General features: G+C 64.9%; 47 protein-coding genes and 3 pseudogenes. 29 read left to right on the forward strand and 21 right to left on the reverse strand.

Annotated features, from left to right (window positions below):
* The first annotated feature begins 347 nt into the window (after nt 1–347).
* The 4 genes from ACE10Z_RS38300 to ACE10Z_RS38315 all read left to right on the forward strand — a co-directional run bounded on the left by ACE10Z_RS38300 (nt 348) and on the right by ACE10Z_RS38315 (nt 3,458).
* Nucleotides 348–1,232, forward strand: coding sequence for an amidohydrolase family protein (locus tag ACE10Z_RS38300; RefSeq protein WP_375785312.1), 885 nt, complete (start codon nt 348–350; stop codon nt 1,230–1,232).
* A gap of 137 nt (nt 1,233–1,369) precedes the next feature.
* Nucleotides 1,370–2,212 (forward strand): dienelactone hydrolase family protein, encoded by an 843-nt coding sequence (locus ACE10Z_RS38305; protein ID WP_375785313.1) that lies wholly within the window; start codon nt 1,370–1,372, stop codon nt 2,210–2,212.
* Nucleotides 2,209–2,952, forward strand: a complete 744-nt coding sequence (locus tag ACE10Z_RS38310; protein ID WP_375785314.1) for a haloacid dehalogenase type II — start codon at nt 2,209–2,211, stop codon at nt 2,950–2,952. The genes ACE10Z_RS38305 and ACE10Z_RS38310 overlap by 4 nt, the downstream gene beginning before the upstream one ends.
* 20 nt (nt 2,953–2,972) lie before the next feature.
* On the forward strand, nt 2,973–3,458 hold the full coding sequence (locus ACE10Z_RS38315) for a YbaK/EbsC family protein (RefSeq protein WP_375785315.1): 486 nt from the start codon (nt 2,973–2,975) through the stop codon (nt 3,456–3,458).
* Between the two features lie 51 nt (nt 3,459–3,509).
* On the opposite strand, the gene ACE10Z_RS38320 is transcribed toward ACE10Z_RS38315, so the two are convergent.
* From ACE10Z_RS38320 to ACE10Z_RS38330, 3 genes are all read right to left on the reverse strand, one after another.
* Nucleotides 3,510–3,872 carry a hypothetical protein gene (locus tag ACE10Z_RS38320; RefSeq protein ID WP_375790026.1) on the reverse strand — a complete coding sequence of 121 codons (363 nt, stop codon included), beginning with the start codon at nt 3,870–3,872 and terminating at the stop codon, nt 3,510–3,512.
* 496 nt (nt 3,873–4,368) lie between these two features.
* A complete protein-coding gene (locus ACE10Z_RS38325; RefSeq protein ID WP_375785316.1) occupies nt 4,369–6,804 on the reverse strand; it encodes a hypothetical protein in 2,436 nt (811 codons plus the stop codon).
* A gap of 189 nt (nt 6,805–6,993) precedes the next feature.
* Nucleotides 6,994–7,908, reverse strand: a complete 915-nt coding sequence (locus ACE10Z_RS38330) for a LysR family transcriptional regulator (protein ID WP_375785317.1) — start codon at nt 7,906–7,908, stop codon at nt 6,994–6,996.
* Between the two features lie 125 nt (nt 7,909–8,033).
* Between ACE10Z_RS38330 and ACE10Z_RS38335 the strand changes: the two genes are divergently transcribed.
* Both ACE10Z_RS38335 and wrbA read left to right on the forward strand, forming a co-directional pair.
* Nucleotides 8,034–8,732 carry a pirin family protein gene (locus ACE10Z_RS38335; RefSeq protein WP_375785318.1) on the forward strand — a complete coding sequence of 233 codons (699 nt, stop codon included), beginning with the start codon at nt 8,034–8,036 and terminating at the stop codon, nt 8,730–8,732.
* 175 nt (nt 8,733–8,907) lie between these two features.
* Nucleotides 8,908–9,507, forward strand: a complete 600-nt coding sequence (gene wrbA / locus ACE10Z_RS38340; RefSeq protein WP_375785319.1) for an NAD(P)H:quinone oxidoreductase — start codon at nt 8,908–8,910, stop codon at nt 9,505–9,507.
* A gap of 53 nt (nt 9,508–9,560) precedes the next feature.
* On the opposite strand, the gene ACE10Z_RS38345 is transcribed toward wrbA, so the two are convergent.
* Complete coding sequence (locus ACE10Z_RS38345) at nt 9,561–10,742, reverse strand: GNAT family N-acetyltransferase (protein ID WP_375785320.1); 1,182 nt, start codon at nt 10,740–10,742, stop codon at nt 9,561–9,563.
* Nucleotides 10,743–10,778: 36 nt separating this feature from the next.
* Entirely contained in the window at nt 10,779–11,750 is a 972-nt protein-coding gene (locus tag ACE10Z_RS38350; protein WP_375785321.1) for a cupin-like domain-containing protein, read from the reverse strand.
* 190 nt (nt 11,751–11,940) lie between these two features.
* Here ACE10Z_RS38350 and ACE10Z_RS38355 point away from each other — a divergent pair, with 190 nt between their 5' ends.
* Nucleotides 11,941–13,032, forward strand: coding sequence for a hypothetical protein (locus ACE10Z_RS38355; RefSeq protein ID WP_375785322.1), 1,092 nt, complete (start codon nt 11,941–11,943; stop codon nt 13,030–13,032).
* Here the strand turns inward: ACE10Z_RS38355 and ACE10Z_RS38360 are convergent.
* The gene (locus tag ACE10Z_RS38360; protein ID WP_375785323.1) at nt 12,924–14,348 is read right to left on the reverse strand and encodes an O-antigen ligase family protein; all 1,425 of its coding nucleotides are present in this window, start codon (nt 14,346–14,348) and stop codon (nt 12,924–12,926) included. The two genes, ACE10Z_RS38355 and ACE10Z_RS38360, sit on opposite strands and share 109 nt — an antisense overlap.
* A complete protein-coding gene (locus ACE10Z_RS38365; RefSeq protein WP_375785324.1) occupies nt 14,345–15,340 on the reverse strand; it encodes a glycosyltransferase family 2 protein in 996 nt (331 codons plus the stop codon). The genes ACE10Z_RS38360 and ACE10Z_RS38365 overlap by 4 nt, the downstream gene beginning before the upstream one ends.
* 401 nt (nt 15,341–15,741) lie before the next feature.
* Here ACE10Z_RS38365 and ACE10Z_RS38370 point away from each other — a divergent pair, with 401 nt between their 5' ends.
* Entirely contained in the window at nt 15,742–16,830 is a 1,089-nt protein-coding gene (locus ACE10Z_RS38370; protein ID WP_375785325.1) for a radical SAM/SPASM domain-containing protein, read from the forward strand.
* Between the two features lie 196 nt (nt 16,831–17,026).
* On the opposite strand, the gene ACE10Z_RS38375 is transcribed toward ACE10Z_RS38370, so the two are convergent.
* Nucleotides 17,027–17,995: a hypothetical protein gene (locus ACE10Z_RS38375; RefSeq protein ID WP_375785326.1), complete on the reverse strand. Its 969-nt coding sequence runs from the start codon at nt 17,993–17,995 to the stop codon at nt 17,027–17,029.
* A gap of 418 nt (nt 17,996–18,413) precedes the next feature.
* Here ACE10Z_RS38375 and ACE10Z_RS38380 point away from each other — a divergent pair, with 418 nt between their 5' ends.
* The 7 genes from ACE10Z_RS38380 (at nt 18,414) to ACE10Z_RS38410 (ending at nt 27,584) form a co-directional block, all read left to right on the forward strand.
* On the forward strand, nt 18,414–19,340 hold the full coding sequence (locus ACE10Z_RS38380) for a DUF6492 family protein (RefSeq protein WP_375785327.1): 927 nt from the start codon (nt 18,414–18,416) through the stop codon (nt 19,338–19,340).
* Nucleotides 19,334–20,776 carry a lipopolysaccharide biosynthesis protein gene (locus ACE10Z_RS38385; RefSeq protein WP_375785328.1) on the forward strand — a complete coding sequence of 481 codons (1,443 nt, stop codon included), beginning with the start codon at nt 19,334–19,336 and terminating at the stop codon, nt 20,774–20,776. Before ACE10Z_RS38380 ends, ACE10Z_RS38385 begins: the two co-directional genes overlap by 7 nt.
* Nucleotides 20,777–20,780: 4 nt before the next feature.
* Nucleotides 20,781–21,596: a class I SAM-dependent methyltransferase gene (locus ACE10Z_RS38390; RefSeq protein ID WP_375785329.1), complete on the forward strand. Its 816-nt coding sequence runs from the start codon at nt 20,781–20,783 to the stop codon at nt 21,594–21,596.
* On the forward strand, nt 21,593–22,345 hold the full coding sequence (locus tag ACE10Z_RS38395; RefSeq protein ID WP_375785330.1) for a polysaccharide deacetylase family protein: 753 nt from the start codon (nt 21,593–21,595) through the stop codon (nt 22,343–22,345). Before ACE10Z_RS38390 ends, ACE10Z_RS38395 begins: the two co-directional genes overlap by 4 nt.
* A 153-nt stretch (nt 22,346–22,498) precedes the next feature.
* Complete coding sequence (locus ACE10Z_RS38400) at nt 22,499–24,817, forward strand: exopolysaccharide transport family protein (protein ID WP_375785331.1); 2,319 nt, start codon at nt 22,499–22,501, stop codon at nt 24,815–24,817.
* A gap of 65 nt (nt 24,818–24,882) precedes the next feature.
* Complete coding sequence (locus tag ACE10Z_RS38405) at nt 24,883–25,989, forward strand: glycoside hydrolase family 5 protein (RefSeq protein ID WP_375785332.1); 1,107 nt, start codon at nt 24,883–24,885, stop codon at nt 25,987–25,989.
* Nucleotides 25,990–26,081: 92 nt separating this feature from the next.
* Complete coding sequence (locus ACE10Z_RS38410) at nt 26,082–27,584, forward strand: hypothetical protein (RefSeq protein WP_375785333.1); 1,503 nt, start codon at nt 26,082–26,084, stop codon at nt 27,582–27,584.
* A gap of 61 nt (nt 27,585–27,645) precedes the next feature.
* Here the strand turns inward: ACE10Z_RS38410 and ACE10Z_RS38415 are convergent, their stop codons facing one another.
* Nucleotides 27,646–28,245, reverse strand: a complete 600-nt coding sequence (locus ACE10Z_RS38415) for a DUF1080 domain-containing protein (protein ID WP_375785334.1) — start codon at nt 28,243–28,245, stop codon at nt 27,646–27,648.
* Nucleotides 28,246–28,507: 262 nt separating this feature from the next.
* On the opposite strand from ACE10Z_RS38415, the gene ACE10Z_RS38420 reads away from it, so the two are divergent.
* Together ACE10Z_RS38420 and ACE10Z_RS38425 are read left to right on the forward strand one after the other, a co-directional pair.
* Nucleotides 28,508–28,810, forward strand: coding sequence for a cupin domain-containing protein (locus ACE10Z_RS38420; protein WP_375785335.1), 303 nt, complete (start codon nt 28,508–28,510; stop codon nt 28,808–28,810).
* A 56-nt stretch (nt 28,811–28,866) separates the two neighbouring features.
* The gene (locus ACE10Z_RS38425) at nt 28,867–29,208 is read left to right on the forward strand and encodes a hypothetical protein (protein WP_375785336.1); all 342 of its coding nucleotides are present in this window, start codon (nt 28,867–28,869) and stop codon (nt 29,206–29,208) included.
* Here ACE10Z_RS38425 and ACE10Z_RS38430 read toward each other — a convergent pair.
* On the reverse strand, nt 29,182–33,297 hold the full coding sequence (locus tag ACE10Z_RS38430; RefSeq protein ID WP_375785337.1) for a GAF domain-containing protein: 4,116 nt from the start codon (nt 33,295–33,297) through the stop codon (nt 29,182–29,184). The two genes, ACE10Z_RS38425 and ACE10Z_RS38430, sit on opposite strands and share 27 nt — an antisense overlap.
* A gap of 401 nt (nt 33,298–33,698) precedes the next feature.
* Between ACE10Z_RS38430 and ACE10Z_RS38435 the strand changes: the two genes are divergently transcribed.
* From ACE10Z_RS38435 to ACE10Z_RS38460, 6 genes and pseudogenes are all read left to right on the forward strand, one after another.
* On the forward strand, nt 33,699–34,751 hold the full coding sequence (locus tag ACE10Z_RS38435; RefSeq protein WP_375785338.1) for an Ldh family oxidoreductase: 1,053 nt from the start codon (nt 33,699–33,701) through the stop codon (nt 34,749–34,751).
* 24 nt (nt 34,752–34,775) lie between these two features.
* A complete protein-coding gene (locus ACE10Z_RS38440; RefSeq protein ID WP_375785339.1) occupies nt 34,776–36,140 on the forward strand; it encodes an LLM class flavin-dependent oxidoreductase in 1,365 nt (454 codons plus the stop codon).
* 12 nt (nt 36,141–36,152) lie between these two features.
* Nucleotides 36,153–36,938, forward strand: a complete 786-nt coding sequence (locus tag ACE10Z_RS38445) for a fumarylacetoacetate hydrolase family protein (RefSeq protein WP_375785340.1) — start codon at nt 36,153–36,155, stop codon at nt 36,936–36,938.
* A 177-nt stretch (nt 36,939–37,115) separates the two neighbouring features.
* Nucleotides 37,116–37,220 (forward strand): annotated as a pseudogene (locus ACE10Z_RS38450) (2-keto-4-pentenoate hydratase); the annotation flags it as partial.
* 177 nt (nt 37,221–37,397) lie between these two features.
* A pseudogene (locus ACE10Z_RS38455) lies at nt 37,398–37,502 on the forward strand (2-keto-4-pentenoate hydratase); the annotation flags it as partial.
* Nucleotides 37,503–37,679: 177 nt separating this feature from the next.
* Nucleotides 37,680–37,784 (forward strand): annotated as a pseudogene (locus ACE10Z_RS38460) (2-keto-4-pentenoate hydratase); the annotation flags it as partial.
* Nucleotides 37,785–38,517: 733 nt separating this feature from the next.
* Here ACE10Z_RS38460 and ACE10Z_RS38465 read toward each other — a convergent pair.
* Nucleotides 38,518–39,471: a LysR family transcriptional regulator gene (locus ACE10Z_RS38465; RefSeq protein WP_375785341.1), complete on the reverse strand. Its 954-nt coding sequence runs from the start codon at nt 39,469–39,471 to the stop codon at nt 38,518–38,520.
* Nucleotides 39,472–39,603: 132 nt separating this feature from the next.
* Here ACE10Z_RS38465 and ACE10Z_RS38470 point away from each other — a divergent pair, with 132 nt between their 5' ends.
* Nucleotides 39,604–40,029 carry a muconolactone Delta-isomerase family protein gene (locus ACE10Z_RS38470; protein ID WP_375785342.1) on the forward strand — a complete coding sequence of 142 codons (426 nt, stop codon included), beginning with the start codon at nt 39,604–39,606 and terminating at the stop codon, nt 40,027–40,029.
* 94 nt (nt 40,030–40,123) lie between these two features.
* Nucleotides 40,124–40,627, forward strand: a complete 504-nt coding sequence (locus ACE10Z_RS38475; protein ID WP_375785343.1) for a hypothetical protein — start codon at nt 40,124–40,126, stop codon at nt 40,625–40,627.
* Nucleotides 40,628–40,982: 355 nt separating this feature from the next.
* On the opposite strand, the gene ACE10Z_RS38480 is transcribed toward ACE10Z_RS38475, so the two are convergent.
* Complete coding sequence (locus ACE10Z_RS38480) at nt 40,983–41,438, reverse strand: Lrp/AsnC family transcriptional regulator (protein ID WP_375785344.1); 456 nt, start codon at nt 41,436–41,438, stop codon at nt 40,983–40,985.
* 156 nt (nt 41,439–41,594) lie between these two features.
* Here ACE10Z_RS38480 and ACE10Z_RS38485 point away from each other — a divergent pair, with 156 nt between their 5' ends.
* Nucleotides 41,595–45,227 (forward strand): indolepyruvate ferredoxin oxidoreductase family protein, encoded by a 3,633-nt coding sequence (locus ACE10Z_RS38485; protein ID WP_375785345.1) that lies wholly within the window; start codon nt 41,595–41,597, stop codon nt 45,225–45,227.
* Here ACE10Z_RS38485 and mctP read toward each other — a convergent pair.
* The 4 genes from mctP to ACE10Z_RS38505 form a co-directional block, all read right to left on the reverse strand.
* Nucleotides 45,198–46,688: a monocarboxylate uptake permease MctP gene (gene mctP, locus ACE10Z_RS38490; protein ID WP_375785346.1), complete on the reverse strand. Its 1,491-nt coding sequence runs from the start codon at nt 46,686–46,688 to the stop codon at nt 45,198–45,200. The two genes, ACE10Z_RS38485 and mctP, sit on opposite strands and share 30 nt — an antisense overlap.
* 10 nt (nt 46,689–46,698) lie before the next feature.
* Nucleotides 46,699–46,884 carry a DUF3311 domain-containing protein gene (locus ACE10Z_RS38495; protein ID WP_050628491.1) on the reverse strand — a complete coding sequence of 62 codons (186 nt, stop codon included), beginning with the start codon at nt 46,882–46,884 and terminating at the stop codon, nt 46,699–46,701.
* Between the two features lie 149 nt (nt 46,885–47,033).
* On the reverse strand, nt 47,034–48,005 hold the full coding sequence (locus tag ACE10Z_RS38500; RefSeq protein ID WP_375785347.1) for a tripartite tricarboxylate transporter substrate binding protein: 972 nt from the start codon (nt 48,003–48,005) through the stop codon (nt 47,034–47,036).
* A 243-nt stretch (nt 48,006–48,248) separates the two neighbouring features.
* On the reverse strand, nt 48,249–49,160 hold the full coding sequence (locus tag ACE10Z_RS38505; RefSeq protein ID WP_375785348.1) for a LysR family transcriptional regulator: 912 nt from the start codon (nt 49,158–49,160) through the stop codon (nt 48,249–48,251).
* Nucleotides 49,161–49,303: 143 nt separating this feature from the next.
* On the opposite strand from ACE10Z_RS38505, the gene ACE10Z_RS38510 reads away from it, so the two are divergent.
* The 3 genes from ACE10Z_RS38510 to ACE10Z_RS38520 all read left to right on the forward strand — a co-directional run bounded on the left by ACE10Z_RS38510 (nt 49,304) and on the right by ACE10Z_RS38520 (nt 53,031).
* Nucleotides 49,304–50,452, forward strand: coding sequence for an HlyD family secretion protein (locus ACE10Z_RS38510; protein ID WP_375785349.1), 1,149 nt, complete (start codon nt 49,304–49,306; stop codon nt 50,450–50,452).
* A 473-nt stretch (nt 50,453–50,925) separates the two neighbouring features.
* Entirely contained in the window at nt 50,926–52,536 is a 1,611-nt protein-coding gene (locus ACE10Z_RS38515; RefSeq protein ID WP_375785350.1) for an MDR family MFS transporter, read from the forward strand.
* 36 nt (nt 52,537–52,572) lie between these two features.
* Complete coding sequence (locus ACE10Z_RS38520) at nt 52,573–53,031, forward strand: carboxymuconolactone decarboxylase family protein (RefSeq protein ID WP_194458547.1); 459 nt, start codon at nt 52,573–52,575, stop codon at nt 53,029–53,031.
* 178 nt (nt 53,032–53,209) lie between these two features.
* On the opposite strand, the gene ACE10Z_RS38525 is transcribed toward ACE10Z_RS38520, so the two are convergent.
* From ACE10Z_RS38525 to ACE10Z_RS38545, 5 genes are all read right to left on the reverse strand, one after another.
* Nucleotides 53,210–54,070 (reverse strand): D-amino-acid transaminase, encoded by an 861-nt coding sequence (locus ACE10Z_RS38525; protein WP_375785351.1) that lies wholly within the window; start codon nt 54,068–54,070, stop codon nt 53,210–53,212.
* 168 nt (nt 54,071–54,238) lie between these two features.
* On the reverse strand, nt 54,239–54,970 hold the full coding sequence (locus ACE10Z_RS38530; protein WP_298371510.1) for an amino acid ABC transporter ATP-binding protein: 732 nt from the start codon (nt 54,968–54,970) through the stop codon (nt 54,239–54,241).
* 191 nt (nt 54,971–55,161) lie between these two features.
* Entirely contained in the window at nt 55,162–55,854 is a 693-nt protein-coding gene (locus ACE10Z_RS38535) for an amino acid ABC transporter permease (RefSeq protein ID WP_298371512.1), read from the reverse strand.
* A gap of 2 nt (nt 55,855–55,856) precedes the next feature.
* A complete protein-coding gene (locus ACE10Z_RS38540; protein ID WP_375785352.1) occupies nt 55,857–56,588 on the reverse strand; it encodes an amino acid ABC transporter permease in 732 nt (243 codons plus the stop codon).
* Between the two features lie 167 nt (nt 56,589–56,755).
* The gene (locus ACE10Z_RS38545) at nt 56,756–57,667 is read right to left on the reverse strand and encodes an amino acid ABC transporter substrate-binding protein (RefSeq protein ID WP_375785353.1); all 912 of its coding nucleotides are present in this window, start codon (nt 57,665–57,667) and stop codon (nt 56,756–56,758) included.
* Between the last annotated feature and the right edge of the window lie 4 nt (nt 57,668–57,671).

Genomic DNA, 57,671 nt, shown 5'->3' on the forward strand with positions numbered 1-57,671 from the left:
GTTCTAAGCCATCGGACCGTTAAATGTCAACCGAGATGGGCCGATTTTCGACCATATCGCGGTCTGGAACCGGTGCCGGTTGCCCCGTCACGCCATTGAGATCACACCAGAAACGGCGACCGCCGGGATATCCGCGCCAAGACCCGTCCGGCCACCGCGCCCTGACGGTGGTTCCATGGCTGGCGAATCGTTGCTTGCGCGGGAGGCTCGCCCCCACCCGAGGACGACTTCACGGCCGACCTGAGCCCGCACCGCCACCGCCTTCCATGAATTCAGACCGCTTGCGAAAATTGTTATATAATATAATTATTTTCCATCACCAACAAACACGCCGCCGGGGAAGCCGAATGCCCAAGCTCAAACTGCCCGATATCGAAAAGGTCACAGCGATCGACATCCACACCCATGCCGAGGAGCCGTGCGGCATGCATGGCGACGACGGCTATGACGATTTCCAGGCGCAGATGGCCGACTATTTCAAGTCGCCGCACAAGCATCCGCCGACCGTGCCGGAGACCGCGGCCTACTACCGCGCCAAGAACATCGCCGCGGTGATCTTCCCGGTCGATGCCGAACGCGAGACCGGTTTCCGCCGCTACAAGAATGAGGAGATGTTGGAGATCGCCTCCGACCATCTCGACGTTCTGATCCCGTTCGTCTCGATCGACCCACACAAGGGCAAGCTCGGCGTCCGCGAGGCGCGCAAGCTGATCGAGGACTACGGCGTCCGCGGCTTCAAATTCCATCCGACCATGCAGGGCTTCTACGCCAACGACCGCATGGCCTATCCGCTCTACGAGGCGATCAATGACGGCGGCGCGATCGCGCTGTTCCACACCGGCCAGACCGGCGTCGGCTCGGGCATGCCGGGCGGCATGGGGATGCGGCTAAAATACTCCAACCCGATGTACATGGACGACGTCGCGGCCGATTTTCCCGACCTCAAGATCATCCTCGCACATCCCTCCTTCCCCTGGCAGGAAGAGGCGCTGTCGGTCGCAACACACAAGCCGAACGTCTATATCGATCTCTCCGGCTGGTCGCCGAAATATTTCCCGCCGATCCTGGTGCGCTACATCAACTCGATCCTGCAGGACAAGATGCTGTTCGGCTCCGACTGGCCCGTCATCACGCCGGATCGCTGGCTTGCCGATTTCGCCAAGCTCGACATCCGCGAGGAGATCCGGCCGAAGGTGCTGAAGGCCAACGCGCGCAAGATTTTGGGGATTTAGAGCATGATCCGGAAAAGTGCGAAGCGGTTTTCCGAAAAGATCATGCTCAAATAAGGAGATGAGATCATGATGCGATTCCGTGGAAGCGCATCATGATTTAAGGGAGTATCATCGGCCGCACGCTTGCGGGGCGGCCGATGACGAACCGGGCCGGACTTGCCATCTTCCTCACCGTGCTCCTGGTCGGGAGCGCGGGCGGCAAGCCTGCGGCGGCGGCCGAAGCGCCATCCGTGCTGGTCGAATTCGAAAGCCCGCTCAGCAACGCGCAGCCGCTGCAGGGCCTGTTGCGTCGGCCGGAGCGACCGGGTCTCCTGCCCGCCGTGGTGTTGCTGCATGGCTGCAGTGGGCAGTGGCGGGAACTCGACGAGCGCTGGGGCAAACGGCTCGCGGCCTGGGGCTATGTCACGCTCACCGTGGACCGGTTCGGCCCGCGTGGCATCAGCGACACCTGCACCGGCGATGCTCCTGCCGCAACGGTTCACGACGCCTATCGCGCGCTGAGCTTCCTGACCCGGCAATCCCTGGTCGATCCGACACGCATTGCCGTGGTCGGCTTTTCACAGGGCGGATGGCTCGCATTGCTCTCGGTCGAGCGCGGCGCGATCGAGGTCAACGCGACGGAAAAATTCCGCGCCGCCGTCGCCTTCTATCCGCGCTGCCTCGGCATCAAGGGCGACATGACCGTGCCGACCCTGATCATGGTCGGTGAACTCGACGACTGGGCGCCGGCGCAAGAGTGCCGGAACCTGGCGGAAGGCCGCGACGATGACGGCATCTCGCGGCAGCAGGGCCTCGGCTATCCGATCGAGCTGATTGTCTATCCCGGCGCGCATCACGATTTTGACGTGCAGCAATATCGCACGCCGGGGCAACTGCTCGGTCATCACCTCGAATTCAACGAGCAGGTCCGCAATCAGTCCATCGACGCTCTCAGGAAATTCCTGTATGCGACCATTGGCGGGCAAGAGAAAACTCAATGAGCATCAAAGCAATCGTCTTCGACGCCTACGGCACGCTCTACGATGTCCAATCGGTGGCCGAAATCACCGAGGACGCATTCCCCGGCTATGGCGACATCATCACCCAGGTCTGGCGCATCAAGCAGCTCGAATATTCCTGGCTGCGCACGCTGATGCGGCGCTACCAGGATTTCGCCGCAGTGACGCGCGATTCCCTCGCCTACACGCTGCGCTGCCTCGGCCTGCAATATGACGAAGCGACCTTTGGGCGCATCATCGACAAGTATCAGCATCTTGCGCTGTATCCGGATGCCGTCGCCGCGCTCGAGGCGATGAAGGACAAGAAGCTCGCGATCCTCTCCAACGGCAGCCCTGACATGCTGAACGCGCTGGTGCGCAATTCCGGCCTCGACCGCCTGCTCGATGCGACCATCAGCGTCGATGCGCACAAAGTGTTCAAGCCGGCGCCCGAAGCCTACACGTTGATCGAGGAGGTGCTGAACGTGCCGCCCACGGAGGTCTTGTTCATCTCCTCCAATCCGTGGGACGCCTGCGGCGCCAAGGCATTTGGACTGAATGTCGCCTGGATCGAGCGGGTGACGCCGGAAGCGATGGCGCTGGCCTGCGTCGAGAGCGAGACGGTCGCCCCATTGACGATGTTCAAGGCTCTGCGTACCCAGATGGACGAGCTCGGCGTGGTGCCCGATCACCGGATCCACGGCCTCTCCGAACTTCCTGCCCTGGTGTCTGCCAGATCCTGACTAGCAAGGTCCTGAACAGTATGAGCCTCGAGTCCGTCCGCGCCTTCTTCGCCGAGAAGGCGCCCGATATTTCCGTGATCGAATCCGCTGTGAGCTCCGCGACCGTCGCGCTGGCGGCGGAAGCGTATGGCGTCGAGCCGGCACGGATCGCCAAGACGCTGAGCCTGCGGGTCGGCGATCGCGTCGTGCTGATCGTCGCCGCCGGGACGTCGCGGATGGACAACAAGAAGGTGAAGGCGGCGTTCGGCGGCAAGCCGAAGATGCTCGGCCTCGACGAGGTTGCCGACATCACCGGCCACGAGGTCGGTGGCGTCTGCCCGTTCGGGCTGAAGACGCCGCTGCCGGTGTATTGCGATGTGTCGCTGAAGGCATTCGACGTCGTGGTGCCGGCCGCAGGCTCGACCCACAGCGCGGTGCGCATCACACCCCACAGGATGGCCGAGCTGACCGCGGCCGAATGGGTCGATGTCTGCGAAGTCAGGGCTCAGACAGAGGTCAGTGCTTAGCGATGCCTGTTTTCTTTACGCGAACCGGCATCCACTTCGCTTGAAAACGCTCTAATCTTCATCGTCGTCGGGCCGCGGCGGCGCAACCGGGGCTGGCTGCATCTGCTGCGGCGGCGCGTGCGGCCGTTGCATCGTCTGCGGCTGGGGTGCGCGTCCCTGGGTTTGTGCCTGTTGCTGCGCGTTCGACTCGAACACCGCGCGGCAGGAACTGCCAAGCAGCGCCGTGTTCTGCCGCAGGCAGGCGACGATCCGGTTGGTGTCGGGAATCTGATCGCTGCACAGCCGCATCACGTCGGGCGTGCACGCCATCTGCTGTTCCCATGTTCCGCGATATTCCTGCGACAACGCAGGCGCGGCGGCGCCAAGGCCGCCGATCGCGATCGCTAAGCTCAGGACAATCCGCTCCGTCTGCATGCCCAAGGCCCTTGTTCGTTGAGTTCGGTTCGTTGAGTTCGATTTCATCCGCGCGCATGGGTTCCGCGCGGCGACTTGCTGCAAAAATGGCAAATGAATGCGGCCAAGGATCGTTCGTGCAGACAACTAAATGTGAAGGCGAATGAAACCGAGTTCCCTATTCGACTTCGCAGATCTTCTTCACGGCGCCGATCAAGCGCGCGCTGTCGTCTGCAACAAATTTTGAAGACTCCGGCGCGTCCGCCTCCCCCGCAAGCGCAGGGCAATCGCATATGGCAGCGAAAAGCTTGGCGTTGCGACTTCCACGTTCGTCATGGCCGGGCCTGTCCCGGCCATCCACGTCTTTCTCACGCGGAAACCAAGACGTGGATGCCCGGCACAAGGCCGGGCATGACGAGTTTGCGGAGAGATCGAGCCAATATGCGATTGCCCTGTCCCGCAAGCGGGAGATGTGCAGCAGTTTGCCGCGAGGCCGGTTCAACCCGACTTCACAACGCTAGCGCTTGCGGCTTGCCTTGCGCGTCTTTCCAGCCGACCGCTTGCTGGCCGCGCCGCGCTTGGTCGCGGTCCTCTTGCTGGCGGCTGCGCGGCGAACCGGCGCGGCGGCTGCCGGACGCTTGCGCGCCATGGCCTTCTTGACCGCCTTCCTCGCCGAATTCTTGGCCGCCTTCTTCGCTGCCTTCTTCGCGGCTTGCGGGCGTGCGCGCCGTGCTGTCGACGCACTCCGGCGCCGCGCTCCGCCTCCCCCGATCGGAACGATGTGGTCGTCGGCATCGAGCGTGAGCTGCTGGAGCGGATATGCCGGCAGGAAGCTTGGATCGTTGTAGAGCTTGCTCAAACTGCCCTGGTCGAACTTGCCGCCCTGCCCGCGGTCCTCGCCGGCGCCGGCCCGCCAGGCCGCTTCCCAGACCCGGGCCAGCGTCTTGGCGCCGTCCTGCATGCAGGCCGCCGTCGCATCCTTCAGCTTCGACCACATCACGTCGACCTGGCCGCTTCCCATGTGTGAGTTGAACAGATTGACGATCGTCATCGGCGGCAGCCGCTTCACGGTTCGCTGCATCAGCCCGACCACGGCGACCGCAGCATCGCGCCCGGTCGGCGTGCCGCCCGGGGCGATCTCCGCGACGTCGCTGGTCCGCGCATCCGGGATCATCTTGATGAGATCCTTGCCGTGGCGGCCGATCATCGTGGTCTCGTACACGCTGTGCACCTTGGCGTGCAACTTGTCGTTCGGATCGAGGCCATGATGGAATTGCGAGATGTGCAGCGGCTGGCAGGCATCGCCGATGTAATGCGCGACGATCCCCGCGGCGCAGACGAATTCCAGCTTCTTGTTGGCGGCGGCATAGTCGACCATTTCGTCGAAGATCTGCCACACCCGGAACGGCAATGCGCCTCGGCGGTCCTCGCCGATCCCTTCGTAATAGTCGTTCCACACCTTCGGATCGACGTTGCGCGTGGACTCGGCGCAAAGATCCAGCAGCGTCTTGCCGTCCTTGCCCGGCTTGTCCATGTCGGCGAAATGGTTGCTCTCGTCGGTATGCCGGGTGAAGCGCCAGACCAGGTCGGCAACATCGGCCAGCGGCGCGAATGCGCCTCGCTGATATGGCTTGAGGTCTTGGAGCAGCTTGTCGTCGAGGCCGATATTGTCGGAGTTGGCGTCCATCATGGCCGAGAGCTTGGGAAGCTTCGCATCGATCAGGCCGGTCGCGTAGGCGCCGATCTTGACGTGTCCCCATTCGCCCCAATACTCGGTGTGGCCGGCGTTCCAGTCGCCGATCAGTTCGACATCGAGCTCGCGGCACAGCGTCGCCATGCAGATGCCGAGCGCGACCTGCATCGGAATCTTGCCGCCCGATCCGAACAATTCCTGGCCGCCCCATTCCAGCGCCAGGGGACTGAGGATGCGCGCGCCGCCGGCGTTCTTCTTCGCGTCCGGATCGTCGAGAAACCAGACCGTGCCGGAATCGCCGGGATAGTTGTTGAGCGGCGTGTTGCCGTCGCGCGGACCGATCACGAAATCGCTGACATACTCCATGCCGCCGACGGTCTTGTAGCGGTAGAACAGGCCGATGATCTTGCCCTTCATCAATCCGCTGGTCGCACCGAAGGCGATCAGCGGCTGGTTGATGATCTCGAGGCGGAAGGTGCCGACATTGAGATCGACGACGTCGCCGACCTGGCCGACGCCGTAGACCTGCGCGGTCCAGCCCTTGACGTCGTCGACGCGGATCAATCCGGCATCGAGATTGGCCACCACGCGCGCGCCGGGCCAGCCGGGATAGACGTCGCTGAAGGCGCGCTTGCCGAGTTGCAGCGCATCGCTGACGCCGAGACGCCGCTCCGTGTTCTTGAAGCCGGCGAAGATCTCGCGCCCGGCCGCGCCGACCACGTGGCGGTTGGAGAGTGCAAACACGGTCTCGCCATTGGTGACGAGACAGCCGATCGAGCCGCGATGGATCTTGCCCTGGATCATGGTCTGGACCGGAAAGCCGCCGCCAACCAGATCGCTCTTGAACACCGGCGGATCGACGACGCCGGGGCTTTCCTCGTTCGGATCGACCTTGACGACGCAGGTGGGCACGACGCGCCCGTCCGGCAGATACAGGAACGGAGGCACCAGCTGGTCCTGCTTCTCCGGATGGTTCTTCAGCTCGGAGCGCTTCATCCAGTCCCGCACAAAGACGAGGATGCAGGGCCACGACCAGTCCTTGACCGACGAATTGAACAGCGTGCGCGGTCCGAGCGCCTGCGGCTTGGAATGATGTCGCCGTTCCGTCGCGTTGCGGTCGCTGTCCCGGATCAGATAGCGGCCGATCGCCGTGGCGTAGACCGATTGCAGGTGGGCCAGATGCACGTGATAGGCCTCGCGGGCATCGAGCAGATCCTTCACCGACAATGACGTGAAATCATGCTTGGTCAGGTCAATCATCTGGTTCCTCCGAAAATGCGCTTTTGCGGCAACAGGTTCAGGACGCAGAAATAGACGATCGCGGCGACCCACGATCATGGGTTAGTTCACACAACTTATACAATTTAAAAGGGATGACACGAATGTGACGGGTCATGCGGCCTTCAGCCTGCGTGTGTGGTGTCGACCACTTCCGGTGAGCGCAGCCCTTTACTTCCGCTGGGCGCGGCCCTTGGCGAAATGGCTGGCGAGGAAATCCGCGAGCACCTCGACGCGGGCGGGGCGCGGGCCGCCGGGCGGCGTGACCAGATGCACCGCCCCCTCGGGCTGCTTCCAGCCTTTCAGGATCACTTCGACCTCGCCGCGTGCGATCGCATCGCCGACGATGAAGTCGGGCAGGTCAGCGATGCCGAGACCAGCGAGCAGCGCGGGCATCACGGCCTCGCCATTGTTGACCCGCAACTGGCCGGCGGGACGCACGCTCGCCTGCTCGCCCGATGCGTTGGTGTAGTGCCAGACGCCCTGGGTCGAGAGGTAAGCGTAGCCGAAGCATTTGTGCTCGGCGAGATGCATCGGATGGGTCGGCCGTCCGTAGCGCTTCAGGTAGGACGGCGCCGCCACCGTGTAGCGCGGCATGCCGCACAGCCGCCGCGCGATCAGCGAGGAATCCGGCAGCCGCGCGATGCGCAAGCCGGCATCAAAGCCTTCGCCGATCAGATCGACCGTCGCATCGCTCAGATGCAGATCGATCGCGACCTCCGGATAGGCCTCCATGAATTCCGGCAGCAGCGGCGCCACCGTCTTGACGCCGAAGGTCATGGGCACCGCGAACCGCACCAGCCCGCGCGGCGTGGTCGATTGCGCCAGCGCCTCGCTCTCGGCGGCCTCGCCATCGGCCAGCAGCCGCGCGGCGCGCTCCGACAATTTCTGGCCGGCATCGGTCAGCGCCAGCCGCCGCGAGGTGCGGTTGAACAGCCGCGCGCCGAGCCGCTCCTCCAGCCGGCTGACCGCCTTCGAGACCGTCGCCTTGGACAGCGCGAGCTCGGTCGCGGCCCCCGCAAACGACCGTAATTCCACGACTTTTGCGAAGATCGCGAGCGCCTCGAAGTCCGGCAGTTTCGACATGGGCCGCTGTCCCGATCGTTTAATATGGAAACAATGAGTTTCAATAGTTTCTATTTCTATACCACAGCCGGAGGCATATCCAAGGGCCAACGAGATCGAAACCAACCTATCAAACGGAGTAACACATGATCGAACTCAGACCATTCGCCGAGCTTGGCGGTGCCGACCACGGCTGGCTCAAGGCCAAGCACCACTTCTCGTTCGCGAACTATTACGATCCCGCCAATGTCAGCCACGGCGCGCTGCGGGTGTGGAACGACGACGAGATCGCGCCGAACTCCGGCTTTCCGGCGCATCCGCATGCCAACATGGAGATCATCACCTATGTTCGCGAAGGCGCGGTCACGCACCAGGACTCGCTCGGCAACAAGGGACGCACCGAAGCCGGCGACGTGCAGGTGATGAGCGCCGGCAGCGGCATCCGTCACTCCGAGTACAATCTGGAGCCGTCCAGGACCAAGATCTTCCAGATCTGGATCGAGCCGACGACGAAGGGCGGTCACCCGACCTGGGGCTCGAAGCCGTTCCCGAAGGCCGACCGCTCGGGCAAGCTCGTCACGATCGCCTCCGGCATCGACGGCGACAACGACGCGCTGCCGATCCGCGCCGATGCGCGGGTGCTCGCCACGACGCTGAGGGCCGGCGAGAGCGCGGAATACGCCGCCGACAAGGCCCGTCACCTCTATCTGGTACCGGCGGCCGGCAGCATCGAGGTCAACGGCGTCCGCGTCAATGCGCGCGATGGCGCCGCGATCCGCGATGAAGCCAAGCTGAAGATCACCGCGCTCGAGGATGCCGAACTCGTGCTGGTCGACGCGGCGTAACCTCAATCTCCACTCGTCATGCCCGGGCAAAAGCGCGAAGCGCGTCTTCAAGCAGAAGCCCGGGCATCCATCGAGTTTCGCAAGGGTTCTTTCGAGATCGATGGATTGCCGGGTCAAGCCCGGCAATGACGGCCCCAAAACCAACTCCCCTAACCTCAACCCAAAGGAGGCCATCATGGCCAAGGTTCTCGTTCTCTATTACTCCGCCTACGGTCACATCGAAGCCATGGCGAATGCCGTCGCGGAAGGCGCGCGCGAAGCCGGCGCCACCGTCGATATCAAGCGCGTGCCCGAGCTCGTGCCGGCCGAAGTCGCCAAGGCCTCGTACTACAAGCTCGACCAGGCCGCGCCGATCGCCAAGATCGACGATCTCGCCAACTACGATGCGATCATCGTCGGCACCGGCACCCGTTTCGGCCGCATGTCCTCGCAGATGGCCAACTTCCTCGACCAGGCCGGCGGCCTCTGGGCCAGGGGTGCGCTGCACGGCAAGGTCGGCGGCGCCTTCACCTCGAGCGCGACCCAGCATGGCGGCCAGGAGACCACCCTGTTCTCGATCATCACCAACCTGCTGCATTTCGGCATGACGGTGGTCGGATTGAACTACGGTTTTGCCGGACAGATGAAGCTCGACGAGGTCACCGGCGGCGCACCCTACGGCGCCACCACGATCACCGGCGGCGACGGCAGCCGCCAGCCCAGCGAGAACGAACTCGCCGGCGCCCGCTATCAGGGCCGCGCGATCGCGGAAGCCGCCAGGAAGCTACACGGCTAAGCTTCGCTGATACGACAGGGGCGGCATTCGCGTTCGGGATTGCCGCCCTTTCGTCAGTCATCTTCGCGCGACGGCGTCGACTTGCCGAGCGCCTGCTTGAGCCGCGCGGTGAGCGCTGGATAGTGACGCAGCGTCAGCACGGCACGGTCGCGCAGCGCGTAGGGTTGTCCGCGCCAGCTCAAGGATGCACTGAGATCGACCAGCGGCGTGCGCTCCGGTCCGAACCGCCGCTTGTAGCTGTAATTGCCGATCGAGAAATCGAATTCCCGCACACCGTCCTTGTGCAGCTCTGCGATAGTGCGATCGATGATCAGCCGGCCCGGCGAACAGGCCGACCATTTCTCGCCCGCATTGCTGATGCGGATCATGACGAAGCGCGAGCCGGTGCGGACGCCGAGCAGCGTCGCCACCACTTCGTCGTGGGTCGCAAGGGCGGTCGTGACAGCATAGCCCCGACTGGTGCCTTCGCGCACGAGGTCGCGATAGAAGGCGGCGCAGTCCGCATTGTCGAGCGCGTAGTTGAGCCCGAGGCCGTTCAGCCGCGCGCCCTGCTGCACTTCCGTGATGGACAGAAGGTCCAGCGCTTCGCCGGTATCCGTGGCGACCCTGAACGCCGCGGACCGCTCACGGGTGAACACGCGCCAGCTCCGCCCCAATTCCTTGCGAACCTTCCGGTTCAGCTCGTAGCGCCAGGCGTCGTGGTCGTCGCCGATGGTCAGCAGATTGCCGTTGACGACCGATGGTCCGATGCCATCGAGCAGCGCCAGCGGGTTGGATCGCATCGCGAGCTTGACCGGCATCTTGCGAAACCGGATGAGATCGGCCCCGCCGGGCGCCTTGCGCAGCGCGGCCTGCAAATCGCGCCAGAACTGCCGCGCAGCGACGTCGTCGCGCGGTGCGGCAGGGCCGAGGATCGGCGCGTTGAAGTCGGTGAGGTTGAGGTCGGCGAATTCGACGATGCGCAGGCTGCCTTGCCGGTGACAGATCAGCGGCAGCAGCGCCGCCCGCTCGCCGGTCGCGGCATCGCTGACAAGGGCGATCAGCGGCTCGACCCCGTCGGTCGACGCGAACGCCCGGTACCATGACGCATACCATTGCGGATGCTGGAACGCCGTAAGCGGCTCGAACGCGCCCCAGCGAGCGGCCGCCTGCGCCCAATCGGAAACCAGCTCGACCCGATAGCCGACCGCATAGGCAGCGACCCGCGCCCCGAATTTCTCAACCGCTGTCGTCAAGACCGTCATTTCAGTACCTATTACCGGCAAGCTCGCTTACGCCGCTTCCAACGCCGGCTTGGGCGGGTCCTTGGGCAGGTCCTTGGGCAGGTCGACGATCTTGCCGAGGTCGCTCTCGTCGAGGCGGAAGTCGATCGCGCGCCGTATGGCGCGTTCGCGCTTCACCCATTTGCCGTCGCGCAGCAGCTTCTGCATCACCTGCTTGGCGAAGAAGGTCGGGCCGCGGATGCTGCGGCTGCGCGGCGTGTAGCCGAAGCGATGACGCAGCATGCCGTTGGCGAGATGCAGGATCTGGGCGCGGCGGATGTCGTCGTTGACGTAGGAGATCGTCATCGAGATGTTGACGGTGTCGAGATTCTCGACGCGGTGCGGCGCGTTGAGCGGCCAGTTCAGCATCTGGCCCGGTTCGAGATCGATCACCTGCGCATGCCAGTCGTACCAGGGCTCGTAGGGGATATCGACCTCGACGTCGAACAGCGCGATGTTCTCCAGATGCTCGGGCCGGATGAACGGCTGCGTGCTGGGATAGATGTAGACCCGCTTGCGGCCGGCGATCTGGACCAGGCCCTGCCCCGGCAGATCGGCGTGGTAATAGACCTGTGCATCAGGCGACGAAATCAGGATGCCGGCCTGATGGGTCGGCGCATCGAAGCCGGGAACCTTGGTGGCGATCTCGCCGAACATCCGCTCGATCATGTCGCGGTAGCGGCGATCGATCGCGGTGACGTTGCGCAGGTTCAGCCACAGGCCGCCGCGCGAAATCGCCTCGATCACCTGATGGCCGCGCAGCCTGCCGATCTCGCCCTCGCGCCAGACCCGGCTCGATCCCTTGGCGCCGGTCTTGACCAGGCTGTAATGCTCGCGCGGATAGTGCTCGATCAGCTTGGCGAGATCGTCCATCGAGAACGCGGGCTGCTTGTGCATGGTGTGCTCGAGCCGGATCGGCTGACGGCTCCAGAGCCTGGAATGGTTGTCATCCCAATTCGCAAAGATCTTGCCCGTCGTCATGGTCGCGCTCCTGGCTGCGCCGTTTCGCTTCATCCGATGTCCCGTTCCGGGACGAGCTGGCAGCTCTTGAGCAGGGATTGGCAAGAACGGTGCCGTCGCGTAAGCGCGCGGGGTTACGCAAAGCTAATGTCTCGCCGATATGGCTAACCGCGACGTTTCCGGAGCCGGCCGCCGTGGCCGACAGGACTGAATGACTGAACCACCCCGATATCGCGCGCTGTTTCTCGGCGCCGGGCCGCGGATGCACTGCGGCGTCGGGCAGTTCACCCGCCTGCTGCAGGAGACGATCGACAGGCTCGAGCCCGGCGCTAGCACGGCGTTAACCCTGACCCGGACCGACGGCAGGATCGGCGAGATCTGGCGCGCGGTCGGCAGCGCGGATAGCGTGGTCTGCAACTTCCCGATCGTGGCCTGGAAGCGCGTGATCGCGCGCCCGCTGCTCGCGCTGCTGTTTGCCCGGCTGCGCCGCCGCAAGGTTGTCTTGATTCAGCACGAATGGGCCGGCCTCAACGGCATCCGCCGGCTGACCTATATCCCCGCTTTGTGGCTCGCCAACACCATCGTGATGTTCTCGCCGCTGGTGCGCCGCGAGCTCGCCGACGATCGCATCATGCGCGGCATGGTGCGGAAATGCGTGCTGGCGCCGTTGCCCCCGAATATCTCGGCGCCGGCCGGCTTTTCGGATTCGATGCTGTTGCAGCGGCTCGTCGCGGCACGCAGCAACGGCCAGCTCATCGTCGGGCATTTCGGCTCGATCTATCCCGGCAAGCAGCCGAACGGGCTGCTCGAGATCGGCGCGATCCTGAAGCAGCGGGGCCTGCAGCCCTTGATCGTCTATGTCGGCTCCTTCATTCGCGGCACCGACAACATCGAGCAGAAGTTCTATGCCCGCGTCGCCGAGCTGGGCCTCAAGGGCGACGTGATCGTATCCGGCTATGTCGCCTCCGATCACGAGGTGTTCGGCCTGCTCGGCGAGATCGACGTGTTCTGCTATTCGCTGGCCGAGGGTCTGACCGCGCGGCGCTCCAGCATCCTGGCCTGCGTGCAGTCGGGCCGGCCGCTGATCGTTACCGGCCCGGCGCTGCCGGACGAATTCGACCACCATCCGCGCTTCAAGGAATTGATCGATCGCGGCGCGATCCTTCTGGTGCCGCGCGACGCCGACAGTGCCGCCTATGCCGACCGGATCGTCACGGCGCTGAAGCGGCTGACCACCCCCGTGCCGTTCGATTTCGACGGCTGGTGGGCGGACGTTGCCAACGCGGTCCGCGCGCAGCTGTAGACCTCGCTCCGCATCCGGAACCGGGCCAGATAATGCAGCCCGAATACCGCGATCAGGAACGTCACCCAGATCGTATCGGCGCGATCGAGGAAGAAGCTCTCCATCGACGACAGATAGAGGCCGAACAGCCAGATCCGCAGGAACAGCATCGTCAGCGGCGCATCATTGCCGCCGCGATCCGCGGCCTGGAAGTCGCGCAACGGCTTGACGACGACAGCCGCGATCAACAGCACGAGACCGGGCAGACCGGTCCCGAGCGCGGTGTCGAGATAGCCATTGTGGCTGTGCGAGGCGTAGCCCGCCCACTCCTTGCCTTCCTGCAAATTCTGGATCGCGCTGGTGCCCCAGAACGACTCGAAGCCGTAGCCGGTCCATAGCCGCTGATGCAGCGATTCGAGGGCGAAAGCCCAGATGTCGGCACGGCCGGTGAAAGAGGTGTCGATCGGCATCCGGTCGGCGATCGCGGCAAGCGTATCGCTCATCACGGTGCCGACGCTGAACAGATTGAGCAGCACCAGCGGTGTCAGCAGCAGCAGCGCGCGGCCCCACAGCGAGCAGACTACCGGCATCAGCGCGGTCAGCATCAGCACGGCGACGCAGAGCACGATCGCGCTCTTGCCGGCAGTGAAGAACAGGAACACCGCGGCAAGCCCGGTCACGGCGATGCCCGACAGCCAGCCGCCGGCGCGCATCAGATAGATGCCCAGGAAGATCAGCATCGCCATCATCGCGGCCGCGACGTTCTTGTGGCCGAACGCGCCGCGCCAGTTGCCGGCAAGCGCCGGTTCCTGCGGATCGGTGGCCTGGTGGATCGACAGATCGGGCGCCAGGACAACGCCGAGATAGCAGGTCACGAGCAGGACCAGCGCGGCGATGCCGAACCAGCGCATCAATTCGCCCTGCGATTTCGGCAGCAGCAGCAGCGTCGCGGTCACCACGATGACGAACACCGACAACGCCAGACGGCGCAGCGAGGTGGCCGGATCAGACGACAGCACGACGGTGACGCAGATCCAGCCCGCGAACAGCAGGAACGCCGGTGTCAGCAATGATTTCAGCGCCGGCTGATTGTCGCGCAAGGTCAGCGCCAGCATCGCGACCATCAGCACGCCGAACAAGGCGTAAAGCACCGCATCCTTGCCGGTGACCACGTCGCCGACATAGAAGCCGCTCAGATCCGCGAACGGACGCAGCGATATCCAGACCAGCAGGAGAATGCCGACAAAGAATGCGCCGCGGACGATGTCCATCACCGGCCGGCGCGCAATGTCGGCGATCAGCGCCCGGCTTTCCGCGGTGACGGACAACTCGCTCACGACGCGATCTTGGAAGCTGCGTAGGGCTGCGGCTCGATACCGAGCACGGCAAGCGCGCTGCCGACCGCGACCACCATCGGGTGCATCGCAATCACCGCCTGATGCTCGCGCAGCACGATGCGCGTGAAGCGATACAGCGAGAACGGCACCAGGCCGAACATCTTGGCCTTGACGGCCACGCGCGACCACATTGTCTGCGCCGCCTTGCGCTCGATATGGTAGTTGATCGCGCCGATCCGCAATCCGCGCCGCACGATCCAGCCGAGATTGGTCCGGGTCGAGGGAACGGTCTCGCTGATGACGGCGTCCGTGACCCAGAAGAAGCGAAAGCCGGCGCGGCGCGCCCGCGCGAAGAAGTCGTGGTCGCCGCCGCCGAGGAAGTTGAAGCGCAGGTCGAAGGCGGGCTGTCCGAGCTTGTCGAACACCGCGCGCCGGATCAGGCAGTTGCCGCAACCATAGATCACCGGGACGGGACCGCTGGCATGATAGGCCGGCGCGAACGCCGGATGGCGCCTGAGGCTGCCTTTGTGCTTGTCATCGAAATTCGGCCACACCGGGCCGCCGACGATCTCGGCGCCGGAGCTCTCGGCCGCCTGCACCATCCGCTCCAGCCAATCCGGCGAGGCGACCTCGTCGTCGTCGATCATCAGGAAGTTTTGCGCGTTCGGAAAGGTCTCGAGCGCGGTCTCGAACGCCGCGTTGATCGCCTGGCAATTGCCCTGCCGCGGCTCGACGACGCAGACCCCGCGAAGCTTGCCGGAATTGAGAAACTCGGCCGCGACCGGCGCGCTCTCGCAGCGCGCCGCATCGTTCTCGACCACGACGATCGCAAAGCTGCGCTCGGTGCGCTGAGCCGCCACCGACTCCAACGTCAGCCGCAAGTGTTTGGGCCGGCGGAAGCTCGGAATGCAGATGACGGTCTCGACGGAGCAATCCAGCGCGGGCGAGATGGTTACCCAGGCGCGGTCCGCTACAGCAAGCTCGGTCGACATCTCCATGCCCTCCTGGCAATCGCGATCCGCGACGCATCATCCCGACACGGATCGGAATGGGACATGGCCGTCCCAAAGTGACCGACACAGGCGGCAATACGGACGCGAAACACACGTTACGGCGACCTCATGGCAAAATCCGCTCCAGACGTGCCGCGCGTTACCGCAACTTCGTCGCAAGGTTAATTCGAAGTCGAACAAAGCGATTTGCAGGAATTGACGGCCGCGTGGGGCGCGGCCTCACGATCCGCGCCACGCCGTTAGCCGATCCTTAGGGTTAAGAGCCGTCGCGCGCGCGTGCTGTGCGTCTTGCGTTGCAGTTGGCATTCAATTTGCTGATCAACCCATAAATCCTCGATCGATCCGATCGCAACAACGCAAAACACTGCCTGAGGTTCACCTTGAAAGCGCTCGACCTCGTCTCGCTCGGCACCAAACACGTCCGCAACGCCCTCTCGGAAGAGCTCTATTTGCGTACCGGCCGCGACGTCACCCGCCCGGCCGCGATCTTCGCCGAGGTGGTCGAACGCTGCAATTACAAGTGCCGCTACTGCGACTACTGGCGCCGCCCGAACTATCGCGACGAGATGTCGATCGCCGAATGGCAGCGCGCGCTCGCGAGCCTGAAGGAATTCATCGGCGCCTATCACGTCGAATTCGCCGGCGGCGAGCCCTACATCAAGAAGGGCTTTCTCGACCTGCTGCGGTTCTGCCGCGAAAACGACATCCACTGGGGCGTCACCACCAACGGCGGCGCCTATCTCAACAAGAAGATCGTGGCGCAAACCGTCGAGGCGCACCCGTTCAACATCAACATCTCGATCGATTCCACCGATCCGGCGATCCACAACTACTCGCGCGGCGTTGAGAACTCGCTGAGCGACATCGTCCAGGGCATCCGCAACGTCGCCGAGCAGCGCCGTGCCGAAGGTCTGGATTTCCCGATCATCATCAAGCCGGTCGTACACCGGCTGAACTTCCGCCGCCTGCCCGAAATGGTCGACTGGATCCAGCAGATCGGCGCCACCGCGCTGAGCTTCCAGCCGGTCGAGCAGGGCACGCAGGAGGTCGAGGACGAGTTGTGGATCGGCGAGAACGAGCAGGACGATCTCATCAAGGTCCGCGACGAGCTGCTGCGGATGAAGCGCGAGGGCGCGCCGATCCTCAACGGCGAGGCCGTGCTGCGCGCCTGGCCGAACCATTTCCGCCGCGAGAAGGCGCCGAAGGAAGTGATGCCCTGCCGCGTCGGCATGCGGAATTATTTCATCCGCTCCGACGGCCGTCTCGAAGTGTGCTGGTTCTTCAAGCCGATCGGCAACGTGCGCACCCAGACGGCGCGCGAGATCTGGTACAGCGAGGAAGCGCAGGCCCGCCGCAAGGAGACCATCGCCTGCGACAAGCTCTGCCTGTTCACCTGCCTTGCGCAGCGCACGCTGCAGGACAAGCTGAAGATGGGCCTGACGCTGTTGACCAACACCAAGGCCGCCTGACAGCCGAGAGCTTGAGCCTTTCTAACCGTCTGAAGTGTGACTCACTTTTCGTCATGCCCGGCCTTGTGCCGGGCACCCACGTCTTTGCGTCAGTTGCGTAAGAAAGACGTGGATGGCCGGGACGAGCCCGGCCATGACGGGCTTGCGAAAGGCGCCTGATTTCTACTGCCGCCTTTTGAACAGACTACACCGCTGGTCAACCCCCAAACAATTTTCGGAACCGGCTCGCGGATTGCGGAAACTGGCCGTTGTCGATCTGTGTCGGCCACAGGCCGTCGACATCGAAATAGGCCGCATAGGCGATCGCGGCCTGATTGGCGGCGAACCAGTCGTGCATCTGCTGCACGAAATGCGCGTTGTCGCCGGACTGGCCGACGCCCCATTCCGGATAGCTCATCAGCTTGCCGCGCGATGCTGCAAACGTGCGCTGCCATTCGAGACCGAAGGGCGCCTTCAAACAGGAATTGGTCCAGCGCTCCGCGGCGCTGCCGTCCGATTTGAAGTCGTAGACGTCGAGGCCGATGAAGTCGACGACGTCATCGCCAGGATAGGCGGCGTCGGCCGGCATGTCCTGAGCTCCCCAGCCCGGACACCAGTCGAACTTGAAACTGCGGGAATGTCGACGGAAGATTCCAACCACGCGACGGAACGCCTTGATGTAATCGGCCTCATTGCCCTTGGCGAACCAGCCCGAGTTGGAGATGTTCATCTCCCAGCCGAGGCGGATGATCGCCTTCGGATGCGCCGCGCCGATGGCGCGCGCGGCCGCCTCGAACTCGGCATCGTGCAGGCCGCCCGCGACATCGGCGAGCGGTGTGCCTGACATGGTGAGCGGCACCGACCACACCAGATTGCGCGCCGGATTGAGCTTCTTCCAGAGCCCCGGCACCCAATCGAGCTTGTGAAAGTCGTCCCAGCTGTTCTGGCCATAGAAGTCGACGCCGAGCACCGACGACCGCGGCCGGTTAAGCCACGTCTCCCAGGCTTGCAACACATGCTCGCGACCGGTCTCGCCCCAATTGACGAAGGCGCCGGCGAACCGCGCCGAATTCGCACCGAGCTGCGATCGGGCTGACGGCGCGGACCGCGCGGTCGACAGTCCGCCCACGGCAAGCGCCGCGAATGCGAGGGCACCACGCCGCGTGATTCCGTGATCAGTTGGCATCCCGCGCTCCAGTCGGCTCGCTCGCGGCGCGCGTGCCAAAAGCACACAACGCCGACAGCACGGATGTCTCGAAATGGGCTGATGGTGCGGCCCGCTGTTCGGCCGGGCCGCTTACCCGCCGGAAATACCACCGAATCTGCATGTGCGCTCACCTGCGCCGACCTCGTCGGCATTCGAGACGCCAGCACTGCAATATCCGGGCAACATCCCGGTCCAGCGTCAAAATCGCGCAGCCGAACGATGATTTGCGATCCGTTAACGGCCGCGGCGGGCGGCTATTTACCAATGCTTAACCATTGCCGCCGCTGGCAAGGCCGTCAAAACGCTCCGGCACCGATCTTGCTGAACTGAGGTTCAGGACAAGTCTGGCGGCCACGATGTTCCGCCCTGACACGGTGTCGCCGGAGAGAGTTACGAGATGAACCCTGTCGCGTTGCTGACCCCGACCTATGGGCGCGATCTGGAAATTTGCACGCTGCTCTGCGAGAGCGTGGATCGTCACGTCACGTCGTTCTCCAGGCATTATCTGCTGGTCCCGGATTGCGACCTGCCGCTGTTCGCGCCGCTGGCAAGCGAACGCCGCATCATTGTTCCGGCCTCATCCTTCCTGCCCGACTGGCTGCGGCCGCTGCCGCGCATGATCCAGCGCAAGCGCCGCCAGTTCTGGTGGTCGCTGCGCGCCAAGCCGGTGAACGGCTGGCATGTGCAACAGATCCTGAAGATCGCGGCGACGATCGCGTTACCCTATGAGCGTTTCTGCATCCTGGATTCCGACATCGTGTTCTTCCGCGATTTCGACCTTTCGCGCTTCCAGTACCCGAACACGATCCCGCTGCTGAAAATGGCCGATGCCGTCACCGCCGACCAGCCGCGCCATTCACGCTGGCTGGAGACCAGCCATCAGCTGATCGGGCTGCCGACGCCGCCTTTCCCGGCGCCGGACTTCATCGGACACATCATCTTCTGGGACAAGCAGACCACCCGCGCGCTCACTGAGCGCATCGAGGCCGTCACCGGGATGAGCTGGATCGAGGCGCTGTGCCGGACCCGCGAGTTCTCCGAATATTTGCTGTACGGCTTCTTCGTCGAGAACGACGAGTCCGCCGCATTGCGTCACTCCGACGTGCCGAAGACGCCATGCGTCAGCTACTGGGACGATCCGACCCTGAGCAAGGACGAACTCACCCGGCTGCTGCTGCGCGCCAACAGGGATGACGTCGCATTCTCGATCGCATCGTTCTCGGGGACGCCGGTCGCGACGATTCGTGAGGTCGTGGCCGAGAGCGACGCCATCCTGGCGTCGTCGGCGGCGACAAGGCTCTCGGAGCTCGCCGCATCATGCTGATCGGACAGGCCAGCATCAACCTGACCGCCAACGTGCTCTCGGCGCTGCTTGGACTCTTCAGCGTGTTCATTTTCACGCGGCTGTTCGCACCGCATGACTATGGCATCTTTCTGCTCGGCGTTGGTTTCGCCTCGGTCATATCGGTCTTCCTGGTCGGCTGGTTTCGCAACCTGATCCTGAGCGGCCACGCCCGCAACGACGGCACCGACGTCCGCGGCCTGGTCGTGTCGGGTTACCTGATCTGCTGCCTGACCGCGCCCATCGCCTATCTGCTGGCCCGGCTCGTCGGCCTCGATGCGACCGCCGCGCTCTCGGCGGTGGTTCTCGCCATTGCGATCGGCCTGTTCGAGCTGACGCAGGATCTGCTGCGTGCACGGCTGAAGGCGCTCGCGGTCATGAAGGCAACGCTGGTCCGCGCGGCCGCCCTGCTCGGCCTTGGCGTCGTGGTTGCGCTGGTCAGCCCGACCGGCGTCCTGCTGTTGCTCGCGGCCGCCTCGGCCTATCTCCTCGCCGTGCTCGTGCAGTCGCGCAGCGCATGGCGCGGCACCATCGTCAATTTCGACCGTGCCGACCTGCAGTCGCTCGCCCGCACCGGCCTGCCGCTGACCCTGTCGCTGACACTGCTCGCGATCTCGAGCGTGACCGATCGCTTCATGATCGCGAACCTGGTCGGCGCGGCCGACGCCGGCAAATATGTCGCAGCGCTCGACCTGGTGCGCCAGACCCTGATGATGCCGGCGATGAGCATGGCCGCGGCGTTCTTCCCAATGGCCGTGCAGATCCACGCCCGGCAGGGCGACGGCGCGGTCAGGACCCATCTCGCCGATTGCCTCGAACTGCTTGCCGGCGTCACGCTGCCGGCCTGTCTCGGCTTTGCGCTGATCGCCCCGCATGTCGCCAACATTGTCCTCGGCGCCGACTTCCGCGCGGTTGCAAGCGAGATCATGCCGGTCATCGCGATCGCCGTGCTGTTCCAGGTGCTGACGCAGCAATATCTGCATGCGAGCTTCCTGCTGTCGGGACGCAACTCCTTCTACCTGATCAACACCGCCTCGATCATCGCCGCGAATGTGATCCTGTCCTACGTGCTGGTCAGCCTTGACGGCACCATCGGCGCGGCATGGGCGCGGCTTGGCGCGGACATCGCGGGCTTTGTCTGCGCCCTGGTCCTGAGCCGCTTCGCTTTCCGGATTCCGATTCCGCTGGGCCGGCTCGCTCTGATCATGGTCGCCGCGCTCGCGATGGCGCTCACCGTCGGCGCGCTCGACCGCGCTCTCGACCTCGCCGATCTCCCCGCCAGCATCGTGCTGATCGGAGCCGGGCTCGTCGTCTACGCCGCGCTCTGCTGGCTGTTCGACATCGCGCGGCTGCGCGGCCGGCTGAAGCGGGGCCTTGTCATGTTCCACACCAGATCCGCAAACAGCAACGTTGGATGAGCCGATGAACCGATCCCTCGCGCTTGCTGCGCGTCCCGCCCCGCTCACCGAACTCCCGATGCCCGTCCCCGCTGAAATCCATCCGGAATCGCTGCTGGCCTTGCCGCCCGGCGAAGCCAAGCAGAGCCTGCTCACGGTTCACAGCATCCTCGAGGCCCGGCTGCCAGCCGGTCCGCTCTCGATTTACGAGGCCGGCGGCGGCTCGACCAGCTATCTGCCGCTCGGCGTGCTGCGCCGTTCGCATGTCACCGTCGTCGACATCGACGCCGATCAGATCCGCAACAACGGCTATGCGCAGGAAGCCATCCTCGGCGACATCCAGACCTATCGCTTCCCGCCGCGGCGTTTCGACCTGATCATCTGCTACAACGTCATCGAGCACATCCCCGATGTGGAGGCCGTGCTGAGCGGGTTCTGCGAGGCGCTGAAGCCGAACGGGCTGTTGCTGATCGGCGCACCGAACCCGAAGTCGCTGTCGGGCATCGTCACGAAATACTCCCCGCACTGGTTTCATGTCTGGTTCTACCGCCATGTGCGCGGCGAGAAGAACGCCGGGCTGCCGGGCGAGGCGCCTTTCCCGACCCATTTCCATCCGCTGGTGACCCCTGGCAACCTCGAGGCGTTCGTGGCCGGCCGCGGACTGCAGGTCATCTACCGGAAGAAGTACGAGAGCCCGCGCTATCCCGAGATGCGCCGGCGCAAGCCGCTGCTGGCCGCGATGATCGACGCGGGCGCGAAGGCGATGAACGCGTTGTTGCCGGGCAAGATCGACGTCCGGCACGGCGATTACCACGTGATCTTGCGGAAGCTTGAGTCATGAACGCATTGTGGTCAGAAGCCAGGGTCAAGGTCAGTCACCGGCTGGCGATGCATGTGCAGGTCGAGCGCTTTCGCCTGAACAATGCCACGCCGATGGTGACCTTTACCTTTGACGATCTGCCGAAGAGCGCGGCGACATTCGGCGCCGACATCCTGGAATCCTACGGCGCCCGCGGTACCTTCTACGTGTCGGGCGGACTGGTTGGATTGAACGCACCGGACTGGATCACCGGCAGCGCCGACGACGTCGTCTCGCTGCATCGCCGTGGCCATGAGGTCGGCTGCCACACATTCTCGCACCGCCGCGCCTGCGATCTCGACGAGACTTCGCTGGCCGCGGAGATCGCGCGCAACCGGACCTATTTCCATTCGCTCGATCCGACCATGCCGGTCGAGACCTTCGCCTACCCGTTCGGCTACGGCTCCTACGCACGGAAGCACCAGTTGAGGTCCGAATTCCGCACCTGCCGCAGCATCGTGCCCGGCGTGAACAGCGGCGAGGTCGACCTGCAATTCCTCCGCGCCATGCCGCTGATCGACCGCCAGATGTCCCGCGACCGGATCGACATGGCCTTCGCCGAGGCGGCACACATGAACGGCTGGTTAATTTTCTACAGCCACGACGTCGCCGAAGCGCCGAGCCTCTATGGCTGCACGCCCGGCCTGTTGACCTACGCGCTGGAGGCGGCGGCGCGGCGCAATGTCCCTGTGTTGACGATGGCGGAGGCGTTTCGATGCGCCCGCGCTTAAACCCTTTGTTTGCCTTTCTGGTGAATAGTCGGCGAATGAGTATGGTTAATTTTTCGTGTTGCGTCTTTTCCGCGTCGTCTCGTGCGCGTTGCGTAACCCGAAAGAGTGCTCCTCAGCCGATGCGTGCGGCCATTCAGACGGAAGCTGGGGTCGATGCTTAGCTATGACCAGCCGATCAACCGGGCCAAGCCGGAGCCGCGCCGGGCCGCAATCCCGGCCGGCTTCAACGTGCTCGAGCTGGTCCGGCTGTTGTGGGTGCGCAAAGTCGCGATCGTCTCAGCCGCACTGCTCTGCGCCTGCATCGCGGTCGCGATCGGCAAGGGCCTGACACCGAAATATACCGCGGGTGCCCAGCTCTATGTCGACCCGCGCGAGCTGCAGCTGGTCGAGCGCGAGCTGACCCCGCGCGCCCAGGACGTCTCCGGCCTCTCGATGGTGGTCGAGAGCCAGTCGCGGCTGATCACATCCAACAATGTGCTGCTGCAGGTGATCCGCGACACCAACCTGGTGAAGGATCCCGAGTTCGGCGGTGGCGCCGCCAGCAAGGGCCTGCTCGCCTCGCTGCTCGGCCTGTTCGGCATCGAGCCGCGCACGACGGCGGAGCAGCAACAGCAGATCGAGATGACTACGCTCGATACGCTGAACCGGCATATCAACGTCAAGAAGACCGATCGCACCTTCATCGTCGACATCGACGTGTGGTCGCACGATCCGGTCAAGGCGGCGATGCTCGCCAACGCGATCGCCAAGGCCTATCTCACCGAGTCCAAGCAGTCCCAGGCCGAGGCCGCGCGGCGCGCCACCCGTGACCTGTCCGGCCGGCTGAAGGAGCTGCAGCAGCGCCTGCGCAACGCCGAAGAGGCGCTCGCGACCTACAAGGCGCAGAACAACTTCGTCGGCTCGCAGGACAATCTGCTCACCGACCAGCAGCTCTCGGTCGGCAACCAGCGGCTGGCCGCGGCGCGGGCGCTTACGCTCGATGCGCAGGCCAAGTATGACCAGATCGAAGCCAGCCGCCGCGGGGCGATGGACGCGGGCGCGACCTCCGAAGCGCTGCAGTCGCCGACCATCGCCAATCTGCGCTCGCAATATGCCGATGCCAAGAAGCGCCAGGCCGAGCTGCAGGGCGAGCTCGGGCCGCGCCATCCGGCGCTGCGCCAGGTCGAGCAGCAGGTCGAGGACCTGCGCCGGACCATCAAGGAAGAGATCGACCGCTTTGCGGTATCTGCCAAGAACGACCTGACCCGGGCGCGCGACTATGAAGCGTCGCTCAACAAGGCGCTCGACGTTCAGAAGCACCAGAGTGTGCAGATGAGCCAGGCGTCGGTGCGGCTGCGCGAGCTCGAGCGCGAGGTCGATGCCAGCCGCGACGTTTATCAGTCGTTCCTCAAGCGCTCGCGCGAGACCGAGGAGCAGGAGAGCCTCAACACCTCGAGCGCGCGCGTGATCGGCGATGCGACGATCCCGCAGCAGCGCACCTTCCCGCCGCCGATGACTCTGCTCGCGATGATCGGCTTCCTGTTCGGCGCCCTCGCCGCCGCGGCGTGGATCGTTGCGGCCAGCCAGCTGGCGCCCGGCGCCGATCCGATCCGCCCCAGGCTCCAGCCGAAACAGGATGCCGCACCGGAACGACAGCCCGTCATCGCCAAGGCCAAGCCGCCCGTGCAGGCCCCGCCCGCGGTGCAGCCGGCTGCCCGCCTCATCGACAAGCCCGTGATCGAGAAGCCGCTGATCGCCGAGCTGCAGGAATCCGATGTCATGCGCACGCTTGGCGGAATCTTGACCGGCGACAATCCCGCCGACGTCACGCGGTTCGGCTGGCCGACCCTGCGTACCAGCTCGGCGCTGGGGCCGTTCTCCAACACGATGCGACAGATCCATGCGGCGCTGGCGACGCGCGCCGCCCCGGAGGCCGTTCCGGTGCTGGCCGTGATCGGCACCGCCGACGATCCCGACCGCAGCGTTGTCGCGCTCAACATCGCGCTCGTCGCCGCGCGCGACGGCGCCCGCGTGCTGCTGATCGACGCCGATGCAACCGTCCATGCGCTGACCGACAGGGTTGCGCATCCCGCTCAGAGCAGGCCGAGCCGGCTCGACTGGCTCACCATTGGAAGCAAGGCGTCCCGCGCTATCAACACCGCAAACGGCATTGCCATCCTGCCGGCAATCCAGGGCCATCCCGCCAAGGCCAGCGAGGCGATCCAGAGGACGATCGCGCAGGCGCGCTCCGCCCGGGGCTACGATCTCGTGATCCTGGACGGGCCACCGATGCCGTGGGGTTTGGATGAACAGCGGCTGCTCGACATGGCCGACGGGCTGATCGCGGCACTGCCGGTGGATCGCGACATCAACGCGTCGATGGAAGACATCATCACCGCGCTCGGTGGCACCGAGCGAAAGCTCGCCGGTGTCGTTCTCAACGAACTCCAGTCGACTGTCGCAGGTCAGCAGCACGACAGACAGTATGCGTGAGCGGCACGCCAGCCGCGCCGCGTTTTGCGTCGTCGCTGCGACATTGATCGCGAGTTGATCGTCCAATGGCCCGGTTAACGATCCCCGCCATCATCGCCATCGCATCCATTCTGCTATCCGTCGCCGCGCGAGCCTGCCCTGCCCTGATCGAAGGCGTCGCCCCGGACCGGATCAAGGCCTTGTCGCGCGGCGTCAATGCCGACGGGTGGGTCGTCGATCCGCGGTCGGCGCCGCCGCGCAGCCTGCTGCTCGATCTGCGCAAGGCCGGCCTGACCCACATCCGGCTGCCGGTACCTGCCGACCTGGTCATGCCGCGCTTCGCCACCAAGGCGGAGATCGAGAGCCGGCTGCAAACCGTCGATGCCGCGCTGAAGACCCTGCTCGCACTCGGGTTTACCGTTTCGATCGACCTGCATTCGGGCCAGCATTTCAACCCGCTGCACAAGGACGATCCGCCCGGCGCGATGGCCGAAATGAAGAGCGCCTGGACCGCGCTCGCGCGGATCATGCAACGCTACCCCTCCGATCGGGTGTTTGCGGAACTGCTGAACGAACCGGAGGTCGATGCCGCGCAATGGCAAGGTGAAGTCCGGGAACTGGCCGGCTTCATTCGCCAATTGCTGCCGCAGACAACGCTGATCACGGGTCCGGTCAACTGGCAGCGTGCGGACTCGCTGCCGGGCTTCACGCCGCTCGACGATCCGAACGTTGTCTATGCCATCCACTTCTACGATCCGATGGTGTTCACCCATCAGGCGCATTGGGATCGGAGCGAGCCGCTCCACGATGTCGTCGGATTGCCCTATCCGATCCGCGCCGACGATCCGAAGGTTGAGCAGTTGCGGGAGCAGCTGACCGCGCTGAACAAGCCCAAGGCGCTTGCGATGGTCGACCGCGCCATCCAGGGCCGCAGCATCGACCAATGGCTCGAGCCCGCGGCTGCCTGGCAGCGGCAATATTCCCGCCCCATTATCATCAATGAGTTCGGGGTGCTGAAGGCCGGCGCGCCGCGCGACAGCCGGTTACGCTGGCTCGCCGACGTCACGGCCTACGCCCGGCAGCAGTGCTGGGGCTGGACCCATTGGGAACTGTCGCAGGGCTTCGGCCTCGCCGATGCCGTCACCGGCAAGGCCGACCGCGACGTGCTGAAGGCGCTGCTCGGGACGCGCTGACCCATCTGGTTAACCGGTTCTTACACAATGCGCGGCTAGATCGACGATGCGGGTGTGGCGCGCCACCCATCCGGTCATTTAGGTCAGAGCCTGTGCGAGCAGACATAGCCCCGCGGCCGCTGTTGGCCGGCGACCTCGTTCCTGCGCTCGGCATCGCCGTGGCATCGATCGCATTCGCGCCGATCATGCAGGCGGCCAACGCTGGCCTCGCGATCGCCGTCGAGGGTCTGATCGGCTGCGCCATCGTGCTCGCGGCGCCGGCCTATGCGCCGTCGATCGCCGTCTTCATCATCTTCTTCCAGAACCTGTTCGTCTCGATCCTGTCGTCCACCATGACGACCGAGCAGGAGATGGATTTCGTCAAGGGCTACAATTTCCTGATCTGCGCGGTCATGTGGCTGGTGACGCTGGCGCTGTACCTGCTGCGCGAGCGCAAGCATTCGCCCGAGATCGACCGGATCATGAATTGGGGGCTGATGACCCTCGCGGTCGTGGGAGTCTATTTCCTGCTCGGCGCCACGCAGGACGCGCATGCGGCCCTGGTCTATCTGCGCAACATCGCATTTCCGCTGTTCCTGTTTCAGCTGTCGCTGCTGACGGCCGCAACCTTCGAGATCCGGGTTACGCCGTTCCTGGTGACGGTCGCCACGCTGCTGATCGTCTGCGGCTATGTCGAACTGCTGTTTCGCGATTTCTGGCTCGAGATCACCAACGGCTACACGTTCTGGCACTTCGACGAGCTGAAGGCGACGCGCTCCGGAGCCTGGGAAGCCGAGATGCGCCAAACCGGCAATGTCCCGGTCGATCTGATCGACCGCTTCCGCTTCAGCTTTCTCAACAGCCCGCTGTTCGAGGATCTCGGACTGTCGTCGATTCTGCGCATTTTCGGACCGAATATGAGCCCGATCAGCTTCGGCTACGGGATCGCCTTCTCCATCCTGTTCCTGTTCGCGGTCGGATATCGCTGGCTGGCGCTGGTCGCGATCCCGCTGCTGATCTTCTGCAGCGTGAAGGGCGCGCTCATCCTGGTCATCTTCGTTGCCCTGGCCTGGACGGCAACCTGGCTGCTCGGCGCCACCATCACCCTTGCCGTGGCGCTGGCCGGGCTCGTGGTGTACGCCATCGCAGCGATCTACATCGGCCTCCAGATCGGCGACTTTCACGTGATCGGCTTCATGGGCGGCTGGGATGGATTCCTGCACAATCCGATCGGCCGCGGCCTCGGCGTCGGCGGCAATCTCTCCGAAGGTTACTTCTCGATCGACTGGAACGCGGCGCAAGCGGCCGGCACAATGGACGGCGCGGTGGAGAGCGCCGTCGGCGTCTTGCTCTACCAGATGGGCATCGGCGCAGTGGTGCCGCTTGGGTTCTTCTTTGCGGTGGCGCTGATGGCCTGGCGCCTCTACGCCTCGTCCGGGATTCTCATCCAGGGGCTCGCTGCGTTCGGCACGATGGTCGTGCTGGTGAACGGCATCTTCCAGGAGGAGGCGCTGTTTGCGCCGCCGGCGCTGGGGCTGTTGCTGTGTCTCACCGGCCTCGTGATCGGTCATCATCTGCGCACGCAGGGAGACGATCTGACCACCCCCGGCGAATAGCACACGACACACAGCCAAAAGCCCGGCCGCGGCGCGACCGGGCTCTCCGCGGCGTGCGTTGTCAGAGCGGCTTGATCTGCACCTTGCGGAACTTGACCACGCCGGAACCATACTGGAGCGCGATGTAGCCGCTGGCGTGCTTGGAATCCTGCGCGTCGACGGTCTTCTGGCCGTTCAGCGTCACGACGAAATGAGGCCCCTGCGCCGTGATCTCGTAGACGTTCCACTTGCCGGCCGCCTTCGGCATCGGATCGACCTTGCCGACGTCGACGATCGCGCCGGTGCCGTAGGTCGGATCGGGCCGCTTGTCGAAGATGTTGACCTCGTAGCAGACCTTGGAGTCGATCACCTTGTTGCCTTCGCAGCGGATGAAGACGCCGCTGTTGGCATCCTCGTCGGTCCAGAACTCCGCCCGGATCTGGAAATCCTTGTATTGGGTCTTGCTGACGAGATAGGAGAGATCCTTGCCGTCGAGCTTGTCGGCGACCAGCGCGCCGTCCTTCATCGCCCAATTGGCCTTGCCGACCTCGTCCCAGTCGCCCTGCTTGGAGCTGTCGAGCAGCGTGACCCAGCCGCTATCGCCCGATGCGGCGGTGGAAAATTGCAGCGCGGCCGCACCGATCACAAGTCCCGCCGCCAGTATCGACAGATGCTTCTTCAAGGTTATCCTCCCGTCTTTTGGTTGGCGCGCAACCTATCATCGTCTGCAGCGGCGTAAATGCGTTTTCCATATTGCAACTGCGTTGTGTTACGGCCCGATGCCGCAATCTTGAGAGCAGACATGCGCGAGCGCGTCTTGTCCGGCGCAAGGCACGCTGAGTGTCTGCTCCGCAGCAGAGCTCAATCCGGCCGCCGTCACCTACAAGCTGCCGGACCAGATTCCCTGGAGTGCGGTCGACGCGCGCGGCGCGCAGAATGCCGTGGTGGTCGGCGATCCCTCGAAGCCCGGCTTCTACATGGTCTACACCAAATGGACCAAGGGCAATCACTTCAGCCGTCCGCACTTCCACCCGAATGATCGCTACATCGTCGTGCTGAAGGGCACCTGGTGGGTCGGCTCGGGTCCGAAATTCGATCCCGATCACGGCACCGTGGCAATGCCGGCGGGAAGCTTCGTCACGCATTTCGGCAAGCAGGTGCATTGGGACGGCACCAAGGGCGAGGACGCCGTGCTGCTGATCATGGGCGAAGGCCCGGCCACCGCGACCGAGGTGGAACAGAAGTAGCCGCGTTGCGCGAAGTGGGGGCGATGCTATCATCCCGGCCCAACGAAGGGCCTCCGATGCATCCCGCCGCCAAGCTGCAATTTGCCCGCATCGCCGACGAGTTCGCGCGATGGAGCGCCATTGCCGAACCGGAACGGCCGCCGGCACCGGCGTGGTGGTGGGGACCGGCGTTCGAGATGCGCGATGCCGCCGAACCGCTGCCGTCCATTTGGTGCCGCCGGTTCCGCCTGGCCGACGGGGCGAGCTTTGCGGAGGCGTCGGCGACGCTGCGCCAGACCTTGGCCGGCCAGGCGATACCGTCCTGGCCCTATGATTTCTCGCGCTTGATCGCGTCCACCGATTCCGACGTCCGCGACCTGCCCGTGCAGCCGTCAGACGACAGCGCGTTTCCGCCCTAGGTCCGGCCCGGCCTCACCGATCGCCTCGTCGTCCAGCGACGGCTGCAACGGCGGCGACGTCAGCACCGGCGAGGTCTTCAACAATTCGGCGAGATCGCGCGGCGGCAGCGGCCGGCTGAACAGGAAACCTTGCATCTCGTCGCAGGCATGCGCGCGCAGGAACTCCTGCTGCTCGGAGGTCTCGACGCCCTCGGCCACGATGGTCATGCCGAGCGCCTTGCCCATGCTGATGATCGCCTGCGCGATCGCGACGTCCTCGGAATCATCGGGCAGATCGCGCACGAAGGAGCGATCGATCTTGATGGTGTCGATCGGGAACTGCTTCATCAGCGACATCGACGAATAGCCGGTACCGAAATCGTCGATCGCGAGGCGAATGCCGCGGTGCTGGATCGCATCGAGCACGCGGACCGCGCGCGTCACGTTGCGCATCACCATGCTCTCGGTGACCTCGAGCTGCAGCAACGCCGGCGACATGCCGCTCGCCGCCAGCGCCTCGTCGATGTCGTCGAGCAGGTTCGGATCGCCGAACTGCCGTGGCGAGAGGTTCACCGCCATCGTCACCGCCTTGAGGCCGCGGTGCTGCCACGCCATGTTCTGCGCGCAGGCTTCCTTCAGCACCCAGCGGCCGATCGGCACGATCAGCCCGATCTCCTCGGCGAGCGGAATGAACTGTCCCGGCGAGACCTTGCCGAGCTCGGGATGGGTCCAGCGCAGCAGCGCCTCGACGCCGCTGATCTGTCCGCTCGCCATGTCGACCTTGGGCTGATACTCGAGCGAGAACTGGTCGCGCTCCAGCGCGCGGCGCAGTGCGCTCTCCATCGTCAGGCGCTCGATCGACTGCGCCCTCACCTCGTTGGAGAAGAAGCGGAAGCCGTTCTTGCCGTCCTCCTTGGCGAGATACATCGCCATGTCGGCATTCTTGGTGAGCGTCTGCACGTCGGAGCCGTCGGTGGGATAGGTCGCAATCCCGATCGAGGCCGTGGTGTGGCACTCGTGCCCGCTGAGCTGCATCGGCTGGCTGAGCGCGACCAGGAGATCGCCGGCGATGCGCTCGACGTCGTGACGTTCGGCGGTGTCATCCAGGATGACCACGAACTCGTCGCCGCCGAGCCGCGCCACAACGTCGCTCGCGCGCAACGATCCGCGCAGCCGCTCGGCGATCGCCACCAGCAGCATGTCGCCGGCGTCGTGGCCGAGCGAATCGTTGATCACCTTGAAGCGGTCGAGATCGATGAACAGCACCGCGAGCTGCCGGCGATGGCGGTCCGCCGCCGAGATCGCGTGACGCAGCATCTCGTTGAAGGTCTCGCGGTTCGGCAGATTGGTCAGGCTGTCATGCGAGGCGAGGTATTCGATCCGCTCATCGGCCTTGTGCTTCTCGTCGGCGCGATCGAAGCTCTCGAGCGCGAACGCCAGATTGTCGGCGAGCCGCTGCAGCAGCTCGGCGAATTCCGGCGTGAACGTATCCTTCTCGGTCGCGACGAAGATCATGACGCCGACGACCTCGCCGCTGACGATCAGCGGAAACGAAGCACCGGACTGCGTTCCATCGCGCCGCGCGCGCTCATGGAAAGCCGCGGTCTCGGTATCGGCAAAATAGTCGTTGATGATGCAGGCCTTGCCGGACCGGAACGCCCTGCCGCAGCCGCCGCGCCCCTCGGGGTGCGCGTCGCTGGTCGAAAGCGTCACCTGGCTCGCGCCGTCGGCTGCCGGGCCCGCGATCGCGACGATGCGGAGATAGTCGCTGCCGGGCTGCGCCAGCGCGATGGTGGTCGAGGTGAATTTGCCGCCGGTCGCTGCCGCCTCGCAGACCAGTTGATAGAGCTCGGTGCGGGACTTCGCCCGCATGATCGCTTCATTGGTCGCGCTCAGCGCCGCGAACATCCGCGACAGCCGCTCCTTCTGCTCGTCGGCCCGCGCCTTCTCGTCGGCGCGGTCGAAGTTGGCCAGCGCAAACGACACGTTCTCGGTGAGCCGCTGCAGCAGCGCCATCATCTCCGGACTGAAGGTGTTGAACTCGCCGGAGAGGAACACCAGCGCGCCGATCGCCTCGCCGTTCTTGAGCAGCGGCAGGGCGGCGCCGGACTTGCTGCCGCTGTCGCGCACGACCGGATAGACATGCGACTCAGGGCCGAAGTCGCTGAGATAATCGTTGCTGATGCAGGGCCTGCGGGTGCGGATCGCGACGCCGGTCAGCGTCTGCCCCTCCGGACGCGTCGCATCGGCCGACAACTGGACTTCGCGGGCCCGTACCCGGTCGGGGCCGGAAGCAGCCACGTTCTCCAGGAAGGCCTCGCCGGGGCGCACCAGCCTGATCGTGGCCGAGATGAACTGACCGCCGACCGCCGCGGCATCGCAGACCAGATCGAACAGCTCGCCGCGGGACCTCGCCCGCATGATGGCCTCGTTGGTCGCGCTCAGCGCCGCGAACATCCGCCTCAGCCGTTCCTTCTGCTCCTCGGTGCGCGCCTTCTCGTCGGCACGATCGAAGCTGCCGAGCGCATAGGCGACGTTGTCGGCAAGCCGCTGCAGCAGCTCGGCGAACTCGGCCGAGAAGGTGTTGCGCTTGCCGGAGATGAACAGCATCACGCCGACCGGCTCGTCGTCGACGATCAACGGAAATGCCGCGCCCGATCGCGCATCCTCGCGGTCGATGATATCGCGGAACGGGTTGTTGGCGACGTCACCCAGAAAATCGTTGTCGACGCAGGCGCGCCGCGAGCGGAACGCCCTGCCGCAAACGCCGCGCCCTTCGGGACGCGCCTCGCTGCGCGAGACGTTGAGGCGGCGCGCATTCTCGGCGGTCGGCCCCGCTACCGCCATCATCTCCAGGAAGTCGTCGCCGGGCTTGGCGATCAGGATGCTGGTCGAGTTGAACCCGCCGCCATGCGCCGCCGCGGCGCAGACCAGCTCGAACATCTCGAGCCGCGACCGCGCGCGCATGATCGCCTCGTTGGTCGCGCTCAACGCCGCGAACATCCGCGACAGCCGCTCGCGTTCGGCGTCGGCCTTGGCCTTCTCGGTGGCGCGGCCGAACGTGTCGAGTGCAACCGAGACGTTCTCGGCGATACCCGCGAGCAGCGCGATGATCTCTTCGTCGCGGGCCCAGGAATTGCCGATAAAGAAGATCAGGACGCCGATGCTCCTGCCGAACCGGGTGAGCGGCAGCGCGACGCAGGCCATCAGACCGCTCTCGCCGGCTTGCGCCTGCGCGGCGCCCGCCGATATCGGAATGTCGTGCTCGATGCACGGCCGTTTGGTCCGGAACGCCTCGCCGCAGATCCCCTTGCCGTAGAGATTGTCCGGGTCGGTCGAAAAACGCGTCTGCGTGATCAGGTCGAGGGCCTCGCCGGTGCCGGCGACGGGCTCGAGCCAGTGCGTATCGGGCTCGGCCAGCAGCACCACCGTGGCGAAGGATTTTCCGCTGAACACCGCGGCGTCGCACACCCGCTGATAGAGATCGTGCTCGGTCTTGGCGCGAAGGATCGCCTCGTTGGTTGCGCTGATGGCGCCGAACATGCGGTTGAGCCGGCGCATCGCCCGCTCGCCGCTCTTGCGCGACGCCTCATGGTCGAAATTGTCGAGCGCAAAGGACACGTTTGCCGCAATGCGCTCCAGCAGCGACACGATCTCCTCGCCGAGCGAGTCGACCTCGCGCCGGGTCACCATGAAGACGCCGACGCTGCGCCCGTTGCAGACCAGCGGCATCGCCGCCGCCGCACCGACGCCGGCCGCCGCGAGGCCGCTGCGCCAGGCCGCTGAACGGGCATCGTTGACATAGTCATTGCTGACGCTGGCGCTCTGATCGCGGAACGCCCGCCCGGCGACGCCCTCGCCTTCCGGAACGTTGGCGAGCGTGGAAATCCCGATGCTGCGCAGCCGCGCGACATCGTCGCCGCAACCGGCTGCGAATGTCAGCCGACCGGTATCCGGCTCCAGCAAAAAGACGGTCGTAGCCAGGAAGCTCCCGCTCGAGAACGCGGCTTCGCAGACCTTTCCGTACAACTCTTCTGGTGATTTCGCATACAGGATCGCTTCGTTGGTGGCATTCAACGCCGCGAATGTACGCCCGATGCTCGACTGCACGATCCCTGAAGGCCCCAGGGCCACCCCCTTCAATCTGCCGGGGAACATTGCCCGCGAGAGGCCTAAGTGATGGTTAGTGTATCCGGCAAGTTGTGAGACAGAGTAAACGGCTGACGAATCCGGGAGGCCGTTTTCCGGGATAATACGGACGCCTGTGTGCCAGCCTGAGGCGAAGGGTTGCGGGGCGCGGATTGCCGCCTGGCCGCGCCGCCGGCGCGGTCAAATTCCGTAGCGCGACCGCGCCCGTTCCATTCGGTGAAATCCTGGCCGGGAGCACCCTGCTGGCGGTATGGCGGACCGGATTTTCCGCCCTTGCTCGGCGAGCTGCGCTTTGAGAGCATGAGCCTGACAACAGCAAGCAAGACCCGCGCGTCACGCGGGCGGACCGCGAGGAAAATCCCATGCCGATCGTCCAGGCCGACCGTCTCACGCGCATCGGCGCGGCGCTGCTTCGGGGCGCCGGCGCATCGGAGGAGGAGGCCAACGCGGTCGCCTCCGGCTGCGTCAACGCCAACCTCGCCGGCCATGACTCCCACGGCGTGATCGCGATCCCGACCTATATCGACCGCATCAAGGCCGGCCATATCGTCCCCGGCGCGAAATGGACCGTCGTGCAGGAGACGCCGACCACGACCGTGATCGACGGTCATTGGGGGTTCGGCTTCCACGTCAACGCCAAGGCGATGGAGATGACCATCAACAAGGCGAAGACCGCCAATGTCGCGGCCTGCACCGTGTTCCGGCAGAGCCATGTCGGCCGGCTGGCGCATTACCCGATGATGGCGATGCGCGAGGGCATGATCGGGATTGCGGCCGCCGATTCCGGCCGCTCGCCGAAACATGTCGCCCCGTTCGGCGGCCGCGAGGCCCGGCTCGGCACCAACCCGCTCTCGATCGCGGTGCCCTCCGATCTCGAGGCGCCGTTCTATCTTGACATGGCGACCTCGGCGGTCGCGGCCGGCAAGGTCCAGCTCGCAGTGGCGCGCGGCGAGAGCATCCCGAAGGGCTGGATCATCGATGCCGACGGGCGCGACACCACTGACCCGAAGGACTACCGTAAGGGCGGTGCGCTGCTGCCACTCGGCGGCAGCGAAGGCTACAAGGGCTCGGGCCTTGCCGCGATGGTCGAGGTGCTGTGCGGCCTGCTGACCGGCCTCGGCTTCGGCGTCGAGCCGACCGGCCGCCACAACGACGGCTGCTTCATGGCGGTGTTCAACGTCGCCGCGTTCCGCCCATTGCAGGACTTCAAACGCGAGGTCGCCGACTTCGCCCGCTACCTGAAATCGACGCCGCCCTCGGAAGGGAGCCGCGGCGTGTTCTATCCCGGCGAGGTCGAACATCTGCGCGAAGTCGAACGGCGCAAGAACGGCATCGAGATCGAGGATGCGACCTGGGACAAGCTCAAGGCACTCGCCGCCGACTACAAGCTGACCGACGACCTCGATCTTCGCTGACGCATTCAGGTACAGGAGAATGACATGACACGGCAAATGGCGCTGGTCGGCTTTTTGCAGGCGCAGAACTGCACCAACCTGCCGAGTTCCTGGCGTCACCCGGAGTCGCGCGACGATTCGATGTCGGCGGACTACTACCAGGAGATCGCGCGCATCCTGGAGCGCGGCAAGTTCCACATGGCGTTCTTCGACGATCGCCTCGCTATGCCCGACCGCTACGGCAACGATCACGCCCACACCGTCGAATACGGCATCCGCTGCGTGAAGATGGACCCGATCGTGGTGCTGACCACGATGGGCATGGTCACGACCAGGCTCGGTCTCGCCTCGACCGCGTCCACCACCTATTTCGAGCCGTTCGACGTCGCCCGCCGCTTCGCGACGCTCGACCTGATGACGAATGGCCGCGCCGCGTGGAACGTGGTGACGTCGGTCAATGACGGCGAAGCGCTCAACATGGGCCGCGAACAGCACCTCGAGCACGATCTTCGCTACGACCGCGCCGACGAGTTCATGGAGGTGGTGCTCGGCCACTGGGACGCCTGGGAAGACGGCTCCCTGGTGATCGACAAGAAGAGCGGCCGGTTCGCCGATCCGGCCAAGGTGAAGCGGCTCGACCACAAGGGCGCGTTCTTCACCTCGCGCGGCCCGTTCACGGTGCCGCGCTCGGCGCAGGGCCATCCCGTCGTGATCCAGGCCGGCGCCTCCGGGCGCGGCCAGCGCTTTGCCGGGCGCTGGGGCGAAGTGATCTTCACCGCGGCGCGCAACCTCGCCAACGCCAGGCAGGGCTATGACGCGATCCGGGGCGAAGCCGCCAAGGCCGGGCGCGATCCCGACCAGATGTTCCTCTGTAACCTGATCACGCCGGTCACCGGCGCGACCAAGGCCGAGGCCGAGGACCGGATGGCCGTGATCCAGAAGCTGCCGCTCGAGATCGACGCGCTGTCGCTGCTCGCCGAAGGCCTCAACTTCGATTTCGGCGCCAAGGGGATCGACGAACCGCTCACCACCGAAGAGCTGCAGGGCATGCAAGGCATGCTCGGCATCCGCGACGGCGTGCTGCGCACCTCGGGCAAGACCAATCCCTCGACCCGCGACTTCATCACCTTCTCCGGCCGCGGCCAGGTGCAGGACGCGATGGTCGGCGGCCCGAAGGAGATCGCGGACCGGCTGGAGGAAATGTTCGAAGGGCGCGGCTGCGACGGCTTCGTCATCGCGGCAAGCTATGTGCCAGGCTCCTACGCCGACTTCGTCGATCACGTGGTGCCCGAGTTGCAGAAGCGCGGCCTGTTCCATAACGACTACGCCGGCACCACGCTGCGCGAGAACCTCGGGCTGAAGCGCCCGGCCGCGGGCGCCTGGAAGACCCGCGCGCAGGCCGCGGAATAGAAGGACATCATCATGCGCTGGCTGAAATTCACCGCCGCAGGCACTACTTCCTGGGGCCTCGTCGAGGGCGACACCGTCATCACCGTGAACGGCGATCCGTTCGGTGAATGGAGCAGGACGGCGAAGACCCACGCCCTGAAGGACGTCAAGATCGAGCTGCCGCTGATCCCGCGCACCTTTTACTGCGTCGGGCTGAACTATCTGAAGCATCTCAAGGAGGCTGCCGACAAGGCCGGCACGGTGCCGAACGTTCCTGATCGACCCGAGATCGGCTACCGCGCGCAGAACGCGCTGATCGCCCATGACGAAAATGTCGTGATCCCGGCGAGCGCGACCGAGAAGATCCATTACGAGGGCGAGCTCGTCGTCGTGATCGGCAAGACCGCCAAGCACCTCACCGAAGCCAATGCGATGGACTGCGTGTTCGGATACACGATCGGCAACGACGTCTCCGAGCGCAGCTGGCAGAAGGCCGATCGCGGGCTGTGGCGCGCCAAGAACGCCGACACCTTCAAGCCGATGGGTCCGTGGATCGAGACCGATGTCGATCTCGACCGCATGGAGACCGCGATCCGCGTCAACGGCAAGGAGACCGGCCGCTTCCCCACCAACGAGATGATCTTCGGCATCGTTCCTTTCCTCGTCGAGCTTTCGAAATATTTCACGCTGTCGCCCGGCGACGTGATCTGGATGGGCACCGACGGCGCCTCGCCGGACCTGAAGGACGGTGACGTGGTGGAGATCGAGATCACCGGGATCGGGACATTGCGGAACAGGTTCGTGAAGGAGAAGGTGTGAGGGATGGCACTCCGGGTAGACCCGTCATCCTGAGGAGCGCGCAGCGCGTCTCGAAGGATCGACGGCCCGGCTGGTGGCCGTCGACCCTTCGAGACGACCGCTGCGCGGTCTCCTCAGGGTGACGGTGATGAAGCCTAGGTAATCGCTTCTCTCCGTTCCTCGTCCTGGCGAAAGCCAGGACCCGACGGCGCCTCGCCGGACCTGAAGGACGGAGACCTGGTGGAGATCGACATCACCGGGATCGGGACATTGCGGAACAGGTTCGTGAAGGAGAAGGTGTGAGAGCTGGCACTCCGGGTAGACCCGTCATCCTGAGGAGCGCGCAGCGCGTCTCGAAGGATCGACGGCCCGGCTGGTGGCCGTCGACCCTTCGAGACGACCGCTGCGCGGTCTCCTCAGGGTGACGGTGATGAAGCCTAGGTAATCGCTTCTCTCCGTTCCTCGTCCTGGCGAAAGCCAGGACCCGACGGCGCCTCGCCGGACCTGAAGGACGGAGACCTGGTGGAGATCGACATCACCGGGATCGGGACATTGCGGAACAGGTTCGTGAAGGAGAAGGTGTGAGAGCTGGCACTCCGGGTAGACCCGTCATCCTGAGGAGCGCGCAGCGCGTCTCGAAGGATCGACGGCCCGGCTGGTGGCCGTCGACCCTTCGAGACGACCGCTGCGCGGTCTCCTCAGGGTGACGGCGATGAAGCCTAAGTAAACGCTTCTCTCCGTTCCTCATCCTGGCGAAAGCCAGGACCCGACGGCGCCTCGCCGGACCTGAAGGACGGAGACCTGGTGGAGATCGACATCACGGGCATCGGGACATTGCGGAACAGGTTCGTGAAGGAGAAGGTGTGAGGGATGGCACTCCGGGTAGACCCGTCATCCTGAGGAGCGCGCAGCGCGTCTCGAAGGATCGACGGCCCGGCTGGTGGCCGTGGACCCTTCGAGACGACCGCTGCGCGGTCTCCTCAGGGTGGCGGTGATGAAGCCTAAGTAAACGCTTCTCTCCGTTCCTCGTCATGGCGAAAGCCAGGACCCATAACCACCGCATTCGGAGATGAACGGGATCGCGGCCCCAGCGTCGCGCAACAATTGAGATTTGGGGTAATGGGTCCTGGCTTTCGCCAGGACGACGGCGGTGGATGGTTCTCGATTCAAGATGCCGCACAACGCGATGTCATCACCCGCGAAAAGCGGGTGATCCAGTATTCCAGAGACGGCAGTGCTTGAACCGAGAGGCTGCAGCGTACTGAATCGCCCCGTCGAGCCGGGCGATGACAGTTGTGCAGGATGGGTAGAGCGAAGCGAAACCTATCAGTCGTTTCCGCGGCTCGAACGATGGGTTTCGCTTCGTTCTACCCTACGGAATCAACTTGAGATTTCTTTGGCCCAGAGTCTGGGTTCGCTTGTCATCGGATGGCAGTAATTGAACAGAAGCCGCGCCTCAACTGTGTAGCCCGCACAATCCGGCTCCCACAATAGGACCCTGTCTCCATCCTTTATGCCAAGGTCATCTATTTGATCGCTCAGACTTCGTCCGTCGTAGAGAAGGACAAAATAGTAGCCGTCACCCGGCGTATCTTGGAAGCTAGTTTGGATTCGCAGCATCGTCGTGCAGCCCTCCGCGCGCAGCCCCCGGCCGGCTCTTCACATGATCGATGAAGGCGCGCAGCTTCGGCATGATCTGGCGGTGGCCGGGATAGTAGAGAAATACGCCAGGCGTTGTCGTCGCGAATGGCTCCAGCACGCGCACGAGCTTTTTCTCCTTCACGGCGCCTGATATCAGCGGCGCGGGGACTTGCGCGAGGCCCACGCCTTCGATGGCGGCGCCGACCAGCGTCGGGAAATCATGGCCGATGAAGGAGCCGGAGACGGCGAGCTCGATCGAACGGCCGTTGTCGTTGAGCGACCACGGCGCCAGCCCGCCGTTCGATCGTCGCAACCTGAGGCATGCGTGCTCGCGCAGATCGTCCGGACGCTTGGGCCGGCCGCGGCGCGCGAGATAGTCCGGGCTGCCGACGACGGCGAACGGGAACGGCTTGGTCAGACGCACTGCGACCATGTCCGGGTTGATGAACTGGCCCATCCTGATGCCGGCATCGAAACCTCCGGCCGCGAGATCGACCAGCTCCTCGCTGGCGGCGAGCTCGACCTCGATCTCGGGATAAGCCTTGCAGAATGACGCGATCAGCGGCTCCAGCAGGATCGGCACCACCGAGCGCGGCACGGTGAGACGCAACAACCCCGCCGGCTTCTGCCCGAGCTCGCGCGCCGCGCCGCTTGCGGCGACCAGCTCCTCGAACGCGGGCCTGGCGCGCGCCAGGAATCGTTCGCCGGCCTCGGTGAGGCCGACGCTGCGGGTGGTGCGGATGAACAGCACGGCGCCGAGGCGCGCCTCGAGCGCGCGCACCGCCTGGCTGATCGCTGACGGCGTCACGGCGAGTTCGGTCGCCGCGCGACGAAAACTGCGGTGCTGGGCGACGCTGAGGAACGCCTCCACGCCGTCGAGCGCGCCCTGCCTGACTGTGAAGTTCTGCTTCATGGCCCGTCAACATTATCGCGAATAGTCACGCGCGGGAAGCGGTCCTACATCGGAGCCACAGGCAGCAGCACCGCAAAGCGCGCTGCTCCACGCGACATCACGACATCAGTCGTGAACGGAGATCTGCGACCGATGAAAACAATCCGTCACACCCTCCTTGCCCTCACCCTCACTTCGACAGGCTTAACCTCCATGACCGCTCCCTCTCTTGCCCAAGCCCAAGGACAGGCCCAAACACAGGCCCAAGCCCCCTCCATCATCACCACCGGCGTGATGGTCATCCTGACCGTCAAGGCGGGCGTCACCCGCGAACAGGTGATGGCCGTCATGCCGGATGAAATCCGGCAGACCGTGCAGCTCTATCTCAGCGGCAAGGTTCGCGAATGGTATTCGCGAGCCGACGGGCGCGGCGTCATCCTCCTGCTCGATGCCAAGGACACATCCGAGGCGCACGCGATCATGGAAGGTCTGCCGTTGTCCAAGCTCGACATCATGGACCACGACTACATCGCGGTCGGCCCGCTGCTGCCGCTGCGCCTGCTGCTCGCCAAGCCTTAAGCGTCAAGCCTTAAGCGTCAAGCCCTGAGCGCCGCGCCGAGGCCGGACCCGGTCGCCGGGTCCGGCCGGATCGACAGTCAGACGGGAGCCGACCGTGCCAGTAAGTCTCAACATTCCATTCCTGCTCAGCGTCGCCGGAGCATTTCTGACGAGTGCAGTGGTGGCCGCGACCTATGTCTGGCCGGCGCTCCGCAGCTGGCCGCGCCATGAGGCGCTCCGGCTGCTTGCGGCATTCCATGCCTTCCGGTTTCTCGGGATGAACTTCATGGTCACAGGCTTCGTGTCGCCGGAGGTGAACCCGGTGTTTGCCAGCGCGGTCGGCTGGGGCGATCTGACCGCCGCAGCTCTCGCACTGCTCGCGATGGCGGCACTGTCGTGGCGCTGGCCGGTGGCCATTCCGATCGTCTGGTTCTTCAACATCTGGGGCACGCTGGATCTTCTCAACGCCTACTTCATGGGCGCGACGAAGAACGCGGATCCCGGCCTGTTCGGCGCCGGCATCTATATCCCGGCGCTCTACGTGCCGCTGCTGCTGGTCAGCCACGTCATGGTGTTCATGATCCTGATGCGGACCAAGTCGGTGGAACAAGCACAATGACCCGTCATCCCCGCGCAAAGGCTTCGCCTTTGTCGCTCGAGGTGCGAGCGGAGCGAGCCTCGAAGGATGCGCGGCCCGGCTGGTGGCCGTTCGCCCTTCGAGACGGCCGCTACGCGGCCTCCTCAGGGTGACGGGGTGATTGCTCAGCTTGCTCAGTGTCATCACCCGCGCATGCGGGTGATCCAGTATCCCAGAGACCGCGGTGCTTGAGCCGAGAGGTCGCGGCGTACTGGATCGCCCGGTCAAGCCGGGCGATGACAGCGGTGGACGAGGATATAGCCTCACATCCTCTCAGGGTGACGGGACAAGAAGTTGAGCGCGCGGCTCCGTCGTCGTCTTCGCAGCGGCATCTCCATCAAAACGGCAGCGCCACGCCGGTCTTGATCTCCTTCAGGATCACGTTGGTCCGGACATGGCGGATGCCGGGAATGCGGAACATGAACTCGTCGAGGAATCTGTTGTAGGCGTCCATGTCGCGCACGACGACGCGCAGATGATAATCGGCATCGCCTGTTGTCGCGAAGCACTCCAGCACCTCGCGGCGCTGCATCACCCGCGCCACGAACTCGTCGACGAATTTCGTGTCGTGCCGCTCCAGCGAGACGTGCAGGATCGCCGAGGTCGCAAAGCCTGCGCGCTCGCGTGCGACGAGCGCCGAATAGCCCGAGATAACGCCGGACTCCTCCAGCGCGCGAACCCGCCGCCAGCACGCCGAGGTCGACATCCCGACGGTTTCCGCGAGCTGCTGGTTGGTGGCGCGGCCGTCCTTCTGCAGTTCGGCGAGAATCTTTTCATCCAGCTCTTCGATCACCACAGGCCTCCAGTTTGGTAGATTGTACCAATATGCAGAATTAAACGCAAAAATATACCGAAACTGAGGTCTCTTGAGAATAGATAGGTAAGACCTACCAGACACACAGGCATAGCGTTGCCCCATCAGACATCGCGATTCCCGGAGGGGTCAGTCATGGGCCAGATGCCGCTGCTCGACGCCTACCAGCTGTCCGAGCGCTACAGCCGCGAACGCGGCCGCGTCTTCCTCACCGGCACGCAGGCGATCGTGCGCATCGCGCTCGATCAGATCAGGCGCGACCGCGCGAGCGGCCTCAACACCGCGGGCTTCATCTCAGGCTATCGCGGCTCGCCGCTCGGCGGTGTCGATCTGGAACTGTGGAAGATCGGCGAGTTGCTGAAAGAGAGCCGCATCGAATTCCTGCCCGCCGTCAACGAGGACCTCGCGGCCACCGCCGTGCTCGGCTCGCAGCAGGTCGAGACGCAGAGGGATCGAAAGGTCGATGGCGTGTTCGGGCTGTGGTACGGCAAGGGTCCCGGCGTCGATCGCTCCGGCGATGCGCTGAAGCACGGCAATGCCTATGGCTCCTCGCCGCATGGCGGCGTGCTCGTCGTCGCCGGCGACGACCATGGCTGCGTGTCGTCATCGATGCCGCACCAGTCCGACGTCGCCTTCATGAGCTGGTTCATGCCGACGCTGCATCCGGCCGATGTCGGCGAGTATCTCGCGTTCGGCGAATACGGCTATGCGCTGAGCCGGTTCTCCGGCATGTGGATCGGCTTCAAGGCGATCTCGGAGATCGTCGAATCCGGCGCCTCGGTCGAACTGCGGCCGCCGCACGTGTTCGCGCAGCCGGATTTCGTGCCGCCGCCCGGCGGCCTGCATTATCGTTGGCCGGATCTGCCGGGGCCGCAGATCGAGGAGCGGCTGGAGGCGAAGAAGCACGCGGTCTACGCTTTTGCAAAAGCCAATCCGATCGACCGCCGCATCTACGACATCAAGGACGCGACCTACGGCATCGTCACCACGGGCAAGGCGCATCTCGATCTGATGGAGGCGCTGCGGCTGGTCGGGCTCGACGAAGCCGCATGCCGCCGCTTCGTGATCGACATCTACAAGGTCGGCATGGTGTGGCCGCTCGCGTTGCACGACGCGATGGAGTTCGTGAAGGGCAAGCGCGAGATCCTCGTGGTCGAGGAGAAGCGCGGCATCATCGAGAGCCAGTTCAAGGAATATTTCTACGACTATCCCGGCTCCAAGCCGGAGCGGATGGTCGGCAAGCATGACGAGCGAGGGGCGCGACTGATCTCCTGGACCGGCGAATTGTCGCCGCTGATGCTGGCCGATGTGCTGGCGCGGCGGCTTGATCCGATGTTTCCGGACTTGCAGCTCGCCCGCCGCGTCGCTGCGCTCGTGCCGGAGCAGAACCGCATGATCGTGGTGCCGGGCGCGACGCGCACACCGTATTTCTGCTCGGGCTGCCCGCACAACACGTCGACAAAGGTGCCCGAAGGTTCGAAAGCGCTGGCCGGCATCGGCTGCCATTTCATGGCGAGCTGGATGGACCGCGAGACCTCGTCGCTGATCCAGATGGGCGGCGAAGGCGTCAACTGGGCGGCCTCGTCGAAATTCACCGGCAACAGCCATGTGTTCCAGAATCTCGGCGAAGGCACCTACTATCACTCCGGCTCGATGGCGATCCGGCAGGCGATCGCGGCCAACGCCAACATCACCTACAAGATCCTGTTCAACGACGCGGTCGCGATGACCGGCGGCCAGCCGGTCGACGGCCCGGTCAGCGTGCAGGCGATCGCGCACAGCGTCCGCGCCGAGGGCGTCGCGCGGATCGCGCTGGTCTCGGACGATGCCGCGCAGTTCTCGCCGGCTGACCTGCCCGCCGGCGTCACCATCCACCCGCGCGAGGAGATGGACGCCGTGCAGCGCGAGCTGCGCGAAATTCGTGGCGTCACCGTGCTGATCTATCAGCAGACCTGCGCCACCGAGAAGCGGCGGCGGCGCAAGCGCGGCACGATCAAGGATCCGGCGCGCTTCGCCTACATCAACGACCTCGTCTGCGAGGGCTGCGGCGACTGCTCGGTGGAGTCGAACTGCCTCAGCGTCGAGCCGAAGGAGACGCCGTTCGGCCGCAAGCGCAAGATCAACCTCTCGACCTGCAACAAGGATTTTTCCTGCCTCAACGGTTTCTGCCCAAGCTTCGTCACCATCGAGGGCGGTACGCGGCGGGCGAAGGGCGCGAGCGCGATCGACCCGCTGGCACGCGCCGCCGCACTTCCGGCGCCGGAGCTTGCGGCACTCGACAAGCCCTACGATCTGCTGGTCACCGGCGTCGGCGGCACCGGCGTCATCACGGTCGGCGCGCTGATCGCGATGGCCGCGCATCTCGAGGGCCGCGGCGTCTCGGTGCTCGACTTCACCGGCTTCGCCCAGAAATTCGGCCCCGTTCTGAGCTATCTGCGGCTCGCGGCTCTGCCCGAGGCGCTGCACCAGGTGCGGATCGACCAGGGCGCGGCGGATGCGCTGATCGGCTGCGATCTCGTGGTGAGCTCGTCGGCCAAGGCCTCCGGCACCTATCGCAAGGGCATGCGCGCGGCGGTCAACACCGCTGAGATGCCGACCGGCGACGTGGTGCGCTTCCGCGACGCCGACCTCGCCTCGCCGGTTCGCTTGCGCGCGATCGAGCGGGTGATCGGATCAGGCAACCTCACCGCGCTCGACGCCAACGCGCTGGCCGAACGGCTGCTCGGCGACAGCGTCTATGCCAACATCATGATGCTCGGCTTTGCCTGGCAGCAGGGCCTGGTGCCGGTGTCGCTGGACGCACTGACCCGCGCGATTGAACTGAACGGCGTCGCCATCGAGCGCAACAAGCAGGCGCTGGCCTGGGGCCGGCTCGCCTTTGCCGATCCGGAGTTTTTGCCGAAGGCCGAGACCGCCGATCGCAACACGCCCGAGACCCTGGAGCAGATGATCGCGCGGCGCGCAGACTTTCTTCGTGACTATCAGAACGAGGCCTATGCCGCGCGCTATCGCGCCACGGTCGACCGCGTCCGCCACGCCGAGGCCGCGCTCGGCAACTGCCGCGACGAAGGTGCGCCCCCTCTCCCGCCTGCGGGTGGGGGTTTCTCCACGAGTCGTGACGCGGAGAGTGCCCCCACCCGCAACGCATCTGGCGATGCGTTACGGCCTCCCCCGCAAGCGGGAGAGGCGGACGGAGCGCACGGTAAGACCGAGTTCCCCCTGACCGATGCCGTCGCACGGTCGCTGTTCAAGCTGATGGCGTACAAGGACGAATACGAGGTGGCGCGGCTGCATATGCAGACCGGCTTCCTCGAGACCCTCAAGCGCGAGTTCGATGGAGACTTCACGGTGCAATACCATCTCGCGCCGCCGCTGTTGCCGGCACGACCGGATGCACGCGGCCGGCCACGCAAGCGCGCGTTCGGCCAGTGGATCCAGACGCCATTCCGCTTGCTGGCACGGCTCAAGGGGGTGCGCGGCACGCCGTTCGACGTATTCGGTTACACCGCGGAGCGTCGCGCCGAGCGCGAGCTGATCACCTGGTACGAGACGCTGATCGAGACCATGCTCAGCAAGCTCGATGCCGCGCGGCTGCCCGATCTCGTCGCTCTGGCAAAGGCGCCGATGGAGATCCGCGGCTATGGGCCGGTGAAGGATGAAGCGATTGAGAAGACCAGGGCGGAGGTGGCGCGGCTGACCGCGCTTCTCACCTCCGCCCCGTCAGATACGTACGACGGCTCAGGCCGCCGCGCCGCGCTTGGCGGGTGAGATCAAGCCGACCACGACGGTCGCAATCACGGCCACCACGATGTTGAGCAGCAGCGCGCCGAGGCCGACATAGAAGGTGTAGCTGGAATCGCCGAGCGAGATGCTGGCGAGCGGCTTCAGCCCGTTGCTCCAGGCCGTGTAGGTGCCCCAGCCGATGCCGACCGCCCAGCCGAGCAACAGCGCTTCGGCGCGGAACCAGACGGTGAACAGGCCGAACACCAGCGACGGCAGCGTCTGCACGATCCAGAGGCCGCCGAGCAGTTGCAGGTCGAGCGCATATTGCGTCGGCAGGAACAGGATGAAGGCGAGCGCGCCGACCTTCACCACCAGCGAGGTGATCTTGGCCACCGACGCCTCACCGGCATGCGAGATGTCCGGATTGACATAGGACTTCCAGACATTGCGGGTGAACAAATTGGCGGCGCCGATGCTCATCACCGCCGCCGGCACCAGCGCGCCGATCGCGATCGCGGAGAACGCGAAGCCCGCGAACCATTCCGGGAACAAGGTCTTGAACAGCATCGGCACCACGTCGTTCGGCGACGTCACCTTGATGCCTGCGGCATGGGCCATGTAGCCGAGCAGCGCGATCAGGCCGAGCAAGAGCGTATAGGCCGGCAGCAGGATTGCGTTCTTGCGGATGGTATCCGCCGACTTCGAGGCGAAGATACCGGTCAGCGTGTGCGGATACATGAAGGCAGCCAGCGCCGAGCCGAGCGCCAGCGTCGCATAGGGCAGATACTGCCCGGGCTTCAGCGTCAACCCGGTGGCGCCGCCCTTGGCCGTGAAGGCGTCGTTGGCGGCGGAGAACACCGCACCATAGCCGCCGAGCTTGGACGGCACCACGACCACGGCCGTCAGCACCACGATGTAGATCATGATGTCCTTGACGAAGGCGATCAACGCCGGCGCGCGCAGGCCGGAGCTGTAGGTATAGAGCGCAAGGATCACGAAGGCGGCGATGATCGGCAGTTCGCCGGTCAGGCCCATCGCCTTGATCACGACCTCCATGCCGATCAGCTGCAACGCGATGTAGGGCATGGTCGCGACCAGGCCGGTCAGCGCCACCGCGAGCTCGAGGCTGCGCGAGCCATAGGCGCCGTGGACGACATCCGCAGCCGTGACGTAGCCGTTGGCATGCGCCTTCTTCCACAGCACCGGCATCACCGCGAACACGAAGGGATAGACGATGATGGTGTAGGGCAGCGCGAAGAAGCCGTAGGCGCCGACCGCGTAGACCAGCGCCGGCACCGCGATCACCGTGTAGGCGGTGTAGAAGTCGCCGCCGACCAGGAACCAGGTGATCCAGGTGCCGAACTGGCGGCCGCCGAGACCCCACTCGTCGAGATGCTCGCTGACCGGGCCGGATTTCCAGCGCGCGGCGAAGAAGCCCATCACGGTGACGAGGGCGAAGAAGAAGATGAAGACGGAGAGCGCAACCCAGGAGATGTGATCGGTCATGGCTGCCCCCTCACCGCTGCTCGTCGGCGTCAGGCCGCCGGCTGCGATAGACCAGCCAGATCAGCAGCGAGGAGATCGGCACCCAGGCGAGTTGGTACCAGTAGAAGAAGGGAAAGCCGAACAGCGAGGGCTCGGCGAAATTGTAGAACGGCACCCACAGCAAGCCGATAAACGGCAGCAGCAACAGAATCCACATGGCTCACTCCCCAGCCCGAGGCTTGATCCAAACCGGCGGTGTTGCCGGCGTCCCGTCATCAAGAACCCCAGGAACCATTTGTTGCGTCTAGAATCACGGTTACGGCATGGCGATGCAAAAAGACGTGATCGCCATGCCGAGCGGGCAGCCTACTCCGCCCTGATGCCCGCGTCTTGGATCACCTTGCGCCAGCGCGCCTCCTCAGCCGTGAAGTAGCGGTCGAGCTCCGCCGGGGGTGATGCCACCATCACGAGGCCCTCATTGGCGCTGAGCTTCCTGAAGGCCTCCGCCTGCACAGACTTGGCCGCGGATTTGTTGAGGCGGTCGATGATCTCGGGCGGCGTGTTCGCAGGTGCGTAAAGGCCGTACCAGGATTCCGCTGAATAGCCCGGCACACCGGCTTCGGACACCGTCGGCAATTGCGGGAACGACGCCGAACGCTCGGCCGAGGTCACTCCGATCGCACGCAGCTGCCCGGCCTCGACCAGCGACGCACAGCTTGCCACCGTCGTGAACATCACCTGGATCTGGCCGCCCAGGAGGTCGGTGATCGCGGGCGCCGCGCCCTTGTAGGGCACGGTGGTGAGATTGACGGAAGCCATGTGCTTGAACAATTCGCCGGCCAGATGCGCCGAGGTGCCGGTGCCGTAGGTCCCGTAGGACAGTTTCTCCGGATCGGCCTTCGCAGCCGCAATCAGATCGGCGATCGACCTGATCGGCGAAGCCGGATTGACCACGACGACATTGAACGAGCGCGCCACCAGCGCCACCGGCGCAAGATCCTTGTGCGCGTCGTAGGGCAGCTTGGCGTAAAGGCTCGGATTGACCGCGTTGGCGAAGGTCGCCATCAGCAGCGTGTAGCCGTCGGCCGGACTCGTGGCGACGCTCTGCGTGCCGATGATGGTGCCCGCCCCCGGCTTGTTCTCGATGATGACGGTGACGCCGAGATCCTTCTGCATCTCCTGCGCCAGCGTGCGCGCCACGACATCCGTGCCGCCGCCCGGCGCGAACGGCACCACGATCTTGACGACGTGGTCAGGATAGCCGGCGCGCGCCGGCGCGTGCAGCAGCACATTTGCTGCGATCGCGAACAGGATGGAGGTCAGGACGCGAAGCAGCATGGCAGGCTCCGGGCGGCAGATGAGGCCACATTCATACACGCCGGCGCCATGCAAGGATGCCGGGTGGTCATGACATGCGGAAGAAGCGCTGCGCTGCCAGACCCGTCATCCTGAGGAGCGCGGAACGCGCGTCTCGAAGGATGCACGGCCACCGACGGGCCGTCGACCCTTCGAGACGCGCGCAAGTGCGCGCTCCTCAGGGTGACGGAGATAGATTTGAGTGCGCGGTTCTCTCCACTTTCTTCACGAATACGGATTGATCAGCTTCTGCTGCTCGGTGGCGTGATGCACCAGGAGATCGATGAAGACGCGGACCTTCGCCGAGAGGTGATGGCGGTGCGGGTAGATCGCGTTCATCGTCAGCTCGACCGGCCGGTATTCGGGCAGCAGCCGAACCAGCTTCCCCGATTCGAGTTCGTCCCGGACCAGGAAGCCCGCCGCGAGGAACACGCCGACGCCGGCGAGCGCCGCGAGTTTCAGCGTCTCGCCGCTGTTGGAGACGAGATTACCCGCCACCCTCACCGCTGCCGGCGCGCCTTTGCGGTCGACGAAATGCCACTCGTCGCCGAACGGGTAGTTGATATGGCGAACGCAGTTGCGGGTCGTGAGATCGGCGAGCTGTTCCGGTTTGCCGTGCGCCGCGACGTAGTCGTGCGAGCAGCACAGCACGTGCCGCCAGGTGGCGATGCGGCGCACGATCAGCGCGGAATCGCGCGGCTGGATCATCTGCACGGCGAGATCGAAATTTTCGTCGAGCAGGTCGGCCGAGCGCTCGCCGATCATCAGGTCGATCTTGACCTCGGGGTAGGTCGCCAGGAACTCGGTGACCGTCGACGACAGGAACTGGACCAGATGGGTGTTGGTGAAGATGCGCAGCGTGCCGCGCGGCACCGATTGCTGCGCGCCCGCGATGTCGTCGGCCTGCTCGATGTCGGCGAGGATCTGGATGCAGCGCTCGTAATAGGCCTGACCGACCTCGGTGAGGCTGACCTTGCGCGTGGTGCGGTTGAGCAGCCGGGCCCCGAGCCGGTCTTCCAGCGACTGGACGTGATTGCTCACCATCGTCGTGGACATGTTGAGCTTGCGGCCGGCGGCGGAAAAGCCGCCGGAATCCACGACCCGGACGAAGGCGGTCAAACTGGTCAGGCGATCCATGTAACAAGGTCCGGATTATCAGCGCTGGCTTGATAATGCTTCCAGTTTTATCGGGATTATCACAGCGGGGAGGACATTGCATCTAAGGGGCCGTATCCGGCGCCCTTTCTGGAAGGGCGCGAATGTTCGGCCTGGAGGATGTCATGTCGACCACCACCTATGTCCCTGAAGAATCGGCTAAAATCGGCCTCCGCCCGTCGCGGCGGACGGTCAAGCGGGTGGCCATCGGGCTCGCCGCCGTGCTCGGCATCGCCGTGGCCAGCGACTTTGGCTACGACTACCTCACCACCGGCCGCTACCTTGAATCCACCGACGACGCCTATGTGAAGGCGGACTCCACGATCATCGCGCCGAAAGTGTCGGGCTACATCGCCCGCGTTCTGGTCACCGACAACCAGCCGGTGAAGGCCGGTCAGCTGCTGGCCGAGATCGACGACCGCGATTACCGCACCGCGCTCGGCCAGGCCAAGGCCGATGTCGACGCGGCCGAAGCATCAGTCCGCAACCTCGATGCGCAGATCGCCTTGCAGCGCCCGATCATCGACCAGCAAACCGCCGATGTCGCCGCCGCCGAAGCCAACCTGAAATTCGCGCAGGAGGAGCAGGTTCGCTCCGATGGGCTGATGAAGACCGGCTCCGGCACCATCCAGCGCGCCCAGCAGACCGACGCTGCGCTGCGCGCCAGCACCGCGCAACTGCAGCACTCGAAATCGGGCCTGCTCGCCGCCGAGCGCAAGATCGAGGTGCTCACCACCCAGCGCGCGCAGGCCGTGGCGCAAGTCGACCGTGCCCGTGCGGTCGAACAGCAGGCCGAGCTGAACCTGTCCTACGCACGCATCACCGCCCCGGTCGACGGCACGGTCGGCGCCCGCACGCTCCGCGTCGGACAATACGTGCAGGCCGGCACCCAGCTGATGGCGGTGGTGCCGCTCGATGCGGTCTATGTGGTTGCCAATTTCAAGGAGACGCAGCTCACCAATGTGCGCAACGGCCAGCCGGTCGAGCTCACCGTCGACAGCTTTCACGGCACCACGCTGAAGGGCCATGTCGACAGCCTGTCGCCGGCCAGCGGCCTCGAATTCGCGCTGCTGCCGCCCGACAACGCCACCGGCAACTTCACCAAGATCGTGCAGCGCGTGCCGGTCAAGATCGTGCTCGACGATCACAGCCTCACCGGCCTCTTGCGGCCGGGCATGTCGGCGATCCCGACCGTCAACACCAAGGCAACCGTGCTGGCCGAGCGTGAAGAGAAGCGCCGTGTAGCGTCGGCGGCGCGGCCGAGCGGCGGCTAGCGCCCAACATTACTTCGGCAGGCTTGGCGCGATCGATCACCGCATCGGTGATCGATCGCGTTTTGCTGTGTCCGCTGCGCGACGCCAGTTCTTCATGCCGCGATCACCGGCGGAAAGGCTCCCTCCCCCCTTGTGGGGACCTTGTGGGGGAGGGTTGGGGAGAGGGGTGCCGCTTGCGCTGACGCTTGTTGGTTTGCGATGACGCCGCTGCCACTGGCCACGCGCACGGCACAATTGAAGCAGCTCTCGCGAACTTCTGTCGTCAGCGCCCGGGGCCACCCCTCTCCCCACCCTCTCCCACAAGGGGAGAGGGAGCCTGAGAGAAGTGCTCACCTCACTCGTCGACACCGCGGCGGGCCGCAATCGCAGCGACGTCGATTATCAAACACGACGGGACAATCCTTTCGGTCTTTCCCGGATTATCGAAACCGGCCGCCTAATACATCTTATCCGGGCAAGCAAGGACGACCCCGATGACCGCACTCCAGCCCACAGCCAACGCCGCCGATCTCCCTGCCCCCGCAACGCCGGCGGCGCCGGCGATCCCGACCAAAACCTGGATCGCGGTGATCGGCGCCACGCTCGGCGCCTTTATGGCGGTGCTCAACATCCAGATCGTCAATGCCTCGCTTGCCGACATTCAAGGCGGCATTGGCGCGGGCATCGATGACGGCGGCTGGATCTCGACCTCCTACCTGATCGCCGAGATCGTGGTGATCCCGCTCTCCGGCTGGCTCGCCCAGGTGTTCTCGGTGCGCATCTATCTGCTCACCAATGCGTTCCTGTTCCTGGTGTTCTCAGGGGCCTGCGCGCTGGCGCAGGACCTGCCGCAGATGATCGCGCTGCGCGCGGTGCAGGGCTTCACCGGCGGCGTGCTGATCCCGATGGCATTCACGCTGATCATCACCCTGCTGCCCAAGGCGAAGCAGCCGATCGGGCTTGCGCTGTTCGCGCTGTCGGCGACGTTCGCGCCGGCGATCGGCCCGACCATCGGCGGCTATCTCACCGAGAACTGGGGCTGGCAGTACATCTTCTATGTCAATCTGGTGCCCGGCGCCGTGATGATCGCGATGCTGTATGTCTCGCTCGATCCGAGCCCGATGAAGCTGTCGCTGATCCGCCAGGGCGACTGGCTCGGCATCATCACCATGGCGATCGGGCTTGCCGCGCTGCAGACCGTGCTGGAAGAGGGCAACAAGGACGACTGGTTCGGTTCGCCCTTCATCGTCCGCCTGTCGGTGATCGCAGCCGTCGCGCTGGTCGCCTTCCTGATCGTCGAGTTCACCGTCGAGAAGCCGCTGCTTAATCTGCGCCTGCTCGCCCGCCGCAATTTCGGCTTCGGCATGCTGGCCAACTTCCTGCTCGGCATCGCGCTGTACGGCTCGGTGTTCATCCTGCCGCAATACCTGTCGCGCATCCAGGGCTACAACGCCGAGCAGATCGGCATGGTGCTGGCCTGGACCGGCCTGCCGCAGCTCGTGCTGATCCCGCTGGTGCCGCGGCTGATGCAGCGCTTCGACCCCCGCATCGTCATCGGCATCGGATTTGCGCTGTTCGCCGGTTCCAACTTCATGAACATCTACATGACCAACGACTATGCGGCCGATCAGCTGCTGTGGCCCAACGTGGTCCGTGCCGTCGGCCAGGCGCTGGCATTCGCGCCGCTGTCGGCGGTTGCGACGGCCGGAATTGAGGCGGAGAATGCCGGATCGGCGTCAGCGTTGTTCAACATGATGCGCAACCTCGGCGGCGCCATCGGCATTGCCGCGCTGCAGACACTGCTGACCAAGCGCGAGCAGTATCATTCCAACGTGCTGATGCAGTCGGTCTCCATGCTGGAACAGGCAACCCGAACGCGGATCGAGGGATTGACCCAGTATTTCCTGAACCACGGCGTTGCCGATCCGGCCGCCGCCACCCACCGCGCGATCGCGGCGATCGGCAATGTCGTGCAGAAGCAGGCCTACATCCTCGCCTTCAGCGACACCTTCTATTTGCTCGGCGTGGCGCTGATCGTGGCGCTGGTGGCGGCGCTGTTCCTGAAGAAGCCGGGCCAGCTCGCTGGCGGCGGCGGTGCACACTAGCCCTTTTCACTGACCCCATAACCAAGGAGAATGACCATGAAGCCCCGCATGAATTTCTACCAGGCCGCCCCCGAGACGATCAAAGCGCTGGTTGCAGTCGAAGGCCAGATCACCGCAAGCGGCCTCGAGCAATCGCTGATCGAGCTGGTCAAGACCCGCGCCTCGCAGATCAACGGCTGCGCCTACTGCATCAACATGCACACCGAGGACGCCCGCAAGCACGGCGAGACCGAGCAGCGGCTCTATCTGCTCAACGCCTGGCGCGAGTCGCCGCTCTACAGCGAGCGCGAGCGCGCGGCGCTGGCCTGGACCGAAGCGCTGACGCTGGTTGCAGAGACGCATGCGCCCGACGCCGACTACGAGGCGGTGCGCGCGCAGTTCACGGACAGCGAGCTGGTCAACCTGACCACGCTGATCGGCGCCATCAACGCCTGGAACCGGATCGCGATCGGCTTCCGCGCGGTGCATCCGGTGAAGGTGAAGGTCGCGGCGTGAGGGCGATCTGTTTCCCCGTCATCCTGAGGTGCGAGCGCAGCGAGCCTCGAAGGATGCACGGCCACAGTCGGGCCGTCGACCCTTCGAGGGCCACCTCAGGGTGACGGATTGAGATGACCGGCATCGGCCATCTCTCGAAGGGAGATAGATTGCCGGGTCAAGCCCGGCAGTGACGGTTCTAAACCGCCGTCGCGCGGGCGAACTCGACATAGATCTGGCGCAGGCGGTCGGTGATCGGGCCGACCTTGCCGCTGCCGACCTGCTTGCCGTCGATCGCGACCACGCCCTGCACGAACACCGAGGCGCTGGTGATGAAGGCTTCCTTGGCGGCGAGCGCTTCCTCGACCGTGAAGGCGCGCTCCTCGATGCGAAGCTGGCGCTCCTCGGCGAGCTTGACCACCGCCTTGCGGGTGCAGCCGGGCAGGATCTCGTTGCCGTTCTGCCGGGTCACGATGACGTCGTCCTGGGTGACGATGAAGGACGAGGACGAGCCGCCCTCGGTGACCTTGCCGTCCTCGATCATCCAGGCCTCGCCGGCGCCGGCAGCGGCCGCGGCCTGCTTGGCCAGCACCTGGGCCAGCAGCGCCACGCTCTTGATGTCGCGCCGCTCCCAGCGGATGTCGGGCACCGTGATCACGTTGATGCCGGTCTTGGCCGACGGCGCATTGATGATGTCCTTTTCCGAGGTGAACATCACGAGCGTCGGCTTGACGTCGGCCTTCGGGAAGGCGAAGTCGCGCCCCTTGTCGGCGCCGCGGGTGACCTCGAGATAGACCATGCCGTTGACGAGGTCGTTGCGCTTGACCAGCTCCTTCTGGATCTCCTCGATCCGCTCCAGCGTCTCCGGGAGCGCGAGCTGGATCTCGCCGACCGAGCGCTTGAGCCGGGCCAGATGCGAGGCGTTGTCGATCAGCTTGCCCTCGAGCACCGCCGCCACCTCGTAGATGCCGTCGGCGAACAGGAATCCGCGGTCGAACACCGAGACCTTGGCCTCCGAATGCGGCACGAACGAGCCGTTGACGTAAGCGATCTTTTCCACGCGAGTTCTCCTGCGGACGAAGGGGGTTTCAGGCCTTCGTATACGCAAATTGTTAACGGGGATAAAGCCTTCCGACGGGCGCCCGTGAACTGCGCAAATCCACTACCGTCATCCCCGCGCAAAGGCTTCGCCTTTGCGCGGGGATGACGGGTTTGGCCGATGCGCAGTCTAGTGCTGCAAGATCTTCGACAGGAACTTCTGCGCGCGGTCGCTGCGCGGCGTGCCGAAGAAGTCGGCCTTCTTGGCGTCCTCGACGATCTCGCCGCGGTCCATGAAGATGACGCGGTCGGCGACCTTGTTGGCAAAGCCCATCTCGTGGGTCACCACCATCATGGTCATGCCCTCGCGGGCGAGGTCGACCATGACGTCGAGCACCTCGCTGATCATCTCGGGGTCGAGCGCCGAGGTCGGTTCGTCGAACAGCATCGCGATCGGGTCCATCGCCAGCGCGCGGGCGATCGCGACGCGCTGCTGCTGACCGCCGGACAATTCGGCGGGAAACTTCTTGGCGTGGTCCTTCAGCCCGACGCGGTCCAGCAGCTTCATGCCCTTGGCGGTGGCATCATCATGCTTGCGGCCCAGCACCTTCTCCTGCGCGAGGCGGAGATTGTCGATGATCCGCAAGTGCGGAAACAGCTCGAAGTGCTGGAACACCATGCCGACGCGGGAGCGCAGCTTCGGCAGGTCGGTCTTCGGATCGTTGACCTTGATGCCGTCGAGCGTGATGTCGCCGTCCTGGATCGGCTCCAGCGCGTTGACGCATTTGATCAGGGTCGACTTGCCGGAGCCGGACGGGCCGCAGACCACGACCACCTCGCCCTTGGCGACGCTGGTGGTGCAGTCCTTCAGCACCTGGAAGGTCGGCCCGTACCATTTATTGACGTGATTGATCTCGATCATGTTTGACTCAGGCGTTGCAGCGAGCGCGCTTTCACCTCTCCCATTGGGAGAGGTCGGCGCGCAGCGCCGGGTGAGGGGTTACGGTCCATCGATGGAGCAAAACCTCTCACCCGGATCGCTGACGCGATCCGACCTCTCCCTATGGGAGAGGTGAAGGGGTTCGTGCCCTGAACAATCATTCGCATGAGCATCTACCGAACAATGGCGATCCGCGCCTGCAGGCGGCGGACGCCAAAGGACGCGACACAGGAAATGACGAAGTAGACCAGCGCGGCGAACAGGTACATTTCGACCAGGCGGCCGTCGCGCTGCGCGACCTTGCTGGCGGCGCCGAGGAAATCAGGGATCGACAGCACGTAGACCAGCGAGGTGTCCTGGAACAGCACGATGGTCTGTGTCAGCAGCACCGGCAGCATGTTGCGGAACGCCTGCGGCAGCACGACGTAGCGCATCGACTGCGCGTAGGTCAGGCCGAGCGCGCTGGCCGCGGCCGGCTGGCCGCGCGAGATCGACTGGATGCCGGCGCGCATGATCTCGGAGAAATAGGCCGCCTCGAATGCGACGAAGGTGATCAGCGAGGAGGCGAAGGCGCCGACCGAGATCGGCCGCGACGCGCCGGTCAGCCACTGCCCGATGTAAGGCACCAGGAAGTAGAACCAGAAGATCACCAGCACCAGCGGCAGCGAGCGGATGAAGTCGACATAGAAGCCCGCGATGCGCCCGAGCACCTTGTAGCTCGACAGCCGCATCAGGGCGATCAGGGTGCCGAACACGAGGCCGCCGAACGCGGCGAGCGCCGTCAAGGTCAGCGTGAAGCGCATCCCCTCCAGGAACAGATAGGGCAGCGAGCGGCGGATGACGTCGAAATCGAGATTGCCGAGCATCGTCATTTGCCCGTGATGTAGCCGGGGATCGCGACATAGCGCTCGAGGAAGCGCATCGCGGTGACCACGACGAAATTGAGGAGAAGATAGAGCACGGTTGCCGCGGTGAACGCCTCGAACACCTGGAACGAAAACTCCTGCATCGAGCGCGCCTCGCCGGTCAGTTCGATCAGACCGATGGTGATGGCGACCGCGCTGTTCTTGATGGTGTTGAGGAACTCGGAGGTCAGCGGCGGCAGGATGATGCGGAACGCCATCGGCAGCAGCACGTAGCGATAGGTCTGCACCGTGGTGAGCCCGAGCGCGGTCGAAGCCTGCTTCTGGCCACGCGGCAGCGAGCCGATGCCGGCCTGCAATTGCACGGCGACGCGCGCCGACATGAAGAGGCCGACGCCGACCGCGGCCGTCCAGAACGGCGCGTTCGGCAGCTGCTTCAGCCACAGCCCGGCGGATTTCGGCAGCAGCTCGGGCAGCACGAAGAACCACAGGAAGAGCTGCACCAGGAGCGGCATGTTGCGGAAGAACTCGACCCAGCAGAAGCCGATCCACGACGCCGTCCGCGACGGCAGCGTGCGCAGCACGCCGATCACCGTGCCGGAGACCAGCGCGATGATCCAGGCGAGCACCGACACCTTGACGGTGACCACCAGTCCCGACAGCAACAGGTCGAGATAGGTGCCGGTCCCCATCGGGTTCGGCTCGAGAAAGATGTGCCAGTTCCAATTGTAGTTCACGGGTCCCCCGCGCTCTCGCGCCGATCACGCATTACGCCGACATCACGCGCGGCATCTATGCAAATGTCCGGCCATTTTCCTCCAAAAATGGCCGGACATTCCTAGTTCTCTGGTCCCTCACGGTGAGGAGGCGCATGGCGCCGCCCGAACCATGAGGGCTCAGCAGCTTACTTGTACGAATCCGGATCCGGCGAGTCCGACGGCTTGGCGAACTCGTGCTTCAGCTCCGGCCCGAGCTCGACATTGAGGGTCAGACCCTTCGGCGGAATCTTCTGCATGAACCACTTGTCGTAGATCTTCTCGCCTTCGCCGCTGGTGTAGAGCGCGGCGGTGGCGGCGTCGACGACCTTCTTGAACGGCGCGTCATCCTTGCGCAGCATGATGCCGTAGGGCTCCGGCTTGGAGAACGCGTCCTTGGAGATCACGTAGTCGCCCGGCGACTTCGAGCCGGCGACGAGGCTCGCGAGCAGGATGTCGTCCATCACGAAGGCGACCGCGCGGTCGGTCTCGACCATCAGGAAGGCTTCGGCATGGTCCTTGGCCGGAATGATGTTGGCGCCGAGGCCGCGCGCGACATTGGCCTCGGTGAGCTGCTTGATGTTGGTGGTGCCCGCGGTCGAAACCACGTTCTTGCCCTTGAGGTCGTCGATCGACTTCAACCCGCTCGACTTCTTGAAGACGTAGCGGCTGGCGGTCAGGAAGTGGGTGTTGGTGAACCAGACCTGCTTCTGGCGCTCGGCATTGTTGGTGGTCGAGCCGCATTCGAGGTCGACGGTGCCGTTGGCCATCAGCGGAATACGCGTCGCCGAGGTGACCGGGTTGAGCTTGACCTCGAGCTTGTCGAGCTTCAGCTCCTTCTTCACGGCATCGACGATCTTGTAGCAGATGTCCATCGCGTAGCCGACGGGCTTCTGGTTGTCGTCGAGATAGGAGAACGGGATCGAGGAATCGCGGAAGCCGAGCGTGATCGCGCCGGTGTCCTTGATGTTCTTCAGGGTTCCGGTCAGCTCCTCGGCCTGCGCCTGGCTCGCGCCGAGCGCGGCGGCGAGCGCGAAGCCGATGAGATATTTGCGTGTCATACGT

Source organism: Bradyrhizobium sp. Pha-3, from assembly GCF_042258615.1.
Lineage (GTDB): Bacteria > Pseudomonadota > Alphaproteobacteria > Rhizobiales > Xanthobacteraceae > Bradyrhizobium.

Excerpts from the sequence above, each read along its gene's own strand:
- ACE10Z_RS38545 (WP_375785353.1), bottom strand. The coding sequence starts at position 57,667 with ATGACACGCAAATATCTCATCGGCTTCGCGCTCGCCGCCGCGCTCGGC.
- ACE10Z_RS38375 (WP_375785326.1), bottom strand. The coding sequence starts at position 17,995 with ATGCCAACTGATCACGGAATCACGCGGCGTGGTGCCCTCGCATTCGCG.
- ACE10Z_RS38495 (WP_050628491.1), bottom strand. The coding sequence starts at position 46,884 with ATGTGGATTCTGTTGCTGCTGCCGTTTATCGGCTTGCTGTGGGTGCCG.
- ACE10Z_RS38530 (WP_298371510.1), bottom strand. The coding sequence starts at position 54,970 with ATGATCGAGATCAATCACGTCAATAAATGGTACGGGCCGACCTTCCAG.
- ACE10Z_RS38365 (WP_375785324.1), bottom strand. The coding sequence starts at position 15,340 with ATGTCGACCGAGCTTGCTGTAGCGGACCGCGCCTGGGTAACCATCTCG.
- ACE10Z_RS38470 (WP_375785342.1), top strand. The coding sequence starts at position 39,604 with ATGAAAACAATCCGTCACACCCTCCTTGCCCTCACCCTCACTTCGACA.
- ACE10Z_RS38510 (WP_375785349.1), top strand. The coding sequence starts at position 49,304 with ATGTCGACCACCACCTATGTCCCTGAAGAATCGGCTAAAATCGGCCTC.
- ACE10Z_RS38435 (WP_375785338.1), top strand. The coding sequence starts at position 33,699 with ATGCCGATCGTCCAGGCCGACCGTCTCACGCGCATCGGCGCGGCGCTG.
- ACE10Z_RS38310 (WP_375785314.1), top strand. The coding sequence starts at position 2,209 with ATGAGCATCAAAGCAATCGTCTTCGACGCCTACGGCACGCTCTACGAT.
- ACE10Z_RS38325 (WP_375785316.1), bottom strand. The coding sequence starts at position 6,804 with ATGATTGACCTGACCAAGCATGATTTCACGTCATTGTCGGTGAAGGAT.
- ACE10Z_RS38485 (WP_375785345.1), top strand. The coding sequence starts at position 41,595 with ATGGGCCAGATGCCGCTGCTCGACGCCTACCAGCTGTCCGAGCGCTAC.
- ACE10Z_RS38385 (WP_375785328.1), top strand. The coding sequence starts at position 19,334 with ATGCTGATCGGACAGGCCAGCATCAACCTGACCGCCAACGTGCTCTCG.
- ACE10Z_RS38395 (WP_375785330.1), top strand. The coding sequence starts at position 21,593 with ATGAACGCATTGTGGTCAGAAGCCAGGGTCAAGGTCAGTCACCGGCTG.
- ACE10Z_RS38355 (WP_375785322.1), top strand. The coding sequence starts at position 11,941 with ATGACTGAACCACCCCGATATCGCGCGCTGTTTCTCGGCGCCGGGCCG.
- ACE10Z_RS38505 (WP_375785348.1), bottom strand. The coding sequence starts at position 49,160 with ATGGATCGCCTGACCAGTTTGACCGCCTTCGTCCGGGTCGTGGATTCC.
- mctP (WP_375785346.1), bottom strand. The coding sequence starts at position 46,688 with ATGACCGATCACATCTCCTGGGTTGCGCTCTCCGTCTTCATCTTCTTC.
- ACE10Z_RS38320 (WP_375790026.1), bottom strand. The coding sequence starts at position 3,872 with ATGCAGACGGAGCGGATTGTCCTGAGCTTAGCGATCGCGATCGGCGGC.
- ACE10Z_RS38405 (WP_375785332.1), top strand. The coding sequence starts at position 24,883 with ATGGCCCGGTTAACGATCCCCGCCATCATCGCCATCGCATCCATTCTG.
- ACE10Z_RS38335 (WP_375785318.1), top strand. The coding sequence starts at position 8,034 with ATGATCGAACTCAGACCATTCGCCGAGCTTGGCGGTGCCGACCACGGC.
- ACE10Z_RS38535 (WP_298371512.1), bottom strand. The coding sequence starts at position 55,854 with ATGCTCGGCAATCTCGATTTCGACGTCATCCGCCGCTCGCTGCCCTAT.
- ACE10Z_RS38400 (WP_375785331.1), top strand. The coding sequence starts at position 22,499 with ATGCTTAGCTATGACCAGCCGATCAACCGGGCCAAGCCGGAGCCGCGC.
- ACE10Z_RS38520 (WP_194458547.1), top strand. The coding sequence starts at position 52,573 with ATGAAGCCCCGCATGAATTTCTACCAGGCCGCCCCCGAGACGATCAAA.
- ACE10Z_RS38380 (WP_375785327.1), top strand. The coding sequence starts at position 18,414 with ATGAACCCTGTCGCGTTGCTGACCCCGACCTATGGGCGCGATCTGGAA.
- ACE10Z_RS38445 (WP_375785340.1), top strand. The coding sequence starts at position 36,153 with ATGCGCTGGCTGAAATTCACCGCCGCAGGCACTACTTCCTGGGGCCTC.
- ACE10Z_RS38440 (WP_375785339.1), top strand. The coding sequence starts at position 34,776 with ATGACACGGCAAATGGCGCTGGTCGGCTTTTTGCAGGCGCAGAACTGC.
- ACE10Z_RS38390 (WP_375785329.1), top strand. The coding sequence starts at position 20,781 with ATGAACCGATCCCTCGCGCTTGCTGCGCGTCCCGCCCCGCTCACCGAA.
- ACE10Z_RS38315 (WP_375785315.1), top strand. The coding sequence starts at position 2,973 with ATGAGCCTCGAGTCCGTCCGCGCCTTCTTCGCCGAGAAGGCGCCCGAT.
- ACE10Z_RS38500 (WP_375785347.1), bottom strand. The coding sequence starts at position 48,005 with ATGCTGCTTCGCGTCCTGACCTCCATCCTGTTCGCGATCGCAGCAAAT.
- wrbA (WP_375785319.1), top strand. The coding sequence starts at position 8,908 with ATGGCCAAGGTTCTCGTTCTCTATTACTCCGCCTACGGTCACATCGAA.
- ACE10Z_RS38300 (WP_375785312.1), top strand. The coding sequence starts at position 348 with ATGCCCAAGCTCAAACTGCCCGATATCGAAAAGGTCACAGCGATCGAC.
- ACE10Z_RS38465 (WP_375785341.1), bottom strand. The coding sequence starts at position 39,471 with ATGAAGCAGAACTTCACAGTCAGGCAGGGCGCGCTCGACGGCGTGGAG.
- ACE10Z_RS38350 (WP_375785321.1), bottom strand. The coding sequence starts at position 11,750 with ATGACGACGGGCAAGATCTTTGCGAATTGGGATGACAACCATTCCAGG.
- ACE10Z_RS38305 (WP_375785313.1), top strand. The coding sequence starts at position 1,370 with ATGACGAACCGGGCCGGACTTGCCATCTTCCTCACCGTGCTCCTGGTC.
- ACE10Z_RS38330 (WP_375785317.1), bottom strand. The coding sequence starts at position 7,908 with ATGTCGAAACTGCCGGACTTCGAGGCGCTCGCGATCTTCGCAAAAGTC.
- ACE10Z_RS38425 (WP_375785336.1), top strand. The coding sequence starts at position 28,867 with ATGCATCCCGCCGCCAAGCTGCAATTTGCCCGCATCGCCGACGAGTTC.
- ACE10Z_RS38515 (WP_375785350.1), top strand. The coding sequence starts at position 50,926 with ATGACCGCACTCCAGCCCACAGCCAACGCCGCCGATCTCCCTGCCCCC.